Origin of the sequence: Herbaspirillum sp. AP02 (assembly GCF_015767275.1) — a bacterium.
Classification (GTDB): domain Bacteria; phylum Pseudomonadota; class Gammaproteobacteria; order Burkholderiales; family Burkholderiaceae_D; genus Herbaspirillum.
The window spans coordinates 115,344-171,613 of sequence record NZ_JADWMY010000008.1 but is presented as its reverse complement, the minus strand read 5'-3'; the positions used below and the strand labels follow the sequence as shown (position 1 = coordinate 171,613).

Sequence of the window (56,270 nt, the reverse complement as noted above, 5' to 3'; positions counted from 1 at the left end):
GCCCTTGACCTCGCGGCCGAAATGGCGGGCGAAGCGGTCGGCGTCGATGGTGGCCGAGGTGATGATGATCTTCAGGTCGGGGCGCTTGGGCAGCAATTGCTTGAGGTAGCCCAGCAGGAAATCGATGTTGAGGCTACGTTCATGCGCCTCGTCGATGATGATGGTGTCGTACTGGCGCAGCAGCGGATCGGTCTGGGTCTCGGCCAGCAGGATGCCGTCGGTCATCAGCTTGATCCAGGCGCCCTTGGACAGCGTGTCGTTGAAGCGCACCTTGTAGCCGACCAGCTCGCCGGGTGGGGAATTGAGTTCCTGGGCGATGCGCTTGGCAGTGGACGAGGCGGCGATACGGCGCGGCTGGGTGTGGCCGATCAAGCCCTTTTCGCCACGGCCCAGCTCCAGGCAGATCTTGGGCAACTGGGTGGTCTTGCCGGAACCGGTCTCGCCGCTGACGATGACGACCTGGTGGCGGCGCAGCGCCTCGGCGATCTCGTGGCGGCGGCCAGAGACCGGCAGCTCTTCCGGGAAGGTCACCGGCGGCAGCGGGTTGCGCACCGGCGGCGCGGCTTGGGCGGAGGGATCGGCGCGGCGCGGGCCGCGTCCTTCGCGGCCGTTGCGGTCATTGCGGTCGCTGGGGTCCCTGCCGGGGCGCTCCTGCTGCGGGTTCTTCTGCGGCTGGGCGGCGGGGGGAGTGGTGGGTGCTTTGGTAACGGACATGAGGCCGACATTATACCTGCCACGGCCCGCCCGGTCAGGCTGCAGGCGGCTGCCGGGCCCATGGTGCTAGTTGATGCAGCTTGGCCTGGCTTTGCCCGGTGTGCTGGTCGGCCCATTGGTCCCGCTTTGCAACATCCCCGCAAGAAATCTGGCCGCTGGCAGCGCGCAAGCCTACGCCCAGCGCCGACGCTGGTTATAATGCGCGTCATGGAAAAACAGACCGAATTCGTCAACTGGCTGCGTTCCGTCGCGCCCTATGTCCACGCCTTCCGCGGCAAGACCTTCGTGGTCGCCTTCCCGGGTGAGCTGGTCACGGCCGGCGACCTGCAGGTACTGGCCCAGGACCTCTCGCTGCTGCACGCCCTGGGCATCCGGGTGGTGGTGGTACACGGCTCGCGCCCGCAGGTGGCCGAGCAACTGGCACTGCGTAACGTCGAGGCGCGCTTTCACAATGGCCTGCGCGTCACCGACAGCACCGCCCTGGAATGCGCCAAGGAAGCTGCCGGTGAGCTGCGCCTGGATATCGAGGCCGCCTTCAGCCAGGGCTTGCCCAATACGCCGATGGCGCATTCGGCCATCCGCGTCATTTCCGGCAATTTCGTCACGGCCCGTCCGATGGGCGTCTTCGATGGCGTGGACCTGCAACTGACCGGCGTGGTGCGCAAGATTGCCGCCGACGTGATCCAGCCGATCATGAATGCCGGCGGCATCGTCCTGCTCTCGCCGCTGGGATTCTCGCCCACCGGGGAAGCCTTCAACCTGACCATGGAAGACGTGGCGGTCTCGGCGGCCATCGCGCTGCGCGCGGAAAAGCTGATCTTCCTGTCGGAAACACCGATGATGAAGGACGCCGCCGGGGCCGAAATCCGCGAGCTGTCCTCGCACCAGGCCGAAGCGGTGCTGTCGGCGGGTTTCCTGCCGTCGGATGCCGCCTTCTACCTCGCCAGCGTGGTCAAGGCCTGCAATGCGGGCGTCTCGCGTGCCCACATCGTGCCGTTTGCCACCGATGGTTCGGCCCTGCTGGAACTGTTCACCCACGACGGCGTGGGCACCATGGTCACCTACGAAAACCTGGAAAGCCTGCGCCAGGCCACCATCGAGGACGTAGGCGGCATCCTGAAACTGATCGAACCGCTGGAAGCCGATGGCACGCTGGTCAAGCGCGGCCGCGAACTGATCGAGCGCGAAATCCATTACTTCTCGGTAATCGAGCACGACAACGTCATCTTCGGTTGCGCCGCCCTCTATCCCTTCCCCGAGGCACGCATGGGCGAGATGGCCTGCCTGACGGTCAATCCGGAAGTGCAAGGCCAGGGCGACGGCGACCGCATCCTGAAACACATCGAGACCCGCGCCCGCGAAGCCGGACTGACCAAGCTGTTCGTGCTCACCACGCGCACCTCGCACTGGTTCCTCAAGCGCGGCTTCGTGCTGGCGGGGGTGAACGACCTGCCGCAGGACCGCCAGCAGATCTACAACTGGCAACGCAAATCACAGGTGCTGATCAAGAACCTGTATTGAATTTTTTTCGTCAGGACGTGAGCAGGCTCAACCGCTGACCCCATCGCAGGCCCGCCCGTCCCAGGCATTTCATCTTAACGAACCAAGGAATCGACATGGCACGCATGGTCCACTGCATCAAACTGAACAAGGAAGCCGAAGGCCTGGACTTCCCGCCCTATCCGGGCGAACTGGGCAAGCGCATCTATGAAAGCGTCTCCAAGGAAGCATGGGCCGCCTGGCTCAAGCATCAGACCATGCTGGTCAACGAAAACCGCCTGATGCTGGCCGATGCCCGCGCCCGCAAGTACCTGGCCGCGCAGATGGAAAAGCATTTCTTCGGTGAAGGCGCCGATGCGGCTGCCGGTTTCGTACCGCCCAGCGAATAAGCGCGAGGCCGGGTCGCCTGGAGGGCTGCCCACTCGCACAGCGCCGCCCTGGTCCGCCACGGCGGCGATTTTTTTGCCTGCGCGCAGCGCATGGGGCCGTATCGCTGAGGCTACAATGCGGCTGGGTCTACCATTCCACCCTCGCATCCGTCTTCCTGCTGGAGTCCATCTTGTCCTTGCGTCATCTGCGCCTCGCCCTCCTCTCCCTCAGCCTGGGCGTCGCCCTTGCGACCCCGGCTTCATACGCTGCCACTGCCGCGGCCCCCCCGGCCAGCGCCACCACGGCCGCCACCGGTGCGTCCCTGGCGTTGCCGCCTGGTGTGACCGCCGGGCCCAGTGCCGAGGGCATCAGCGAATACCGTTTTGCCAATGGCTTCAAGCTCTTGCTGCTGCCGGATGACTCCAAGCCCACCGTCACCGTCAACATCACCTACCTGGTCGGCTCACGCCACGAGAACTACGGCGAGACCGGCATGGCGCACCTGCTGGAACATCTGATGTTCAAGGGATCGCCGCGCTATCCGGCCATTCCCCAGGAGTTCAGCAAGCGCGGCATGAACTTCAATGGCACCACCTGGCTGGACCGCACCAACTACTACGAGACCTTCCAGGCCGGCCAGGACAACCTGCAATGGGCCATCGCCATGGAAGCCGATCGCATGGTCAATTCCAGGATTGCGCGCAAGGACCTCGACAGCGAGATGACCGTGGTGCGCAACGAATTCGAAGCGGGCGAAACCTCACCCTCGCGGGTGATGTTGAAGCGCATGCAGAGCGTGGCCTACGACTGGCACAGCTATGGCCGCAATACCATCGGTGCGCGCAGCGACATCGAGAATGTCCGCATCGACAACCTGCAGGCCTTCTATCGCACCTACTACCAGCCGGACAATGCCGTGCTGCTGATCGCCGGCAAGTTCGCGCCGGCCGAGGTCGTGCAATGGGTCAACCAGACGTTTGGTCGCCTGCCCCGCCCCAAGCGCAAGCTGCCGGAATTCTGGACCGTGGAACCGACCCAGGACGGCGAACGCCAGTTCGCCATCCGCCGTCGCGGCGACCTGCAACTGGTGGCGCTGGGCTACAAGATGCCTTCCGCGCTGCACCCGGACGCGACCGCCCTCTCCTTCGCCAGCGATATCCTGGCCGACACGCCCAACGGCCGGCTGCACAAGTCACTGGTGGAGACGGGACTGGCGACGGCGGTCTATCCGATGCAGCTCAGCGGCTTCGCACCGGGGCTGCAGATGATCGTGGCGCAGCTCAAGGCCGGGGCCGACATCGAACCGGTCAAGCAGGCCATGATCGCAGCCGTGGAGTCCTTCAGCACCACGCCGCCGACGGCCGAGGAGGTGGCGCGCCTGCATCGCGAGAGCGGGAACAACTTCGAGACACTGCAAAACAATCCGCAGCAGATGGCCGTGGCGATGTCCAATGCGATTGCACGTGGTGACTGGCGCCTGGTATTCATCGACCGCGATCTGGAGCAGCGCCTGGGCAGTGCCGACATCGCTGCAGCGGCCGCCAGGTATTTCCGCCGCGACAATCGCACGGTGGGCCTGTACCTGCCGGAAGATCATCCGCGACGCAGCGAGGTCCCTGCCGCACCCAGCGTGGAGGCACTGCTGGCGCAATACCAGCCGCGCCCCGCCATCGCTTCAGGAGAAGCCTTTGACCCGGCACCCGGCAACATCGAACAGCGCACCACCCGCATCGCACCGGAACAGCCGCCGCACGCCACGTTGAACCTGGCACTGCTGCCCAAGAAGTCGCGTGGCCAGACGGTATCGGTGAGCATGAACCTGGAATTCGGCGATGCCCAGGGCCTGTTCGGCCAGCGTGCCGTGGCCCAGTTGACGGCTGCCATGCTCCTGCGCGGCACCGAGAAACTGGATCGTCGTCAACTGGCGGATGAATTCACGCGCCTGAAGATCAATGGCAACGTCTATCGATTCCAGACCACCCGCGACAACCTGGTACCGGCACTGGCGCTGGCAGGCGAGGTACTGCGCCATCCGCGCATGGACCCGGCCGAATTCACGCAACTGAAGAATGAAACGCTGGCAGCGCTGGAAGCCACCCGCGAGGAGCCAGACGCCCGTGCTGCCGAAGCCCTGCAACTGCACTTCGACCACTACCCCAGCGGCGACTGGCGTGCCGCGCAAACGCTGGAGCAGCGCATTGCCGCGGTGCAGGCGGTCACGCTGGAACAGGTCAAGGCCTTCCACAAGCGCTTCTATGGCGCCTCCCATGGCGAGCTGGCCATCGTCGGTGACTTCGACGTCCAGGCCACCCGTGCCGCCATCGACCAGGCCTTCGCCGGCTGGGCCAGCCCGGCCCCCTATGCACGGGTCTTGCACACCTGGGCCGATATCCCGGCCAAGCGTATCGTGATCGATACTCCCGACAAGGAAAACGGCGTCTATCTGGCGCGCCAGAACATCCGCCTGCGCGATGACGATCCCGACTATCCAGCGCTGGCGGTGGCCAATTATCTGCTGGGCGGCTCCAGCCTGAAGTCACGCCTGGCCGACCGTATCCGCCAGCAGGATGGTCTGTCCTACGGCATCAACAGCGGCCTGCAGGTGGGCGCCATCAGTGATGCGGGCTACTTCAGCGTGCGTGCCATCGCGGCCCCGCAGAATCTGGACAAGGTCGATGCCGCCGTACGTGAGGAAATCATCCGCCTGATCAAGGATGGCTTCACGGACGAAGAACTGCTGCGCGCCAAGTCCGGCATCCTGCAGCAGCGCAACCAGCAGCGCGCCGGCGATGGCGGCATCGCCACCAGCTGGACGGCGCTGATGAACCTGGACCGCAGCTTCCTGTGGCAACAGCAGCTGGATTTGAAACTGGCCGACCTGACGCTGGTGCAACTCAATGCAGCGGTGCGCAAGTATCTTGATCCGGCGCGCATGACCGTGGTCATTGCGCGAGACGAGGTCAAGGCCAAGGCAGGACAGCCCTGATCCACAGCGATGGCAGCAACGAAAATGGCCGTGTCTCGCGACACGGCCATTTTTTCTTGCGTCTTGCAGGAGCGCAGAAGCTGCGGCTAGTCCTTCAGAACAGGTGCCTCAGAACTCCAGCTTCTTGACGCCGTCGGCGGTGCCCAGCAGACAGACATTGGCACCCTGGCGGGCAAACAGACCATTGGTGACCACGCCGACGATATTGTTGATCTTGTCTTCGATATCGGCCGGATCGGTGATGGCCAGGCCCAGCACGTCGATGATGTAGCAACCGTTGTCGGTGACCAGCGGCTGGCCGTCGCCATTCTTGTTCAGGCGCAGACGCGGCTCACCGCCCAGCGCAGCCAGTTTGCGGGCCACCACGGCGTGCGACATGGGGATCACTTCCACCGGCAACGGGAATTTGCCCAGCACGTCGACCAGCTTGGAACCATCGGCGATGCAGACAAACTTCTGCGCGACCGAGGCCACGATCTTCTCGCGGGTCAGCGCAGCGCCACCGCCCTTGATCATGGCGCCGCCGGCGTTGATCTCATCGGCGCCGTCGATATACACGGGCATGGTCTCGACCTCGTTGAGATCGAACACCGTGATGCCGTGCGAACGCAGACGTTCGGCCGTCGCCTCGGAGGACGCCACCGCGCCCTTGATGCGATGCTTGATCTTGCCCAGTTCATCGATGAAGAAATTGGCGGTGGAGCCGGTACCCACACCGATGATTTCACCATCGACCACGTAGTCGATGGCGGCCTTGGCCACAGCCAGCTTGAGTTCGTCTTGAGTCATTTTCTTTAGTCCAACGTAAATAAAACCCTGGGATCCGGTTTTTCGGAAACCCTAAATTCCCATGCAGCAGGATGATTGCAGCTCAGTGCACATCATCCGGCTTCTCGTCCAGCGTCTCAAACAGCGCGATCTGCAACCGCGAATGCAGCTTGACCAGCTTGCTCCAGAGCAACCACAGCAGCCCGGCGACGGCTGCCAGCACGAAGGCCAGCAGGTTCAGCGGCGGCAGGATGCTGGCGCTCAGCACGAAGATCAGCAGCATGATGCCGACGATGGACATGATGGGCAAGACTTCCGACACCACCTTGCGCACGCCAGAAGTATACGCGCCTGCGAACTCGGGCTTGACGCTGACCTCGGCCAGCAGCATCGACAAGGCCTGAAGCTTGCGATAGGTGGCGATCAGGAATGGTAGGGAAAGCACCAGCGCGCCACCCCAGATGATGGCTTTCTGAACGTCGGAATCGGGAGTCCAGGCCGACAGCTGGCGCGAGAGACCATCGACGAAGAAGGCACCGCCGATGAAGATGGCGATCACCAGCGCCAGGTTCACCATCACCTGCATCAGGATGCGGCGGATGATGCGCGTGAGTTCGGCGCGGTCGCCGGTCGGTTGCAGGCTTTCCAGCCAGTTGGAGTACATGCCCATCAGCGCGGATACCCGTGCCGGCACCAGCGTGACCGCCTTGGCCGAGAGCGGGTCGGCAGCCTTGATCAGGTAGGGCGTGAGCAAAGCGGTCACCGCCGACACCGCCACCACGATGGGATAGAGGAAGTCGCTGGTGACCTTCAGGCTCTGACCGAGCGCGGCGATGATGAAGGAGAACTCGCCGATCTGCGCCAGGCCCATGCCCACGCGCATCGGCGTGCGCCCGCCCTGCCCGGCCACGAAGGTACCCAGGCCGCAACTGATGAGCTTGCCGAAGACCACGGCCAGGGTGATCACGGTGATCGGCATCCAGTACTTGACCAGCACATTGGGATCGAACAGCAGACCGATGGCCACAAAGAAGATGGCGGAGAACATGTCGCGGATCGGCTCGACCAGGCGCTCGATGCGATGCAGATGGCGCGACTCGGCCATCACCGCCCCCACCAGGAAGGCACCCAGCGCCACACTGTATTGCAGCTTCATCACCAGCAGGCAGAAGCCGAAGAGGATGCCCAGCACCGCCACCAGCAGCATCTCCTGACTCTTGAAGCGGGCGATGAAGCTCAGCAGGCGCGGCACCGCGAGGATGCCCACCACCAGCGAGACGGTCATGAACAGCACCAGCTTGCCCACGGTGGTGAAGACTTCGGTGGAATCGACCGAACCGCTGGTGGCCACCCCGGAGAGCAAGGCGATCATGCCGATGGCGAGAATGTCTTCCACGATCAGGATGCCGAAGATGATCTGGGCGAACTTCTCGTTCTTCATGCCCAGCTCGTTCAGGGCCTTGACGATGATGGTGGTGGAGGACACGGCCAGCATGGCGCCCAGGAAGATGGCATCCATCCGCTTCCAGCCGAAATACAGGCCGATCTCGTAGCCGATCCAGATCATCAGCAGGATTTCTGCGGCGGCGGCAATGAAGGCGGTGGCTCCGACCTTGGCCAGTTTCTTGAGGCTGAACTCCAGCCCCAGCGAGAACAGCAGGAAGATCACGCCCAGCTCCGAGAGGATGTGCACGGTCTTCTCATCCTGGATCAGGTCGTACGGCGGGGTATGCGGGCCGATAATCACGCCCGCCACGATATAGCCCAGCACCACCGGCTGTTTCAACTTGTTGAAGACAACGGTGACGATGCCGGCGATCAGCATGATGATCGCCATGTCCTGGATGAATAACTCGACTTCGTGCATCGTGCGGGTTTTCCTTTCTGTTCTGTGTGACGGAAGTGGTGGTTTGAGCCAATCCGGCGGCAAGTCAGGCTGCCAATCTGCTGCGGCTACCGGCAACAAAGACGGCAGGTCAGGCAATGCGGCGCCCTGCAGACTCAGGCCGCAGACGGTGGATGATAGGGATTGCTGGGTATTGCCGAATGGTCGGCCTGGCGCGCGCCGACGCTGGATGCTGATCTGTGTCCGCTCTTGCTGCCTGTAACCGCGATGCCGCCTTGGCCAGGATGCAGCGGCGATCGACCCTCTTTAACGCGCACTGCTGGATATCGCGAAAATAACACAACTGACAACCGCCACGCAATGCAAACTGCATGCCAGCTCGCTCGAAAGAACGGTTCCGCGGGCGGAAGATGGCACAGAGAGCAGCCAGATAAACTTAGTAAATATGCAGCAAACCTGCTATGAAGAACGCCCCCAAAGCCTAATGAAGCACTATTGCAAGGAGGGAGCTGTCCGGGAGGTTCAGCCTGGCACGCGCACCTGCACCTCGGGCGCCTTCTCATCGAAGCTGATGCGCGTGGTGAACTTGGCGCGCTTCATCGGGAAGCGCGACTGGAAGTGACGCACATTGCCGGAGCCAGAGATCACACGTCTGACGAACTGATAGTAGGCGTCCATGTCGATCACATGCACCGCCAGGAAGTAATCATATTCGCCAGAGACGAAGTAGCACTGCATGACCTCGGCCTCCTTTGCCATGCGCTGTTCGAAGTCCTGCATGTGCTGGTCGGACTGGTTGTTCAGCGAGATTTCCAGGAACGCCAGCATGCCGTAGCCGAGCGCGAAGGGATCGACCATCGCCACCTCGGCACTGATGATGCCGGCCTCGCGCAGGTCACGGATACGGCGCAGGCAGGTGGGTTGCGAGATGTGCAGTTTTTCCGCCAGCACGCGCGTGGAAATCTGGTTGTCCTTCTGCAGCATGTTGAGCAGTTTGCGATCCACCTTGTCGAGCGTATGAAGTTTGGCAGGCATGGGACAAATATGAGGATGATTTACAGGTAGGCCGCTCAAAAAGAACTTGGCTTAGCCGATTCTTATGTTGTACCGTCTGCATTATTCAGAAAGTCGGAGACGAAAGCAAAGCGGTACGCCCGGTCACCGCAACAGGGATCTGAATAAAGCTGTGTAGTGAGACAAAACATTAAAAGTGGTCAATCCAATCTACAGAGGAAATCTATGAAACTCAAGAGCGCCATTATTCCATTAACTGCTGCTATCGGTCTGGCATTCGCAGGCGCCGCGCATGCCCAGGAAGTGGTCAAGATCGCTCACGTCGGCCCGCTGTCCGGTCCTAACGCCCACATGGGCAAGGATAATGAGAACGGCGCCCGCATGGCAGTCGAAGAATTGAACGCCAAGGGCTTCACCATCGGCGGCAAGAAGGTCAAGTTCGAACTGGTCGGCGAAGACGACGCGTCGGACCCCAAGCAGGCTACCGCCGTGGCCACCAAGCTGGTCGACCAGAAGGTCGCCGCGGTGATCGGCCACCTCAATTCCGGCACCACCATCCCTGCGTCCAAGATCTACAGCGACGCCGGCATTCCGCAGGTCTCGCCGTCGGCCACCAACCCCAAGTACACGCAGCAAGGCTTCAAGACCACCTTCCGCGTGGTGGCCAATGATGCGCAACTGGGCGCGGCCCTGGGCAAGTATGCCGTGCAGAAGCTGGGTACCAAGCATATCGCCGTGATCGACGACCGTACCGCCTACGGTCAGGGCGTGGCTGAAGAATTTGCCAAGGGCGCCAAGGCGGCCGGTGGCACCATCGTCGGCACCCAGTTCACCAACGACAAGGCCACCGACTTCAACGCCATCCTGACCTCGCTCAAGGGCAAGAAGCCGGACGTGATCTTCTTCGGCGGCATGGATGCGGTGGGTGGTCCGATGCTGCGCCAGATGAAGCAGTTGGGCATCAGCGCCAAGTTCATGGGTGGCGACGGCATCTGTACCGGTTCCCTGCCCAGCCTGGCCGGTGATGGCCTGGGCGAAGACCAGGTGGTCTGCGCCGAAGCCGGTGGCGTGGATGATTCCGGCAAGAAGGGCATGGACGATTTCCGCGCGGCCTACAAGAAGAAGTTCGGCATTGACGTCGTCTATAACGCCGCCTATGCCTACGACGCCACCATGACCGTGGCTGATGCCATGGCCAAGGCCGGCTCCGCCGATCCCAAGAAGTACCTGCCCGAACTGGCCAAGATCAGCCACAAGGGTGTGACCGGCGTAATCGCCTTCGACGCCAAGGGTGACATCAAGGACGGCTCCCTGACCTTGTACACCTACAAGGGTGGTCAACGTACCCTGCTGGCAGTGACCAAGTAAGCCAGGTCGCTTGCACCGCCCTGCCGCCTGAAGCGCTGATACGGCCGCAGACTGCAGGGAAAAACAGCAGCACGCAATAAGCAACGCCCCCGAAGTACATCGGGGGCGTTGTCCTTCCTGTCGGCGCAAACGCGAACGGCACGTGAGCCGTGGGCGGAAATCGGATACCGCGCTAGGCGAGTGCCTTTTCCAGTTGGGCCTTGGTCATTCCCGAACGTCCCTTGATGTTGCGCGCCGCCGCCTCGGCATAAAGCTGCTTGAATGTGCGACCACCGCTCCCCTTGTGCGACCGCAGACCGCCCCGGCGCGAGGCGGGCATATCGTGCAGCGAGCTGGCACTGGCAGAACGGGATTCCCCGTGCTGTGCGCGCTCCTTGTTGACCGTGCGGGCGGCAATTTCCTCTGCACGGCCGGTACTCGCGCCACGCTTGAGGACGCCGGAATTGATATGTTCATACTGACGCTCCCGCTTATTGCGCCACGCTGACTGGGGCATGATGGCCTCCTTGACGCTGGCCCGCGAAGAAATCACCTCGTGGGCAAATCGAATGCTGCCGATGCTGGCAGTTTGAGGATAGAACCCGACTGCATGCACTGACCATGCCACAACGACTGAACCCGCTGTAAGACATCGGGAAAGTCGACTTCGCCGCCGGACAGACGATGCCACCAGGAAATAATTTACCCTTCCGGATGTTGCCGCGTCCTTTGCATTGCGATGCTCATGAACCATTCGCACGCCCTTCGCACGGAGACAACCTTTCCGCACCTGATCAGTCCAATCGCTCTCAACGACAAGACGAAGGGGAAAAAGTGATGAAAAGGATCACGGCTGTATTTGGAGTTGTACACGGCACGATCGCGGTGCTGTTCGCGCTGGGCGCGCTGTCGCTCATCGCCATTGCCGCCCGCATGGGATTCGAGGCGATGACCGAGGGGATGGGTTTATCGCAAGCCCAGGCCCTGATCGAGGCCATCGGCATCCTGGCGGCGGCGGTCGTGGCCTTCCAGATCGCCGAGACGATCACCGAGGAAGAAGTCGTGCGCGACGCCAACATCAGTGCCCCCACGCGGGTCAGGCGCTTCCTGTCGCGGTTTTTCGTGGTGGTGATCGTCGCCCTAGCCATCGAAGGCCTGGTCATGACTTTCCGTGCGGTACACGAAGAAGCCGCCGACCTGATCTATGCCGCAGCCCTGTTGGCAGGCACGGGCGTGCTGCTGGCGGCATGGGGATATTTCATTTATTGCAACCGTTCTGCCGAAGAACTGGAGCCGGATGCCATGAAAGAGGCCAAGGAAGAGGATCGGAAGATCGATGGTTGATCCTTGACTCCCCGCCCGAAATAGCCGGTCCTGCCCCTTGGGGCGAAGGGGCGGGAATTTTGTGAGGGGGTGGAATTGGCGGAAAGAAACCGCTATAATCGCGGACTTTTGCTGATGTAGCTCAGTTGGTAGAGCAACTGATTCGTAATCAGTAGGTCGACGGTTCGATTCCGCCCATCAGCACCAGAATAGAAGCGGCTTGCAGCGATGCAGGCCGCTTTTTTTTGCTCCGCAATTCTGGCCGTGCTCCGCAATTTTCCCACTTACGCGCCCTGCCCCTAAAATAGCTCGCATTGGTAAGCGCTAAAATCGGGCGCAAAAAAACCGCCCGGAGTGGAACAATCCCTTGGATACAGAGGGCCTTGCTGGGCCTTTCAACGTTACCCTTTCTCCGATCACGTTTCACGGCTTATTAGACCTCCTGATCATAGTGAACTTCTCTCAGAGAATTCGAGAGCCGGTGAGAAAATTGGATTTCCGTAAAGTGTGGTTGAACTGCGTTCTGATCATGCGTGACACGTTGCATGTCGGGTGTTGCGCATCCTGCAGACCTGCAGCGTCATGGACCCTTCAGGTCGAACAGTACGATCGGGCAGTTGTTGAAAAATGCATCAATGTGATTGCCTTACCGGATCATCAACGGACTGGTCATGTTTGCCGTGGGAGGTGTTTTTTCCAGGAACTTGAAGATGCTGACCAAGGATTCGAGCTGATGTGCCTCATGCTTGAGTGATTGTGCGGCGGCGGCGGCTTCTTCTACCAGTGCCGCATTTTGCTGCGTCACGCTGTCGATCTGCATGATCGCCTGATTGACCTGTTCGATGCCAGTGGTTTGCTCGCGACTCGATGCACTGATTTCGCCCACGATGCTCGACACCTGATGGATGCTGGCCACGACGTCGTCCATGGTTGTTCCTGCCTGCTGGACCAGCTTGTTGCCTTTTTCCACCGTCTCGACGGAGTTGTCGATCAGTTGCTTGATTTCCTTGGCGGCAACTGCCGAACGTTGGGCCAGATTGCGTACTTCGCTGGCGACCACCGCAAATCCCCTGCCGCCTTCGCCGGCGCGGGCCGCTTCGACCGCTGCATTCAACGCAAGGATATTGGTCTGGAAGGCGATGCCGTCGATGACACTGATGATGTCCACCACTTTCCTGGCCGACGTTTCGATCTGGGTCATCGTCTCCACCACATCCTTGACCAGTCTGCCGCCCTCGGTTGCCACTTGTGTTGCCGATAGCGCCAACGAATTCGCCTGATCCGCATTGCCGGCATTCTGCTTGACGACCGACGTCAGCTCTTCCATTGCAGAGGCGGTTTCCTCCAGTGAGCTGGCCTGTTCCTCGGTACGGCGCGATAGATCCATGTTGCCGTTGGCGATTTCGGTCGCCGCCACAGATATCCGATCCGCGCTCGACCTGATGCCCAAGACCATGTCGATCAAACGCGCTTGCATGGTCTTCATCGACAACAGCAAACTGCCCCGATCACCCTGCCTGACATCTACCTCGTTGGAGAAGTCGCCATCGGAGATCCGCTGCGACACAGTGACTGCATAGACGGGTTCGCCGCCCAGCAGAATCATGACACTGCGTACCATGTAATAGGCTGTCGTCAAGCCGATCAATGTAGCCAGACTACCTAGGGCGATGCTCAGAGCGAGCATCCGTTTGCTGAATGCATTCATGTCCTCCTTGCTGTTGGTGACATCGGTATTCTTGATCTCGATCAGCGTCAATATCTGTTCACGGATTTTTCGCCAGGCGGGAGTTTCCTCCGTCGTCAGCGCCTGGAAAGCCTTTTCCGGATCGGACTTGGCCAATTCCAGTATCTTTTTCTGTAGCGATAATTGCTGCTGGTGAAGTTCTCCAATCGCTGCCAGTTTCTGAAAATAGGCGGGATTGTCCTTTGTCAGCGCACTGCTGATGGCCAGTGCGTCGCTGAATCCCTTGCGGGAAGCGTCCAGGTTCTTGTAGGCAGCCTGGTTTTTCGTATCCAGCGCAATATTGCGTAACGCTTGCCCCATCTGCAGGCCACTGGTGTAAATGGAGGTCACTGCGTTCAGTGTGGCTTGATCGCGGCTCAGAAACACGTCGAACCGGTCCCGGATATTGAGCATGCTCGAAATGGCGATGCAAAGCGCGGAAATGAACGACACGCACACCAATATCATGCAAACCGTCATTCTTGTTTTCAGTTTCATTTTTTCCTTGCCGGACTTTTAGCAGATTGGTGATGGAGTTGCCTAAATAATAGGCATATTGGGATTATCGGTAATGACGCGCCGACACTTTAGTATGCGTAAAAAATAAAGCCAGCAATCCCGCCAGTGTCAATTCATCGCAGCGGCAAATCGCGTCCTGTTTCTCAGGCGCTAGCTTGGCGCGCAGAAGCAGAAGGGAAGAGGAGGCCGTATGAGTGCCCTCTGCGGTCAGACGAAAAACAAAGGGAACCTCACCGGTATTGATTATCGGCAACTTCCTCATCCCCGATGTAGAGTGCAGAAAAACCAACATTTTCAAGCAAGCATGATCGCGCGCAGCCCGAATCATTACCGCGGTTCCACCGGGACACCGCTCAGCGGTTGAATCTCCTTGTTACCGTAAAGCGGGGCTGGAAGTGTTCGTAATAGGTGGAAGCGATCAAGCTTGAGGTTTTCCTTGGTCACCCGTTGTGCGGGAAGTGAGGATAGATATTGCGCCACTACCTCTACCGCATCCATCGGTTGTCCATTGTCGTCTTTCAGGACTTCCAGATCTTTTGTACTCAGGCGATTGATTTGCTGCGGGTCCTCTTTATAAAAGTATCCCGCCACCGAGTAGCGCTTTTTCTCATCCATCGGAACGCCGCCGACCCGATAGTTGGACGAATAATTCAATCGCCCTCCGTATGGATCGAAATCGAGCGTCACTCCCGACAGTCCGGCAACCCAGCCGCCCGTCCAGCCATAGGAAACATCCGTGCTCAGGCAGGCATAGGCTGAATCGTCCACCAACCGGTGAATCTGATGCCCGGTGATCGTGCCTTTGGCGACGAGTGGGCCGATCGGGATGAAATGATAGATGTCTTCGTAGCGTATGGGCCCCACCGAGACATGAGTACCGTATCGGAAGCCCCTGATCATGCCGACATCCGTGCGGGCGACCGAACGGAATGCGTCGGCAAGAAAGTCGTGTGAACTTCCTTCGATGACGGCTGGCATGTTTTCGTCGGAAAAATTGGACCGGTAAAGTGGAACATCGGTATAGCCCACGATAGCGTCGATGGGATGCACCAGCGGGGCACCGTTGAACGGATTGATCCATTTGCCGGAAACGAATTCCGGACCACTGACAAATTGCGCGCGGACCTGTTTCACCAGCGCATCGATCTCGGGATCGGGCCGTATGTCCATCGTGATCCGGTGCTGCTTGAAGTCGACCAGAGACATGCGGCCATTGTGCTTTTTGAGCGTCATCTCATTCAATACCTGACCGTCCTGTCCCTCGTCGACGACCCAGGTGCCAGTATGGGTACGGATGGCATGAGGCGTGGTTTCGTGCATGTCGGACGACAGGATCACATCGATTCCTGGATGCCGGTTCGAGAGATCGATATTGGCCGCCAAGCCGAGTTCGGAGATCACGACGAGCAGGTCGACCTGTTTGATATCGCGCAGTATATGGATGAATTCTGGAAACTCCGCCTCGCCTTCGGTCAGGCGAAATCCACGGGTGATCTCCGTCTTGACCGCTTGCGGCCCGCGACTCGATGTGTACCCGATGAAACCGACCTTCAGTCCATTGACGTGCGTGATCCAGTATGGCGGCAGCACGCGGTCACCGGTCTTGGTGGCATAAGGAGGACCGTCGTAGTAAAGGTTCGCCGCAATGGCATTGGCATGGAAGCGGGCGTTCGGGCCCACGAATTGCTGAAGGAATACTTCCGTTCCATAGAGATAGTCCCAGTTTCCAGGGTTATCGACGTCGATGGCGAACCGGTTGAGTACCGTGACGATGGCCTCGCCTTGGGTAAACAATGCCTCGGCCGATCCCTGGACCGTATCCCCGCTATTGACGGTGATGGTGGCACCCGGATGCCGCTTGCGGATATCCTTGATCAGCGTGTACATCCTGGCCAGTCCTCCCAGTGGCGCACCATTCCCGTCGGACCGGACGTTGGGATGTTCCACCAGATGGCCGTGGATATCGCCCATATGGATGAGCGTGACCTGCGCGCCTGGACTTGCTGCCAGGGCTTCTGTCATCAGTACGAGGAAAATGAGCGGGTATAACGCGGTTCCCCTGAAGCATCGATAAGACATGACTTGCCCTCCTTTATCATTTTTTGAAGCACTCTCGTTGCCAATCATGCCGCCAGTGCTACGGTCGTAGATAGGTCCACCCCAGTTTTTGTAGCCTCACGATTTCTGCCGCACCTGACGGTACGGTGCTGATGCCGGGCAGCAGATCGTCTTCGGTCATCTTGAATTTGTTCATGGAGTTTTGACAGGCGATTATCTTCACACCCTGGGCAATGGCGTCCTTGAGAAGCGTGGCCTTGGGACTCATTGGTCCCAGCAGGGTGACTGCGGCGCTGAAGTTGACGATTTCGATATTGGCACAGGCCGCCCCGAGTTCGGCTTGCAGGTTTTGCGCGTTGCTCAACGCAAGTTCCAGTTTTTCCTTGTCGCTTACGCCGATGACGATATCGTAGTGCTCCGTACATGCGTTTGCAGATGTGCCGGATGACGCTGCGGCTGCCGGTTCCGCCAAGCAAAGGCTGGCGTGGAAAGATAGCGCGAGAATGACGCTGCGAAGAATGATGTTCATCGTTGCTTCCTGTCTACAGTGGTGACTTGGCGAAAGCGCCCGGTGGCAGTCGAGGCCGGTGCGATCAAGGTGTTCCCAATACGTGGCCATTCACGGTGCGGCCATACATCGAGTCGTCGGTGTCGTGATACTGCTTGCGCGTCGCTGCTACCGACACCGTGAAGCGCGGATCTTGAGGTCGTTCATGACTGTTCATGTAGATCGCCACATCCCAGGCCTCTTGCTCGCTGAGCGTTGCTCCTTTTCCCAATGGCATATTGGCGTGAATGAATCCGGCGGCGTTGGCGATCTGGTGCATGCCTGCCCCCCAGTTGAACGACTTGTCGCCCCACAACGGTGGGAATACCTGATGCCCATCTGCGCGCGTACCTTCACCATTGGCGCCATGGCAGAGGGCGCAATTCTGGACGTAGACCTTTTCTCCGCGCGCGTAGTCTGGGGAAAGTGTCGGCTTGTTGAGCTTGGGGTAACCGCTGCCCTCCATCGGTTCACCTACCCGAGCGCCTTTGGCCAGCCAGAACGCGTATGTCTGCAATGCCGTCATGATCTTGTCGTCCAGAGGCGGTACCTTACCGTTCATACTGAACAGAAAGCAGCCTTGAATGCGTGAGGCCAAGGTATCGACCTTGCCGGTTTTGCTGCGAAACGCAGGATAGTGAACGAAGGCCGCCCACAGGGGGGAAGAATACGGTTTGCGCCCGGCGTCGAGATGGCAATTGACGCAGTTGAGGTTATTGCCGACATACCCAGGGGCGTACTTGCCGGTTTCCATGAATATTTTTTCGCCCAGGCTGATGACCTTTCCGTATTCGCCTTCAGGCAGTGTGTTTTCTGCCGGTGGCGAGAAGAGTGCGCTGGCCGCGGACGTCGTTGCCAGCGCCGGCATGGCAGGCTGGGCGGCAGTCACCGCGACCGCAGGGGCAGAAGAGCTAGAAGAGGTAGAAGAGGTCTGTTGCGTCGTACCGTTCTGCCCGGAGGCGAGCGACCGGTCGAACAGCACATTGCCCCCGATCGTCACCACCATGAGGACGATGATGACAAAGCCTGCGAAGATAGCCAATCCATTGACGGGCAATTTCGACTTACTTCCTTCGCGTTGCCGAGCGTTCATGCTTGTCCCCTGTGTCTGTTTTGCGGATAGTGCCGTCAGCGTCTTGCGGGCTCGTTGGCGCTGCTGCCGCGCTCGCCTGTGCGGCGTAAAAGGCCGCGACGGCATTCATGTCCTGGGCGGAGAGCTTACTGGCGATCGCCGGCATCAGTCCCAGCGGGCCGGGTGGACGGGCCCCGTTTTTCCATGCCTGCAGTTGCCGCACGATGTAGGCAGAAGGCAGGCCGGAGAGTGGTGGAAACGTCGTGCCCACCCCATTGCCGTTGATGCCATGGCATTGCGCACACGCCGGCAACTGATCGACCCAGCGACCGCGAGCGGCGAGCCACGCGCCGATATCATCGGGGGGTGCCGCTGCAGAGGCGACGCCGGAGACGGGCGGTTGCAACTGGCTGTAGAACATCGCAAGTGACGTGCGTTCAACCGGCAGCAGTTTCTGCGCGAAGGGTTGCATGTCGGGACTCTTGCGGCTGCCGTCGGCGAATGCATCCAGTTGTGCTTGAAGGTAAGCCTGTCCACTGCCGGCCAGGCGGGGGAAGCTGGCATTGCCTTGTCCTTGCGCGCCGTGGCAGTTGATGCAAGCGGCAACGCCTAGCGAAGTGCCACGGTTCGCAATCTCCTGTCCTTGCGCCACGCTTGCCTGCTGAGCCAATACGGGACTAGTAACGGCAAACAGCAGCATCAGTTGCCAGTTACGCGCGAACATGGCAACAGCCTTCCGATTGCCTGCACAGGAGCGCGCAACCCAGGTTCTCCGTCAGGATGACCAATGGCGCAGGTGCTTCGCGCCACAGCGTGGAGGATTTCAGGCTCCCCATGGAATTTCTCCTTTGTTGTTGCTTTTTTCAGTCGCTCACTTCTGCTTATATCATCCCGGTCTGCCAGTCTTCGTGGCGCTCCTTGACCGACGCCATGCCGCAGCCTCGTGGCCGAACAGTCGCGTTGCCGTTTCAGCGCGGCCCCATGATTTCCGGCAGTGCCTGGCCAGGCACGCCGGTGCGCATCTGCACGATACCTTTTGCATCGCGCCATACCACTGCGGGGGTGGCCTGCATTCCCAGATTGGTCATGAGCCTGACGTTGGCATCGAGCTGGGCCTGGATCGCCGGCGGGATCGTGGACAGCGCCTTGATTCCATCGTCGCTGAGCGGTCGCGGATGTCCCGAGGCCAATGACTTCGCGGTGGCCGAAACCTGCGCGCGTTCGTAGGCGGCCAAGGTCGCGGCGGGATTCTTGTCGGTCAGTAATGCAGCGGCCTTCGCCGGGCTGGTTGGCGTGAGGATGCCGACGATCACGTGGCGTAGCTGGACCTTGCCTGCGTCCACCCAGGGACGAACGTCGGACCAGAACTTGTTGCAGTACGGGCAGTTCGGATCGGTAAAAACGTAGACCGTGCGTGGCGCCTTGTCGGAACCATCCGGGATCCAGCGGCTGTTTTGCAATTGCCCCCAGACCTTTTCCGTCATCGGCGCCTTCACGGTCTTTTCCAGGACGCCATGGTTGATATCCTTGCCGTCTGCACCCAACAGCGTTCCCGCAATCACGTGTTTGCCATCGGGTGTAGCGTACAAGGCAACTGGTTCCTGGCCCATATAGCCGGCCCAGGCAGTCAGGCCTCCCGGCGACGGGAATGTGCCGACCACAACCAGTCCCTGTTTTTCCAGGGCGTGCAATGCGGCTGGTCGATCCTGTGCGTAAGCGCAGGACGCCGACAGAAGTGCTCCCACAGCCAGCGCAGTGCCAACGATGGCAAACAGCCAGGATCCGAGGCGAGAGTGAACAAGGGCGAAGGATGAGTGCGATGACATGTTTGCGACCTTAGGGCGGGGAGGAAAATGCGGGAGCGGCAAGTCGCTCAGCCAATGTCGCATGCGACAACTCGCCAATGCGCGTACCGGTCAAGCGACCACTGGCGTCGAAAAAGAGCGTCACGGGTAACGCAGACTGCTTGAACTGTTTGCCGATCAGCCCGGTCGTGTCGAGCAGAACGTTGCCCAGTTCCAATCGGTGGCGTGCAAGATATTGCCGCACCGTTTCCACCGCCTCCGCCTGGTTGGTGAAGACGAAGTTGAATTCGGGGTGATCGGACTGCGCGCGCTGCAATACCGGCATTTCGCGTTGGCAAGGAGGGCACCAGGTGGCCCACAGGTTGACCACCGTCGGTCTGCCTTTGAACGAAGCGAGTCCAGTCGGGGAACCGTCCAATGCGGGAAGGACGATGTCGGGTAGCACAGCGTCGTCACGCTGCGATATCAGGAGCGCGAATGAGCCGGCTATCCATAGCGCGCTGCCAACGCCGATGGCGGCAAACAACGGCCTGCGAGACGTTGGAACAGGCCGGATCAGTATCAATGCATAGATCCATGTAGCCACCATGCCGATGGTGGCATCCCAGCCGCCATCGTAGATCTCGAGAATGTCCAGCGGAGACGCAAGATAGGCTTTCCGATACTGCCAGACGAAGCCCAGGCGCGCCGACACGAGGGCAACTAGCACGATACGGTAGATGAGCGACTCCACATCGACACCCGCCCTGCGGCCGGCAAGCTTGCCGACGACGATAGCCAGCACTACTGAACCGACCAGCAGCAATACCGGATAAGGCAAGGCCAACTGCCCGATCTGCAATGTCGATGTCATCGCTGCACCTTCGTGGCCATCGAGGGATTGCCGGGAGGCAGCCGTTGCAGCAGATCAGACACGCCGAATTCACCGACCAGACGGGCGTCGCGCCGCTCGGCTCCCGTTGTGTCGAAAAGCATGACGGTCGGTGGCCCGATCACCTGGTGCTGGCGCATCAATGCCAGTCGGCCAGGCTCGCTCCTGGTCACGTCGGCACGCAAAAGAACCATGTCCGACAGGACATGGCGTACCTGGAGATCCGAAAACACTTTCCGATCGATGGTCTTGCAAGAAATGCACCAATCAGCCGTGTAATCGAGCAGGACGGACTGACCAGACTTGCGGGCAATATCCAACTTTGCCTGGAGCATTTGCGGGTTGTCGACCGTCTCGAATGGCAGTCCGGGCGAAGCGCTATCGCGCAGGGCATTCGGCGCTGCCGCACGCGATGAGGAGATAAAGTCGAGCGGCCGGAACGGGTCGCTCCCTCCCGCAGCGGCGCCGACCAGCATGGCGCCGGCCCAGATACTGGCGACGAAAGCCATGTTGCGGGCGAACAGGCGAGCGCCGGTGCCGATCTGATCGGCCAGGTGAAGCAATGCCAGCGCCACGCCCGCCAATAGCGTTCCCCACAGGGCCAGCGCCAGCGGTGCCGGCAGCACGCGCTCAAACATCAGGATGGCGGTGCCCAGCAAGAGAAAGCCGAACGCGCCCTTGACGCGCTCCATCCATGGACCGGGTTTGGGCAAGAAGCGGGCTCCTACGGTCGAGATGGTGATCAGCGGCACCCCCATACCCAGGCCGAGCGCAAACAACAGCAGGGCGCCTGAGACGATATGGCCGGTTTGCGCAATGTAGAGCAGCGTCGCGGCCAGCGGAGCCGTCATGCAGGGGCCGACCAGCAGTGCTGAAAGCAAGCCCAGCGTGGCCGCGCCGAGCAGGCTTGCGCCCTGCGTGCGCTGGCTCGCACCAGCGAGGCGGTCGCGCACGAACGACGGCAGTTGCAGCGTAAAGAGACCGAACATGGCGGCTGACAGCACCGCGAAGATCGCGGCGAAGACGGTAATCGTCCAGGGATTCTGCAGCAGCGCCTGGACATTGGCGCCCATCATTGCAGCCGTCGCCCCCAGCAATGCGTAGGTCAATGCCATGGGCAGCACGAAGGCGAGCGACAACGCCAATGCCCGCAGCGGCGGCGCCTGGCTGCCGACGACGACGCTTGATACGATGGGTACCATGGGGAGTACGCAGGGAGTGAAAGCCAGCGCGATCCCCAGCAGGAAAAACAATGGCAGCGTCCACGCTAGCGTATGTTCGCCCAGCATCTGCTGGATGCTGCTGTCGCTGGCCCCCGGTGACGCGAACAGAGAGCGCTTTGCCATGGCAAAGGTTTGCGGATGCGCCGTTGCCGCAACATCGGTGGCAAGGGCAGGCGCATCCACCACGACTTTTTGTGTCTGCGGCGGATAGCACAGTCCGGCATCTGCGCAGCCTTGCCAGGTGACGGTCAGCTCCTTTTCTTTCGGCGTGTCCACTGCAAGCGTCACTGCGTGGCGGTACACATCCATCACGCCAAAGTTGGGATCTTCCTTGCGCTCACCCGCAGGGCGATCCAACACTACCTGGCTGCCCGAGGCAGAGGCCGCAACACTGATGCGGTCCTTGTACAGGTAGTAACCTGGCGCGATTTCCCAGTGCAGTCGCAGGGCGGCATCTGTTGCCGATGGTTGCTCTACGCGCAATGCGAAGGCTTTGTCAACGCCCAGGAAAGCATCCTCCGCGCTCGCCATGCCGGCAGGCAATCCGGCCAGGACAAGCGCAGCGACGAGAACAAACGCCCTCCATCGAGGTCCGTGCCGCAGCGCTGCGAGACATCGATGAAGAGGACAAGGCAGGCGCGATTGGGGCACGTCGGGAGACTTTCGGATAGTGAACTGATTTATCATGGGATACCGGGATTAAGGCATCGTTAACGCTGCCTTCAAGTTGATTTATCATGGGATACCGGGATTAAGGCATCGTTAACGCTGCCTTAATCCTGGCGTCCTGAAGCCCGGAAAGTGCAAGAAAGCCCAGTGGATCAAGGAGGTGGCCTGTCGTGCATGTGTTATTGATCGAGGATGACGCCCTAGTGGCCAGCGGTATCGTCGCCGGCCTGCGCCTGCACGGACTCACCGTAGACCACGTCGGATCGGCCCGGCAGGTGCAGGCCGTGCTGGCGACGTCGCACTTCGATATCTGCATCCTTGACCTCGGTCTGCCGGATGCGGACGGCATGGAGTTGGTGAAGCGGTGGCGCGCGCAAGGAAGCGACATGCCAGTGCTGGTATTGACCGCTCGCGACGCCGTGGAGCACCGTATCAAGGGTCTGCAGGCAGGCGCCGACGATTATGTGCTCAAACCGTTTGACCTGAATGAACTGCTGGCACGGCTGCAGGCGATTTTGCGCCGTGTTTCGGGGCGCAGTGCAGATTGCGTCAAGCACGGGGAACTGGTGTTCGCCGCGTCGACTGGGGAAGTCAGGCTGCGTGGAAACCCGGTCGATCTGTCCAGGCGCGAGCTGGCGTTGCTGCGCGCATTGCTGCAATATCCGCGGCAGATCCTTACCACTGACCAATTGCGCGACAGCCTTTACGGATTTGAACTGGACGTCGAGAGCAATGCGGTCAACGTGCATATCCATCACCTGCGCCGCAAGCTCGGGGCCGGCATTGTCGAGACGGTGCGAGGCTTGGGCTACCGCCTCGGCCAGGCGCAAGGAAGCGCGACATGATGAGCCTTCGTCTACGCTTGCTGCTCATCATCGGTCTTTCGCTCACCTTGTTGTGGGCGCTGGTCGCGATCTGGATGTTTCTCGATATACGCCAAGAGCTGCGCACGGCGCTCGATGATCGCCTGGCCGCTTCTGCACGCATGGTAGCAGGTCTCGTATCGCAACTGCCGACGCTGGACGGTCCCGTCGACGGTAAGATGTCTTCCACGCTCGAGGTGGTCGCGCGCGATGGATTGGCCTGCGAAGTCAGTCTGTTGCGTGGCGAGGTTCTCGCCAGGACCATGGCCCGGACCGCTGATAGCCCGGGGTTGTCGGGTGCGGCGGCGGGATACGGCATGCATACCTTCGGCGGAAAACCCTGGCGGACCTATGTGCTGGAACAAGGCGGTATTCGTATCGCGACGGCGGACCGGATCGATTTGCGGCGGCTCTTGCTGCGGGACATCGCATTGAGCGTCGGCATGCCGTTCATCGTGGCGTTGGGTGGTAGTCTTCTGCTGGTCGGATTCGGCATCGATCGCGGGCTGCGTCCCATCGAGAGAGTGCGTGCGGCGCTGGCGCAACGACGTCCTGATGATGAAATGCCACTTCCCGCGACCGACGTTCCGCCCGAACTGCGTCCGCTAGTGGAAACGATAAGGTGTCTGCTGGACAAGGTGCATGGGACGATTGCGCGCGAGCGCCGCTTCACCGGTGACGCGGCGCACGAACTCAGGACGCCGCTGACGGCCGTCAAGACTCACCTGCAGGTGGCGCAGCTTGCATCGACCAGGCAGGATGCCGACGATGTCTTGGCCAAGGCTCTCTTCTCGGCAAACGAAGGTGTGCTGCGATTGCAGGCGACAATGGATCAGTTGTTGCTGCTTGCCAGACTCGATGCCAATAGCGGGCATCTGCAGGTGTCAGCGTGGGGTACCGCCGGGGCAGTCGTGACGCAGGCGCTAAGCGATTTGATGGTGTCCGAAGACGCGCAGCAACGCATCGAGGCACACATCGAGCCGACGGTCAGCGCGATGCGCTTTATCTTGCCTGAAGCGCTGCTGATCTCGGCGTTGCGCAACCTGCTGGACAATGCCCTGCGACACTCGCCACCGTCCAGCAAGGTCGTGTTGCGCGTTGAAGTGAAAGATGACACCAGCTTGTGTTTCAACGTACTCGACGAAGGCCCGGGACTGACACCTGCGGAATGCAACCAGGCGGTCGAGCGCTTCTGGCGCAAGGAGCCGAGCGGGTATGGCAGCGGGCTTGGCCTGGCGATCGTCAATGCCATCACTGCCGCCCTGGGCGGAACGTTGACGCTCAGGCCTGGCCCCGGGAAGGGGATCGAGGCTTGTTTTACGGTTCCGCTGCGCTCGAGCGGCGTCGATGCTCCCGGAAGTTGAACGCTCGCGCGCCGATAGATGGCGAGCCATGTGCCAGCCTGGACTTCGGCAAACGAGACCCCGGGCAAACAAAAAAACTGCTGATTCGGTCGAGGCAGCGGGTTTTCCGGACGCCGCCGCGTTCACATGTTTGCGCGTGCAGCGACGGTATCTGGTGATAGGTACACTCAAATACCGCCCGTCACTCTAAATGCTGAAAAGAAAAACACAAAAAGAGTCAATGCGGACAATTCCAAATTAAAAGTTGGATCGGCATCAGCGTGATACGCAAAGAAGGCGCGCTCATACGAAAAAACTGTTTGTGTTCCTAAATCGACTTTCCAAACTTTCCGGATAGGATTATCAGAACAACCAAAGGTACGCAACCAGCGCCATGATGACCTGCCGCTATCACCCTGCAGCCGGCCACCATCCTCGAATACGCCCACGCGCAGCTCTCCGATGTTGCGCGCCTCATCGCCCAGCAGATCACGGGCAATCGCCACGCCATTGCGGTGCATCTGATAAACGATCACTTGCATGCTTACCTCACGCGCGACAGCGCCCCCTAAGCTCCGTTACTTCACAGCGATAAACCCCTGGGCACGGGCTCATTCCCCACTACTGTTGATTTGCTTGCAGAATTGCCCTCTCCATTGACCCAGCTCCATTGCCTCCCGGAGGTTGCCACGCGGTCATAAGACTCTTCATATTCGAGCTTCCTTAAGTCCAGGAACATCTGTTTCAGGGTTCTTTTCTGCTTGCGCGATTTGACTGCCTCAGCGCTAAGCCAGGCTGAAAGTCGAGGCGCAAATTCATCCAGACACTGGACGATTGCCTTGAGGGGAAGGAAGGCTTGATCGCTCCGGATCGGATATAGCGACGAACCGTGTTTCGAGAAATGTCCAGCCGGAGGGAGATTTCTCTAATCGAGATGCGATCGCAGATGTACCAGCGTCAAATAATTCCAAGTAGGGCCACGTCTATCACTCCGTTCTCCCGCTCGCTGTGATGAGCAGGATTGTGGTCTCAACATGGGGCAACTTAGGATGCAAATTTCCGGGGAATCGGCTCACCTTATGCGGGCTACCCTCCCCCATCGAGCACTGCCCAGGTTCCTGCCCCAGCAACCGAGTGTAGTTGTCACATCCCATGTGTTATTCGGTCGCCAAATACATCAAGGCTACGACTGGCAGTGCGATGCCGATGGAAGATGCCCACGCCCAACCACCGCTGGCGTACATCCAGGCACCGAGTGCAGAACCGAGTGCGCCGCCCAGGAAAAACGTTGTCATGTAGAGGCCATTAAGCCGGGAGCGTACTTCCGCGCCCAGCGCAAAGATCGCTCGTTGTCCCAGCGTCATATTGGCGGACACTCCGAAATCCAGCACGATTGCCGCCAGCACAAGCCAGCCCAGCGACCACGACGAGCCAGGCATGCCCAGATGGCTCAACAAGAAGCCCGCCACCACTGCCAACATGGCCACTGCCGTGGCCGGACGGCTCCCGCCCCGATCAGCCACGCGGCCCGCGATAGGGGCGGCAATAGCTCCCGCCACACCGGCCAGGGCGAAGAGGGCAATACCGCCTTGCGAAAGGCCGTAGGTCGGCCCGGCCAGCAGCAGCGGAGTGGTCGTCCAGAACAGACTGAACGCCCCGAACAGCGCGGCATGGTAGAGCGCCCGGCGGCGCAGCACGGGCGTTGTGCGTACCAGACCGGCCATCGACGCCAGCAGTTCACCGTAGCTCAGTTTCCCGGCTGGCACACGGCGCGGCAACTTGTAGCCCAGCACGCCCGCCAGCAATACCATTCCCACAGCTGACGCAAAAAACACCAGATGCCAGGAAGCAAGCTGGGTGAGGAAGCTCGACACTGGTCGCGCCAGCATGATGCCAAGCATCAGCCCGCTCATCACGTTGCCGACTACGCGCCCACGCATGGCTGCCGGAGCCATGTGCGCGGCATAAGGCACCAGCACCTGCACCGCGACGGTGCCAATGCCGATGCCAAGCGCCGATAGCAGGAATGGCAGCGGATGCGTGGACAATCCTGCGGCCAGCAGGGATAGGGCCGCAATCAGCAGCAATGCCAATGTCAGCTTGCGGTTCTCTATCAGGTCGCCTAGCGGCACGATTAGCAGCAGGCCCAGTCCATAGCCGATCTGCGTCAGTGTCACGATCAGCCCGGTCGCCTGCGGGGATATACCCAGTGCCGCACCGATCGGGCCGGCCAGCGGCTGCGCGTAGTAGATGTTGGCAGCGATCAGACCGGAGGCCACGGCCAACAGCGAAGTCAGCCAGGGGGATATAGCATGCGGTTGCGCCGTGGTGGCGGGTGAAGATGCTGGTGTTGTCATGGGATCCATCAAAAAGGGAATGTTTATGTCCTAAATTGACAAAAAATCAGTCAAGCAATTTCATTGCGGCATCAGCTACGGCCTGCATATCCTTCTTGCTACGGCCCGCCTTACCGATGACGCGCATACCTTGCAGAACACAGAGCATCAGCCGAGCCGTGGACTGATTGTCGAGGGTTACGGGAATCGAACCATCGTCCTGTCCTTGCCGGAGTAATTCTCCCAGCATGATTTCGCTTTTTTCCAGCGATCCGGTGACGCGCTGCGAAATTTCCTCATCGAACGTCGCCAACTCGGCCGCGCCGCTGACCACTAGGCATCCCAACTTTCCTTGTGCGCCGTAAGATGAGGCAGCAAAGAAGTCGAGGGCGTTGCGCAACCGCTCTCGGCCATTGCCCCCCCGATGGATAGCTTCGCGCAACTGTGCATCGCGTATAGCCTTGTAGTGGTCGAACGCAGCCAGAAAGACAGCGCGCTTGTCCTTGAATGCCTTGTAAATGCTGCCCGAGGCCAATTCCATTGCCGAAGTGAGGTCGGCAATGGAAGTCGCGTGGTATCCACGCTCACAGAAAACCCGGACAGCCTTGTCCAGAGCATCGTCCATGTCGAACTCGCGGGGCCGCCCACGACTACGAGAATTCGACAATGTGTCTGAATGAATGATCATTAAATAGAATTTAATTAGGAATTAAATATTTCCTAAATATAGCTCTATCCAACTATAGGGTCAAGCAACAACTGCTGCCCAGCCCTGATTCCCTTTTGACAGCCAGCACCCAAAGCGCTGCCATGCGGCTTGCTGGCGTTGGTAATCCTCTCGGCAATGAATGTCGTAAAACAGCAGCTCGATGGCTATTGGCTAGTCACAGAATGGCAGCGGCAATCCGGCTGAAGCGCTGGTGCACGTCGTGTGGCGGCTAGGCCACGGCCTTCGTTACATCGCCGAATCCACCGGTGTTGTTGGGCATGGTCTCAAGTAATTGCGGCGGCACGCGTCATAGGTGACGGCGCGGCCGCTGGGCGTGAGGATCTTGCGGATGGCCATGAAGGACTGCGCGATGTCCGTCCGGCCTGCATCGAACCGCAAGCGGCCACTGCGGATGATGTTTTTTGCTTTGATCACCATCCGCGTTTTGACTTCAGCGAGTAGCTGATAGCCGTGGTGCTAGGGAAGAACTGCTTCACCAGCGGATAGATGCCCACGCCCTGCGCTGAGCAGACATTCGCATCTTGACAGGGCGTGATGGCTGGGCGCTGCTGGCCCTGGTGATTGATTGCCACACGCGGGAATTACTGAGCTGGCATCTGTCGCGTTCGGGCAAGTCGAAGACGGCAGAGTCGGCCCTGGAGCAAGCGCTGATCCCGCGTTATGGTTCGCCGGGCCGCGTGACGGCGTCGTTCTTGCTGCTCTCCGATAACGGCTTGGTGTTCACCAGCCGTAGTTACACGGCGTTGGTCCGCTGTGCGGGCTGCAGCAGGAGTTCATCACGCCGCATTGCCCGCAGCAGAATGGCATGGTCGAACGCGTCGTCAGCCCCCCCCCCCTGAAGGAGCAGTGTGCCGATCGGCATCGCTTCGAAGCATTGCAACACGCCAGTCACATCATTGGCGATTGGATTAGCTTCCATAACCACCGCCGGCCGCATCAGGCGCTGAGGATGAAGACACCGGCTGAGGCGTTAGCCTTAGCAGCCTGAAGTAAGCAGGTTTGGCTGGGCCATGACAAGAAAGTATTCCACCCACTAAGAGTGAGTTATGCCCAAAGGCGGTTGGCGCCCCGCACCAAGCTTGGCGTCCGGGAGTGACAGGACGAACGCCCCGCCGTTCACCGCATCCAAGCCCCCCTTGAGTGTGAAGTCCACAAACTCGCGCGGACAGACGCCGAAGCGGCGTTTGAACAACCGGGAAAAATGGGAAGCATCGCTGAATCCCCAGCGCAACGCCACGGCGAGGACACCGAGGTGGCCACGACTAAGCAGATCACGCGCACTGCTTTGCAGGCGCAACTCCCGGATCAGGCTGCTGACGGAGAGCGGCGCCTCCTCGAACAGGCCATACAGAGTGCGACGCGAAACCTTGAAGCGCAAGGCCAGCATGTCCGGCCCGAGGTGAGGCTCTTCCAGGTGGTCGCGGATATAGGTCTCGACGGCCAGGCGGAAGGCCTCCCGCACCGGGATTCGGTCCCGCTCTTGAGCCTCCAGCGTGGCTCCCAGCGCGATGGCGATGATGCTGTTGAGCGCGGCGCTGAGACCGTCCTGTACACCACTCCCCGCATCCACATCCACCTGCTCAAGCGAACGGGCGAAGCGGGATGCTACCAGTCCCATGCCCGTATTGCCGTCCACCCGACGTGCTGTTGCCTTGTAGGGTGAGGCCAGCCTGGAGATCACTTGCTCCCTGGGAATGCGGAACGACAGTACATGCCAATCTCCCTGGTAATCCAGGAAGTAGGGGCGCGTGCTGTCCACAATGGAGAAGTCACCGGGCAGTACCAGGCTTTCCTGTCCATCCTGGCGCACCACGCATGAGCCTTCGAGCTGGAAATTCGCAAAACAGTACTCGACCGGATTGCGACGGATCTCCTCGCCGCGTCGCTGTATGTGTTGTGCCTTGGAAAACACGCACGTCTGCGCGGTCGTCGAGAGTGGCCGCGAACTCACCTCTCCCGCAAAATCAATAGCCGTATGCTTTTCCTCAAGGACAGGATTGAGCGAGACGAACGCCTCGCACAGCACCTCGCGCCAGTAGCTGAAGCGCTCGTTCTGCGCGTGAGATTGGGTAGACCAGAGCTTCATTGCCGTCATCCTTTCTGGACATCCGGTGCGTGCCCGCGGCGAATGCCCGAACGCGCCTTGAATTCTCGCTTCATTGCACAAGTAGTCAAGTGGCCTTGCACGAAAAGTCAACTTGGCGGAGGTCCGGGTCGCGGCTACCACGCCGCAGGCCCAATCCGCCCCACGCTGGGGACGCGCAGCACTGCGCGCTTCGTGCTGGTGCCGCCCGATGCACCGGAGTCGGTCGCGGCGTGACACAGGCCGGGCATTTCCAGCGTTGAGCCGGAACTTCGCAAGGTTCATGCCAGCAATCCACCTTTCCTCCCTCTCCAGCAGGCGTTGGCCCGCTTGCGCAATTGAACAAACGATCCTGCACAAGCGGGCGAGACCATGCCAATCCTGCCCTCTACGATGAGTCTCGCTTTTCCCATCAACACTGAAACAGAGGAATTTATCCATGTCCATCGATTTCCAACTCTCCGCGTCTCAGAAGGCTTTGCAAGCAGGGGCGCGCGCCTTTGCTGCCGACGTCTTGCGCAAAGTCGCGCCCACCATCACGCCGCTGGTCAAGCCGGACGAGCGCTTTTACGCGACGCGACCGTTCTACCAGGCGATGGCCGATGCCGGCTTTATCAAAGCGCTGCTGCCGGAGTCCTTCGGCGGCACGGCGCTGAGCACCCTGGACTTCGCCTTGGCCGCAGAGGAGCTCACCGCGGTGGATGTCAACGTCCCTTCAGCGCTGCTGGGCACGGGCCTGGGCCTGCATGCGGTCGTGCATCATGGAACACCGGAGCAGAAACAGCGTTTCCTGCCGGACTTCATCGAAGACGGTTCACGTCTGGCCGCACTGGCCTTCACCGAGGTCACTGGCGGCGCCAACTATGACAGCACTGATCCCTCGGTAGGAGTACAAACCTTTGCCCGTCTGGAAGGCGACGAATGGGTCATCAATGGCGCCAAGCACTACACAACCAATGGCACCGGCTGGGATGGCAAGGGTGCGCATCTGTATAGCGTCATCTGCCGCACCGACCCCGCCTTGCCGCCACAGCAGTCGCTGGCGGTGATCATGGTGCCAGGCAATGCGCCAGGCATCGAGATCGTCGGTCTGCTCGACACCATGGGACATCGGGCAACTATCTCGCCACGCGTCCACTTCAACAATGTGCGCGTGCCTGCATCGAACATCGTGGGCAAGCCCGGCGATGGGATCACCATGCTGGAAGGTGCTTTTTCATGGACGGCGGCACTGATCGGCGCCGCCTGCGTGGGAGTGATGCGTAGCGCCTTCGATATCGCGCTGAAATTTGCGCAAAGCGACCGGCGCTCCGGCGTCGTACCCGTGATCGAACACCAGAACGTCGGCTTCATGCTGGCCGACATCAAGATGCGCATCGAGGCCGCCCGCTACTTGACCTGGAAGTCCTGCCATCAACTTGATCTGACCGAAGGCCGCAGCCGCGAGCTGGCGATCATCACCAAAACCTACTGCTCGGAACTGTGTGTGCAAGTGGTATATGACGCCATGCGCGTCGTCGGCGTGGATGCGTACACAGACCTCTACCCTCTGGCCGGATTGATGCAAGACGCACTCTGCTTCCCCCTTTATGACGGCGGCAACATGGGCGTGCGCCGCCGCCAGCTCCACACATTGCTGCGCTCGAAGGAATACGACCCATTGGCCTCGGCTGAAGCACGCGGATAAGTGCTGATCACAAGCACGCAGGAGCGGACATTTCCGGCTTCGGCAATGGCTATTCCTTCCGGCGCATCCGCCCGTAGCCGAGTGCGCGCTATGCAACTGCTTCGCCCCTGCCCGGCGATGCAGCGATGCCACCTCATCAATCTCACCCGTTAAATCCAGGAGAGGTACCACTATGAAAATAATACTTTCCCGCTGCCCCATCCCGGCGCCGTGGTTGCCCAAGGTCTGGCTTCATTCGCGCATGTCCGCCGCGAATAAAAAACTGACGCTGGCAGCCTTGTCGCTGGCCATGATGCTCCCCCTGGCAGCACACGCCATCGACGTTGATATCGGTGACTTTGTTCCTGCGCCAGAAGGCAAAACCGTGGGTCTGCTTTACTACCAGCACGTCGAGCGTAACAGCCTCTACACGCAGGGCCAGAAAGCCGCGCTCAACCCCAGGTTGGTCTCGGACATCGGCATCGCCAGACTGGTGCACTACACCAGCATCGGCGGGCTGGCTTTTGCCCCGCAGGTCCTGCTGCCTTTCGGCCGGCTTGATGCCGGACGCGATACGGCTGCCCTGGGCCAGACCAGCGGGGTGGGCGACATCATTCTGGCCGCGCCGTTCTGGCCGGTCAACGACGCCGCATCCCGCACCTATCTTGGCATCGCCCCCTACCTGTATCTGCCCACCGGCAGCTATGACCGCAACCGTGCGCTCAACCTGGGGGAGCACCGCTGGAAGTTCGATCTGCAGGTCGGTTTCGTAAAGGGATTCACCGACAAGTGGTACCTCGACCTGACCGGGGACGTGATGTTCTATGGCAAGAACGATGACTATGGCAGCAACGGTGCAACCCAGAGGCAGAAGCCTCTCTTCCAAGGTCAGTCTTACTTGCGCTACCAGTTCACGCCTGCCGCAAATATCTTCGTCGGCCTGTCGCAGAACTGGGGCGGAGAAACACGGGTCGATGGTGTAGACGGCAATGATGAAGCACGCCAGCGCAAGGCGAGCATAGGCGGCGGTTGGTTCATCGGGCCCAAAACACAACTGCTGGGGGCCATCGGCCACGACCTCTATGTGCAAAATGGTTTCAAGGAAAACGCCCGCATCAATCTGCGGCTGCTGCGGGTCTTCTGAGCACCAATAAGAAATGGCAGGGAGCGCTGCGCCGTTACAGGTGATCTGTCCTGCTTCAAGTTGGGACTCGAAGCAGGACAGGCCTCATTGGACTGAACATTGGGTCAGTATGGCCTCGTTATCAGATCAGGGATAAGACTGTTCGTCCAGCGTATCACTTCATCGCCAGGCGCTGGCCCAGCCTGAGGATTCGCTCCCCCCTGGACGATCAACGTGCCAGTGCATAGTTGATCGGCACCCAGCGATAAGCACTGCCATCCTTGACGATGTGTCCAATGCCCGGGAAAGACAGGTGAGCACCCGCGATCAGTTCCTTGGCATCTGCCACCGCATCGAAGGCCTTGCGACGGTCGCCCATGGCCTCGCGCTCGTCGGTATCGAAACCGATGGTGACATCCGGCTGCGGGAACTGTACCGCCGCCACATGGATCATGTCGCCCACGATCAACAGGCGCTGGCCCTTGCTGCTGACCAGGTAGGCATTGTGGCCAGGGGTATGGCCGTAGTTGGCCACGCTAGACACGCCCGGCTGCAGCTCGCCGTCACCGTCGAAGGGGCGGAACTTGCCGGCTGCAATATAGGGCTTGAGCGACTTCTCGGCGACCTCGAAGAATTCCTGGTTGATGTCACTGGCCTTGGCCTTGTTGGCGGGGTTGAGCCAGTAGTCGGCATCCTTCTTGTCGGCCCGCACAATGGCCTTGGGGAAGACACGCTTGCCCTTGTGCGTGAGACCGGCTTCGTGGTCTGGATGAAGGTGGGTCAGGTAGATTTCATCCACCTGGTCCGGACGATACCCGGCAGCTTTCAGGCTGGTGAGCAGGTGGCCACTGTCGGCATCGAGCACGCCGCCGGCACCGGTATCGATCAGGATCAGTTTTTTGCCAGTGTTGACCAGGAAGGCATTGACCGAGGTCTCCACCGGATCAGTGACGAAGGCTGCCTGCAGACGCTTGTCCAGATCTTCCTTGCTGATCCCCTTGAGCAGTTTTCCGGCCGGCAGATGGTTGGTGCCATCCGACAGTGCCGTGACTTCGATATCACCGATCATGGTGCGATAGAAACCGGGCTGGTTCTTGTGCATCGGTGCCTCGGCATACGCCGCATGGGCCATGGCGAATGTCATGGCGGCAGCAGCGAGCGGACGCAGCAGTGGAGTGAACGAGCCTGCGCGAATCTGGCGAATGGAAGTGGACATTGTTGTTTTCCTCAAAGGATCATTGAAGCCGACCGATTCCGGCACGCAGTAGGCATGCATGGACGGCCGTCCGGCTGACCGGGACGATGCCATTACCGGCCAGAAGGATCGATGGACGAAGCGAGGCTGCGAGGACACAGATCGCACTGTGCCGGACAACGGCGTGAGACCACATTGCAGCTCTGCCACAGGGCGCAGTGTGGGCAGTGCAGGAGGGAGTGTCTAGTTATACGAAAGGATAGGCGAAAGGTATTGCGTTGCGCATCGCGGATGTAGACGTTCCCGTGACGGATGGCGCACAGGACACAAGGCCGGATCGAGATGATGTGTCCCGATCCGACCTCGCTGGAGATATTGCGCAGGACTGCTACACGATCCTAGAATCCCATGCGTCGCAGATCGTCGGCTTCGAAGTTCTGCCCGCTACGCTGCCTGACCGCCGGCAGTTCCAACACTTTCACGCGCCACTGGTGAAGCGCCGTCAACGCTTCATCGATGGGGATACCGGCCGCATCTGCAAATGCGAGACCCGCAAACACGGTGATATCGGCCATGGAGAAGTTTTCCCCGGCGATAAAGGACTGACCGCGAAGCACCCCGTCAAAATAACGCATCCCCCCGATTGCCTTGTCACGTTCGCGCTCTCCCCACTCCTTGCGGTGCGCCCAACCGGGGCTCTTGAACTGCTGCAGGGCCGCTCCCAGTCCGGGTGTGGCGTGATGGAAGTAAATGCCGACTGCATCCAGCAATTCGCTCTCGGCGCGCCGCTGCATCATGTGAATGAGCCCCTTCTCCTTGGGCGTCTTTCCGGTCAGGACGGGGTTGCCATCGAGGTTGTCCAGATACTCCGTGATGGCCGTGCTTTCGGCGATCAGGGTGCCGTCGTCCAGTTCCAGCAGCGGCAATACACCGGACGGGTTCTTGGCGAGGAAGGCCGCGCCTTTGTGTTCTGCGCCAATGAGATCCACTGACTCAAATTCGACTGCGTGATCCAGTCCTTTAACTGCCAGAACGATGCGGATACGGGCGGGATTGGGAAAACCGGGACGGTCATATATCTTCAAGTTGAGCTCCTGTTGTCGGTGAATTATCGATACGCTTATCTATCCATCAATCTATCTATCGATAGGTAGATGCTAAGAGAGTAGAATTCTGCTGTCAATAACTATCTATCGATAGAGAGATTCAAATGAACGCAGCCGATACCAGGGAAATCATCATGGGCGTCGCCCGCAAGGCGGTCCAGGCCAGGGGTTACAACGCATTGAGCTTCAGGGAGCTGGCGGCCGAAGTCGGCATAAAAAGTGCAAGCGTGCACTACCATTTCCCGACGAAGGGCGACCTGGCTGCTGCACTGGCACAACGCTATACGGAGGATGGCCGGGAGTTTCTGGCAACGATCAGGGAGGGCAGCAAGAGCGTGAAGGCCGCCGTACAGCAGTACACCGATATATTCCGGGCCGCCCTGGCGGACGATAACCGCATGTGTCTCTGCGGCATCATGTCAGCCGAGCATGACGATCTCCCACCTGAAGTACGCGCAGAACTTGACCAGTTCAACCAGATGAATGTCGACTGGCTCACATCGCTGCTGGCCCAGGGCAGCCACGGCGCGAAAGAACTCAAGCAGGCCAGGACCCGGGCCCTGGCAATCTTTGCGGCAATCGAAGGCGCCCAGCTCATCGCACGCGGGCAAGGGGACATCGCGGTCTATGACCAGATTATCGAGGGATATCGTCAGGCGGGACTGCTTCCCTGAATATCCCGGAATCGTCCCTTGCCCAGCCTGTGACATCACAGGCCTGGGCGATCTGGACGGGACTCAGGCAGCAGGCCGCTTGGCCAGCGCCAGGATGGCGCCGAAGAGAATCATGGTGCCGCCGCTGATGCGGTTCATCCAGCGCAGACCACGGGCATTCTGGATCACGCCGGAAAGCCTGCTGCCCGCATAGGCATAGGCTGCGATCGCAACCACTTCCAGACTCAGGAAGATCGCGCCCAGGATGAGAAAACTGATCCAGTAATTGCCGGGAACCACGAACTGCGGGAAAAAGGCGGTGAACACCAGGATCGCCTTGGGGTTGCCGATGGCGACCAGGAATTCCCTGCGGATGAACGTGCGGACATCACCTCGCCCCTGCTCCGCCGCAAGGCCTTCCACGGGTAGCGTCGCCCTGGAAAAGAAGACCTTGAATCCCAGCCAGACCAGATAGGCGGCACCCAGCAGCTTGCAGACCGTGAAGGCCAGTTGCGACGCCATGAGCAATGCTCCCATGCCCAGTGCGGCCACGGCGATCATGATCGCAAAGGCGACAAGGCGCCCGACCGCGGCCAGAATGGCCAGCCGCAAGCCGTAGTGCGCGCCGATGGTGATGGACAGCAGATTGTTCGGCCCGAAAGCCATGTTCAACGCAAAGCAGGCGGGAACGAACAGCAGGAGGGTTTCAAGAGGCATGATCTGACCAGGTGGGGTTGGGCGACGACTTCATTCGGAAAGGGACGGCTTGATGATACAGGCTATCGCAGAGTCAGTCCGACGTGCGATGCCCCGCTACTGCGGTGAAGATTCCCAGACCGAAGAAAACGCCGGCAGTGAGATAGCGTCCCCAGGTCATTCCATTCGATAGTCGGCGCATCGCAGGCGCCACCCTGGCGGCAGCGAGCACATACGCCGTGTCGGTACACGCCGCAATCGTCACGAAGATCGCCCCTAGACAGACGCTCTGCAGCATGCCCTGTGCCTGTCTGTCGAGGAACTGCGGCAGGAAAGCGGCGAAGAAGATCGCCGTCTTGGGATTAAGCAATGCGACCCAGAAGCCATCGCGGAAGATACGGCTCAACGACAGCTCCGCTGCCACCTGCACGTCCCGTCCGGCACCGCGCTCGTCCCGAATGCCCAAGGCACACCATCCAAGGTAGACCAGGTAACACGCGCCCAGCAGCTTGACGATGGAGAATGCCACCGCCGACAAGGCAAACAGCGCAGCCAGCCCCAGCGAGGCACCCACGGCATTGCCGAGATTGCCCAACGCCACCCCGGCGACCGAGACCAGACCGGCGCTACGGCCCTGGCTGAGCGTACGCGTCACGATGAACAGCACGCCCGGCCCAGGCGTGGCAGCCAGCGCCAGGCTGGTACCAAGGAAAGCCAACAGCATGGAATGCGGGAGGAACGTATGCATGGGATCGGCACCTGGGAAAAGGTTGAGCGGAAAGATCATATCCAAGCTGCGCTCCGGTGCATAGCGGGATGAGCTGCCCGCTCACCGCAACCAGACTACGCGCCGCTTCAGCCCAGGGCCTGCGCCACCTCGGCCACCAGCTTGCGCAGCCAGATGTGCGCCGGATCGTCGCGATAGCGCACGTGCCAGGCCATGTGCAGCGGGAAAGTGCCCAGATCGACCGGCGCCGGCAATACCTTCAGCCGGGGATCATGGACGAGTCGCTTGCAGATGAGCATGGGCAGGGTCGCACAGTAATCGGTCGCCGCCACGATCTCGGGAATGGACGCAAAGTGCGTGACTGAGACAGCCACCTCGCGTTGCAGTCCCCTGCGTTCCAGCGCCTGGAACAGGCCGGTGCGCAGACGGCCGGGCGGCAGCACGTTGACGTGCTTCATGCGTTCATATTGCCTCTTGCCGATGCGCTTGCCGATGACCGGGTGGTCGGCCCGCACGACGCAGGCCAGGCCATCTTCGCCGATGTGCTGCACCACGAGGTTATCCGGGGCGTCGTTGATGCGCCCCAGCACCATGGCAGTGTCTCCTGAACTCACGCCGGTCTCGGCCAGGTCGGTGCCGAAGGGCAAGGTGCGCAGGCGCACACCCGGTGCCAGCACGCTCAGGCGGGCCACCAGCTGCGGCACCAGCACGAACTCGACGTAGCTGTTGGGCGCAATCGTGATCTGGTGGTCGGCACGCGCCGGCTCGAACGCCTGCTGGCCCAATACCACCGCATCCATCGCCGCCAGCGACGCCACCAGTGCGGGTGCGAGCAGTTCGGCCTTGGGCGTGGGGCGCATGCCATAGCGTTCGCGGATGAACAGGGGGTCCTGCAGGGTCAGGCGCAGGCGAGCCAGTGCATTCGACAATGCAGCCTGTGTCATGCCCAGTCGCGAGGCGGCACGGGTGACGCTGCGCTCCTCCATCAGGGCGACAAAGACCGGCAACAGGTTCAGGTCATATTTCATGGAGATATATTGTCTACGATAAATCTGCTTTATCAATAATAAATTGGCCGAATTTCTTTCCAGTGCCGATGATGATCTCCATCACCACCTCACCAGAAGGAGTCAACATCATGTCGCACACCGGATCTGATCTGTTTTCCCCCACCCGCATCGGCGCCATCGACGTCGCCAACCGCGTTGCCATGGCCCCTCTCACGCGCTCGCGTGCCGACATGCAGGGTGTGCACAGCGAACTGGCCATCGAATACTATCGCCAGCGCGCCTCCGCCGGTCTCATCATCAGCGAAGCCACCAATATTTCGCGGGAAGGCCGCGGCTACGCCTTCACACCAGGTCTCTACACCCAGGAACATGTCGCAGCCTGGCGCAAGATCACCGATGCGGTCCATGCGGCGGGTGGCAAGATCGTCAACCAGCTATGGCACGTAGGCCGGGTCTCGCATCGCTCATTGCAGGAAAATGGCGCAGCGCCGGTCGCGCCTTCGGCGATCCAGGCGGGGGAGCTGGTGTTCCTGGAGTCGCAGACGCAGGCCCGCCCCTCCATGCCACGTGCCCTGGAGACCGCGGAAATCCCGCGCCTGCTGGAGGACTATCGCCGCGCTGCGCGGCTGGCCAAGGAAGCCGGCTTCGATGGCGTGGAAGTGCATTCGGCCAATGGCTATCTGCTGGAGCAGTTCGTGCGCGACAGCACCAATCACCGCACCGACCAGTACGGTGGCTCGCTGGAAAACCGCGTGCGTTTCCCGGTGGAAGTGGTCACCGCCGTCGCCGATATCTGGGGTGCCGATCGCGTGGGCGTGCGCCTGTCGCCACTGACCCGCTCGGCCGGTGACATCCCGCTGGACAGCGACCCTGAGCGTACCTACCTGTACTACGCCGAGCAACTGGGCAAGCTGGGTCTGGCCTACCTGCACTGTGTCGAAGGCCAGACCCGCGGCAGCAACGCGGCGGCGGAATTCGATTTCAAGAAGCTGCACGCCGCCTTCGGTGGCCATTACATCGCCAACAACAGCTACCAGCGCGAGATGGCCATGGATGCGGTCGCATCGGGGCATGCCGACATGGTGGCCTTCGGCCGCCCCTTCATCGCCAACCCCGACCTGGTGGAACGCCTGCGCCTGGATGCCCCCTGGGCGGAGGCCGATCGCAACACCTTCTACGGTGGTGGCGCCGCAGGCTATACCGACTATCCAACCTACCAGGCCGCCTGAATCGACGATCTGGCTGGCACCGCCGTCGCCCGTGACGGTGGTGCCACCTCCTGCTGCGCCCGCCCCTCCTCCACTGCACAAGCCTGCTGTATGGCTGCGCATCGCCACACCAAAATCCCGCCGAATGAAACCGACATACCGGTCAGCGGGAACGATCACGCCGGCCCCAAGCGCAATGTCACAAAAAATCATTGCGACCGGCAAAAAATGCATCCGGGTGACGTCAGCGGCGCGCGCGATACGCTCACGGTCGACAATGCCAACTTCACCGCCAGCGATCGTCTCTCGATCGGCTATGGCAATGGCAGCAGCGATCTCTAGGCCCTGCGTGTGCGCCAGGATGGCAAGCTGCAGAGCGAGCTGCGCGCCTTCTGGAGCCATCAATGGCTGGATGCCGGCGGTAGCCTCAACGCCTCCTTCCAGGGGGCGCCGGGCGTCAACTTCCAGGTCGCCGGCCTGCAACAGAAGCGCGATGGTCTGGTGCTGGGCGCGGGCCTGTCCGGCAAGCTGGGGCTGGCGTTATCGCTGATAATTCCCTGGCATGGCAGCAGTGCGGATCCCTCAGAACAGGAAGCCGCTCTGCTGCCCGCCCGCCTGCGCCTTGGGCGCGGGCCATGCCTTCATCTGCGTCGCCGGGTAGTTCAGCAGCATCGCCGCTGCGTGCTCGGGCGTGCCGGCATTGAGCCATTGCTGATAGTGCGCGCGCGGGATGATGACCAGATTGCGCTTTTCCTCTCCGGGCTTGTGAAAACGCTGCATCAACGGATGCTGGTCAGCGTTGATGGTGATCTGCGTAAACGAAAAAGCATAGCCGCCCTCGGCCTCTTCCCAGGCGCGCCAGAGGCCTGCCACGCAGAACGGTTGGTCGTCGGCCATGCCAATGGCCCAGCGCTGGGCGCGGCCGGATTCATAGTTTGGTTCATAGAAGCACTGCATCGGCAACAGGCAGGTATGACTCTGGCGCCAGGGGCCGGCATAGCTACGCTTCTCGCCGATGGTTTCGGCACGGGCATTCATGGTCGATATCTGCAAACCCGGCTGCAGCTTGCGCCGGGGCATCATGCCGTAGGTACCGACGATGAGCTCGGGCTCCCCCTCCAGGCCGGCACGCACCACGGGCGCGGCATAATCCTGCCAGGTTTCCTCGGGCCAGTCCGGGGTGGCGCTGGTATCGGCCCCGGTCAGGGCGGTGATCTCGGATTTGGGAGTGGGCTTGTAGTTGACGCACATTGGTGGCGGTTCCTCACGCTGAAGGCGGCTGATTGTGCCATAGCAGGCGAGGTCCAGGGGCATGGACCGGCACGCGGCCGGCCACGGCGCCACCCATTGCATCAGCTGAAGAGCCGGCCGATCAGGCGTCCGCCGACGTGCAGGATCATGGGCAGCGGCGACTCGTAGTCCATGGCGCCGGTGAAGATGCTGTCGGCGCGGGCGGCGGTGGCAACCAGGGTCAGGATCAGGCCGGTGAAGAGGGTGCTGAAGATGCGCATGATGTTCTCCATGTCAGTGTCAATGTATCGATGTGTCGAAGTGGGGCTTTTCCCCGTCCTACCGCTGCGCATCTGGGCTTGCATTTGCGTTTCGGTATGGCTGTATCTTGAAGCGGCACGGTTACGCATCGATGTCACAAGTACACGTGATTGTTTCAATTGACATGAAGTGGCATGGACGGTCGGGCAGCAGGTTGATCCCGTCAGACAAGAAAAAACCGGCCTCGAGGGCCGGTTCTTCCTGGGGCGCAGGCCAGGCTCAACGCCCGCCTGCCGTACTTGCCGTACTTGCCTGCTTCAGGTCGTGCTCAGGCTGCCTTCTTGGCTTCCAGCATCGACTCCTCCAGCGCCACCAGTGATTCGATGGCGGCAATGAGCATGCCGATGCGGTGGCGACGATAGATCAGGCGTTTTCGGGAACGAATGTTCATGGATTCTCCTACGACCGGCGCATGGCCGATCCATTGATGGGTACGGATAGGCCGCGACTTGCGACGCGGCGATCAGGCATGTTCCACCCTGGTCGATGCTGCATCCGGGACGCTGGCACACTGATTCAGGCGGAACAAGGTCGGACATTATAGCTGAGCGGCCAGCCTGTCTCCGTATTTCTCCCACCACCCAGTCCTGATGAAGCGGGAATGGGATCGTCCGACAAGGCCACAGCGGCTCTTCTGCGCGAGCAAGGTCCGAGTGGCCGAATTACGCCACACAGGACAGCCTGTACAGCGCACTGAAGCGTCGGGTCGCCTGCAGGCCCGGCACGAAGTGATGACGCCCCGGGGACAGCTCTTCCCGCAAGCCATCCAGTTCGTGCGCAGCACCCACCGGTGCCGTTGGTGGCGTGTGCGCCGGCCGCTCGCGTGCACGGGCCAGCGCCCGATAACTGGGCTGACGCTTGCCCTCGCTCCACTCCGCTTCTATCCATTCGCGGATGAGCTGCTTTTCGTAGTCATCGAATACGCCGAACATCTGCCCTCCCGGCGCATCGATGAGGCGCCAGAAACGACTCTCCGACACCGGTGCAGCGCGCATTATCCATTTCGCACGGACCAGCTCCTGCAGAAAACGCACCATGCCATCCGGCTGCTCCAGCCACTGGTTGACAGTCTTGCCACCGATGCGGCAATAGTCGGAATGCATCATGCGACCGAACTGCGCCTTTTCCTGCATCAGGCGTACAACCTCCTGGTCCAGGTCAAAAGTATTGATCACATCCATCGTGCTCAACCCCAGATCGTTGAGCAGATAACCGCGCCGCACGCCACGCATGAACTGCTTCGGATCGTCAGCGTGCGCCGCTGCAAGTGCCACGGCATCCGCGGCCTTGCGCGCATGCCCGCTGGCGGCGTTGTCGATGGTGACATGCAGGGTGAAATAGTAGGGATCGATACCCAGCTCATTGAGCTCGTAGGCGGTAATCAGCAAATGCAACGGCAACTGTTCGTAGCCCAGATTGAAGCCGAACATCTCCGCTTCGTATTGTCCGCCGTGATAGGCCAGGGCCAGCTGGATTGCACCTTGCACGTAATGCGGCTCGCTCAATGGCAGGGCGGGTTCACCGCCATGCGAAGCCAGCAGGCTGCGATACAGGCTGACGTGATTCATGGCGGGATCACCATCCCCAAGCTCTTCCAGATAAGTCAGGATCAGGGGACGGAACAGCGGGTCGCGCCAGCGTGCCAGCGCACTGTAGAGCCAGGCGCCGTCGACCAGCTTGGTCGGGGCGACGCGACGCAGGAAATTGAGCGCATGCGCCTTGCCAGTGAAGAAGCGGCGTGGTGCCCCCGCCTGGCGCTCCTGAAGGTAGGTCGCGTATGCCTGGCCGACCGCGGCGGCGCGTTGCTCCATCCAGCCGGCCAGGGCGTGGGCATCCTCGGGCAGATCGCATGCCAGGGCTTGCGTCTCCTGCAGCTGTTGTTCCAGATACGCGCGCGCCAAGGCCAGCGCATCCGCATCGGGAGCGGGCGCCAGCAGCTTGCCATGCAGCCGGCTTGGCAGCAGCTCATCGGGAAGTGGCCGGTAGGCCAGGGCAGCCGATTCGGCAGCCTGCATTTCCTCTACGGTAGATCGCATACGTCCTCGCGCTAGATCAGAGGCCTCCAGCATGCGGCGCCCGCCATGATGGCGCTATCGGCGATGGGCCAGCTTTGGTGTCGGAGAACGCCCCGCCAGGGGTAGGACGATGTGGCGCAGGAACGGCGGGTTCCGTCAGCGGGAAGGCTGATCCGGGAATCGGGTCAGGTCGGTGGGCAGTCTCGTCATGCCACCTACCCCTTGCTTTTTACCCTTTTGCCACTTTGACATTTGCCGATATGAAATAATTGTCTTGCCCGTTTTTATATCCGATAATCGCGCCCATGAACGATACCGCACAACGCCCCGCCTTCCCCGACCGCCTCAGCGTCGATCCCCGCAGCCCGCATTACGATGCTGCCATTTTCGAGCACGATATCGGCATCAAGCTCAACGACAAGGAATTGAACAACGTCAGCGAGTATTGCATCAGCGAAGGCTGGGTCAAGATCCCGGCCGGTCGTGCACTGGATCGCAAGGGTAATCCGATGATGTCCAAGCTCAAGGGGCGGGTCGAACCGTTCTATCGCTGACATTGCCGATCTTGCTGAGATTGCTGATCGCAGCCATTTACGCTCAACAACACAAAGGCCCGCGCCACTGCGGGCCTTTTTGCTGGCGACGCCGCGCGGAAGATTAATCTCTGCTGCAGATCAATCGATAGCCCCTCATCGATCCCGCTGATCTGTCGATCTGAAAAACAGGCGGCGTCAGGCCACTGGACGCTGGCGCCATTCCTGCACCGTCATTCCCGTGATGCGCTTGAACTGCCGCAGGAAATGACTCTGGTCATGAAAACCCACGGCGATAGCCACATCCACCACCGTGCGTCCCGGCTCCGCCAGCAGCCGCTGCGCGCGCTGCAGTCGCTGGCGCATCATCCACTGGCACAGCGTGTAGCCGGTACTGGCCTTGAAGACCCGGCTGAAGCAGCTGGACGAAAGATGGCACATCGCCGCCAGGGTGGAGACGGTGATATTGCGCTGCAGATGGGCATCGATATAGTCCAGCACCTGTTGCACCTGCTCGGGCGAGAGCTGGCGATAGGCCGGTGCGCCGGGAACGCCAGGGATGAGAGGACGGGAACGCACAGAATCAGGCCGACAGACGGAACACCGTCACCAGTTGCGCCAGTTGGGCCGCCTGGTCCTGCATGGAGGCCGCCGCTGCTGCGGCCTCCTCCACCAGCGCGGCATTCTGCTGGGTCACCTGGTCCATCTGCGTGATGGCGCGATTGACTTCCTCGATGCCGGCACTCTGCTCGCGACTGGCGGCACTGATCTCGGCCACCACGTCGGCCACATGGCGCACGCTGGTGACGATTTCCTGCATGGTGCGACCGGCCTGTTCGACCAGATGCGAACCGTTGTCCACCTTGCCGACCGAATCCTCGATCAGGCCCTTGATTTCCTTGGCGGCCTGGGCGCTGCGCTGGGCCAGGTTGCGCACTTCCGAGGCCACCACCGCAAACCCGCGCCCCTGCTCGCCAGCCCGCGCCGCTTCCACCGCGGCGTTCAGGGCCAGGATGTTGGTCTGGAAGGCGATGCCGTCGATCACGCCGATGATGTCGGCGATCTTGGTGGAGGCGCTGTTGATGTCGGCCATGGTGCCGACCACCTGCTCGATCACCTTGCCGCCATCGGCCGCGACACCAGAGGCGGTGATCGCCAGCTGATTGGCCTGGCTGGCATTGTCGGCGTTCTGGCGCACGATGGAGGTGAGTTCCTCCATGGAAGAGGCTGTCTCTTCCAGCGCACTGGCCTGTTGCTCGGTGCGCGACGACAGATCGAGGTTGCCGGCGGCGATTTCGCCGGAGGCAGTGGTGATGGTGTCGGTCCCCTGGCGCACGCCGTGGACGATACCCGAGAGGCTGCGCCGCATGGTTTCGATGGAATGCAGCAGGCTGTGCCGGTCGTTGCCCTTCAGCGCCACCGCGGTGGACAGGTCACCCTGCGCGATCTGTTCCACGATCGCCACCGCCCGTGCTGGCTCGCCACCCAACTGGCGCAGGATGGAGCGCAAGATGAAGGCGGCCATGGTGGCAATGGCGCCCATGAGTACCGCTCCCAGCAACAGCAGGACCAGGGCATTGCGATAGAAGGCCTGGTTGATGTCGTCGATGTAGGCACCAAAGCCGATGGTCCAGTCCCACGGGGCGAAGCGGGTCACCGCATACAGCTTCTGCACCTTCTCCGTGGTATTGGGACGCGTGCCTTCGGCGATGAGCAGGCCGATTTCCTTGCCTTGCAGGGCGGCACGGTAACGGTCGCCATCTTCCTTGGCGGTCTTGTCCTGGATGCCCACGCGCTTGGGATTGGGATGCACGTAGTTGAAGTCGTCACTGTAGCCACGCACGAAGTAGTAGTTCTGCTCCTTGGCAAAACTGCCGATGACCATCTTGGCCTGGGCCTGGGCCTGCTCGCGGGTGAGCTTGCCGGCCTGTTCCTGGGCCTGCGCCTTTTCGGCAGCGGCCTTGGCCAGGATCACCAGCAAGGACAGTTGCGCCTCGCGTTCTTCCATCATGGTGCGCCTGAGCGTGGTCAGCGAGACCGCAGCGATCACCAGGATGCCAATCAGGGTGGTGGCACACAGCCAGATGATTTTGGTACGCAGCTTCAAGGGGCCTCTCCGTCTCTTGGATAAATGGCAAGCTCGCACTGCCCCGTTCTGTGACGAGGTCTGCGTATGAGCATTGATGTGAATGCGGACGTCGTCGCATCCTGCCTGGGGTGGCAGCGACTACGCTGGTGTCAATGTAACCCTGCAACGACGGCGGCCTTGGGCGGAACAAAGCCGTTTTCCGGCGTCAAACCGGATTTTCATGCCACCTGCAGCCGATACGGCTCTATCGCGGCCGCACCGGCTCGTCCTGGCTGGCGGGATCGATGCGCAGGTCGGTCTCGAAGCTCTGCAAGATGGCGCGCAACTCGCCGCGCTTTTGCATCGACTCCAGTTGCGCATTGATACGTGGCAGGTATTTCACGCAGGGGCTGGCCTTGCTCATGGCGATGTAGTTGTCGGTCTCGCTGACGAAGGGTCGTAGCGGCATGAAGTTCCCGGCCTGGCCGGTCTGGTTCAGGTAGATCATGCCGCTGTAGTAGCCGGTAATGAGGTAGTCGATGCGGCCCGAGTCGAGCTTGCTGAAATTCATGTAAACCTTTTGCGCGGTCTCGATGATGAGGTTGTCGCGCATGAACTCGTCGAAGCCGCCACCGAACTGATTGCCTAGCGTGATGGCGCCGCGCTTGCCGATCAGGTCTTTCCAGCCGGCGAAGGGGAAGCGGTTGCCGCGTGCCACGAACACGGCGATCGGGTTGCGGAACAGGGGCACCGAGGCATAGGCCAGGTATTGCTGACGTTCGGGTGTGTTCTTGAGTGAGGTGACCATGGAGACTTCGCCACTCTCGGCTTCCCTCAGTACGCGATGGAAGGGTCCGACATAGCGGACCTCATAAGGAATGTTCAGCGCACTGAGCGCGCGGGTGGCGATCTCGATGCTTGCGCCGGTCAGGCGCTTGCCGTCGTACCAATGCAAAGGTGCGTAATCCGAATCGGCCGAGATGACGACCTTCGTACATTCGGCGGACTGGACCGCCGACGGCACGGATGCCACGGTCATGGCCACAGTCGCCAGTAGCACCGCTGGCAGGAAATTATCCATGTTGTCCCCCTTCCTTGCATCATCATGACGTCCTCCGTAGCGGCGTCATTGGCTGGTGTGATCGGGTCAGCATAACCCGATTGCGGGGCGCGCCGACATGATTTTCATCACGGAAGTGTGTGCGGCGATTATTTTGCGACAGCCCTCGCGGTCGACTGCCGTCGTCTTGTTGCAGATCAGATCCTGCACCGCACCAGATCTGGGCACGGATACGTTTTGTAACGAATCGACTCCATCGTGTCAGCCTCTTCGCTGACAATCATTCGGGCTGCCTCCGATCCATGCCGGTGCGGCGGCATGGCACCGAACCCCGCTGCCCTGCGAGGATTGCGCTCGATGAGCTTTGACCGTCGAGATTTCCTGCCTGCTGCGCCCGGCAACAAGCATGCGCATCATGCCCCGGCCCGACTGTCGGACACGCGGGAAACGTCTGACAACAACATGCTGGGCTTTCCGACTGTTGGCGCGGCCGCGGCTTCCTATGATGAAGCCAAGTTTTCCGCAAACGCCAACGGCCTCGGGAAAACGATTCTTCCGGACTGACTGCCCGCGCAACCTGGCATCGCCTGGCGCATCACTTGCCCACGGGCAGCAAGCAATGATCAACCAAGGATAAAGGAGAACAGCCATGACCAAGACCTTCCTCACCGCCGCCGTGCTGGCCGCCGCTACCTTCGCCACCGGTGCCTATGCCCAATCCTATGACCAGGGTGGCAGCGGCATGCAGGGCAGGCCACAACAGCAGTACGATGCCTCGTCGTCGTCGTCGTCTTCTTCGCCGCAGTACTACAACTACCAGGGCCAACAAACCAGCTCCCCCGCTGGCCTGCAGGAAAGTGGTCAGAACGGACAGTATGTGGACCCCAAGGGCTATGAAGTCCCCAATGGTCGTCCCAACAACTATGCACGCGAATTGAAGGATGGCCCGATGGGCACTTCCCCCGGCGCCTGATCCTCTATCGTCAGTGCAGAGCAGCGATACCTTGCGGGGTGTTCGGGTGAAAATGCATCAAACCGCAGGAGAAGCTCCGGTCACGCGCCGGGGCTTTTTTCATCTGCAAGGCAAATCAAGGGATTGCAGCCAGCGATCTTCCTAAACGGGCCTTCAGCCATCACAAGCCCCTACAAGGCTGGTGTCAGGTGGTTCCTCGCACCACCACCTCGAATCCGACGTCGATGATGCGCTGCTTGGGTTCCTTCCCCGCAATTTTCTGAAGCAAGGCATCGGCCGCCAGCTCACCGATAGCCTGGCGGTCTACCTTGACGGTGGTGAGGGCGGGATGGGTGTGCGCAGCAAAATCAAAATCACCGAATCCGATGACCCCGAGTTGATCCGGGACGCGCATGCCACGCGCAAATGATTCGGTAAGGACACCATGTGCGAGCGGATCACTGCCGCAAGCGATGGCGTCGAACTGCTGCCCCTGGGCCAGCAGTTCGGCCAGCCCCTCCCGTCCATGCTGCAAGGTCGCGGGCGAGGGGCTGAGGATGGTCGCCACCGCCGTCATGCCATGGCTCTGCAATTTCTCGTTGAAAGCAATGCGTCTGCGGGTCGAGCGATCATCATCCAACCACAGCATTGCAATATGCCGGTAGCCACGTTCCAACAGATGCGTCGCCATCGCTTCACCCACTTTTTCATGTGAGAAGCCAACCACCATGTCGATGGGAGAGAGCGATTGATCCCAGATCTCGACAACCGGGGTTCCGGTAGAAAGGAGCTTCTGCCGGATCTCGGGAGCATGCCGGATCCCGGTCAGGACGATGCCATCCGGACGCCGGCTGAGAATGGCCGACATCAGTTCTTCTTCACGGGTGTTGTGGTAGCCGGAGAGGCCCAGCAACAGCTGGTAGTTCGCCCGCCACAAACGGGAGGACAAGGCCTGGATGGTCTCGACGAATATCGAATTGGAAATCTGGGGCACGACGGCAGCGATCAGGCGGGTCTTTCTCCCCGTCAAGGCGCCCGCAAGCTGATTGGGGATGTAGCCCGTCACTCTGACGGCCCGCTGCACCACCTCAACTGTGTGCGGCTTCACCAGTTCCGGCCTGTGAATAGCGCGGGAGACGGTAATCGGAGAGACGCCAGCCACCCGTGCGACGTCCTTGAGCGTCACGTTGTTTGACAACATGGAAAGCGAACCGCCCTGCACAGGCAGTTCTTCAGTGGAGGGCGGTGATGGGGACTCGGTGTGTTTCATCGTGCAGGAGGAAGTAGGCTCAGCGCCGGTGGACGCGGCTGCCTATGATAGCGCAATCAAAAATGAGTTGACCACGGCGAAGCGTGACGCCTAAAATGATTGCGCAATCATTACATTGCTTTCTCTTCACCTCATCTCCGACGAGGCGCCAAGTGCCATTCGGCTTCATGCCGGAATTACCCTGCAGCAAACCCGGCGGCACGAGGGAACCCAGGCTGAGTAAAGGAAACTTTACAATGCGCCGCTCTGCCCACCCCGGCAGCGGCAACCTGAGTCGGCAGCTTTGCCCCGCGGTAGATGATAACGCCCCATTCAGAATGCTTCTTTTCATGCAAATACCGTTTTCACGCCTAAAAATGATTGCGCAATCATTTATGACGTAATCCCGGTCCAACCTCAAAAACTATTCAAAGGAGACAACATGCAATCTGGAGTGCCATCCACCGACAAACGGACGAAGGTCCGTTATCTCATCCTTGCCATGATTTTTATCGTGACGGTGTTCAACTACGTCGACCGTGCCACGCTGTCGATCGCGGCCCCGGCGATGCGCAAGGATCTTGGCTTCGATGCCGTTACGATGGGGATCGCCTTCTCTGCGTTCGGCTGGGCCTATACGATCATGCAGATCCCGGGCGGCATCCTGTTGGACCGGATCGGCTCACGCGTTCTGTATGGCCTCAGCCTGATCATCTGGTCCATATTCACCTTCCTGCAGGGATACGTGGACCTGTTCTCGTCAGCCTTCCTGGTGCTGTTCACGCTACGTTTCCTGATGGGGATCGCAGAGGCGCCTGCGTTCCCGGCCAACAACCGGCTCACGGTGATGTGGTTTCCCAAGCACGAGAGGGGACTGGCAACTGCGGTGTTCCAGTCCGCGCAGTACTTTGCCCTGGCGGCATTCACACCCATCATGACCTGGACCCTCAGCACCTGGGGCTGGCATCACATCTTCTTTGTCACCGGTGCCGCTGGTATCGGTCTGGGCGTCATCTGGTTCGCCGTGGTCCAGGAACCGAAGAAACACAAACTCACCAACCAGGCCGAGATCGCGTACATCGAACAAGGTGGCGGCATGCCAACGATCGGTGATGTGAAGACGCCGTTCTCCTGGGCCAATATCAAGTCGATCTCCGCCAACCGCATGATGGTCGGTATCTATCTGGGCCAGTTCTGCCTGACCTCCATCACCTGGTTTTTCCTGACCTGGTTCCCGACCTACTTGATGGAAGCCAAAGGCATGTCGATCCTGAAGGTCGGGCTGGTGGCGGCGATTCCGCCCTTGGCGGGCTTCATCGGGGGCATGGTGGGCGGTATCTGGTCGGACTGGATGATCCGTCGTGGCTATAGCCTGACCGCAGCACGCAAGACACCGATCATCATTGGCCTGTTCGCCTCGTGCTCGATCATCGTGGCCAACTACGTCTCTTCGGTCCCGATCGTGATCGCCGTCATGTCACTGGCATTTTTTGCCAAAGGTGTCGGCAACCTCGGCTGGTGCATCGTCGGCGATGTGTCGCCGAAGGAATCCATGGGAATCGCCGGCGGGATGTTCAACCTGTTTGGCAACCTCGCCAGCATCGTGACGCCCATCGCGATCGGTTATTTCGTCAAGACCACCGGATCGTTCGACGCAGCGCTGACCTACGTTGGCGTGGTGGCGGCAATCGGCGCCTGCTCGTATCTCTTCATCGTGGGCAAGCTGGAACGTCTGGATGCCGATGACCAGGGCACGCCATCCGCCCAGGCATCGGCGAACGGCGTGAATCAACGCGCCTGATATCCCTCCCCCCTTTTTTAGTCACTTCCCGTATGGAGCAGCAAATGAATACCAGCGCACATCAAGCTTCGGCCACCGGCGACAAGATCTCGTGGGTCCGAATCTCGTCAACCTACCTGCCCTTGGCCAATCCCATCAGCGACGCCAAGGTGCTGACCGGACGACAGAAGCCGATGACCGAAATCGCCATGTTGTTCGTCGAGATCGAAACCGCGGACGGTCACCAGGGCCTCGGCTTCAGTTACTCCAAACGAGCCGGCGGGCCGGGCCAATTCGCGCATGCAAAGGAGATCGCACCGACCATCCTGGGTGAAGACCCGAATGACATCGGCAAGATCTGGGACAAGCTGTGCTGGGCAGGCGCTTCAGTGGGCCGTAGCGGTCTGTCGACACAGGCCATCGGTGCCTTTGACGTGGCGCTGTGGGACATGAAGGCCAAGCGCGCCGGCCTCTCGCTGGCAAAGCTGCTGGGTTCGCATCGCGACTCGGTGCGCTGCTACAACACCAGCGGCGGCTTCCTGCATACGCCCCTGGAGCAGTTGCTGGTCAATACCACGGCGTCGCGCGAAAAGGGCATCGGCGGCATCAAGCTCAAGGTCGGCCAGCCCGACTGCGCGATCGATATCAAGCGTGTCGAAACCGTCCGCGAGCACTTGGGGGATTTCCCGTTGATGGTGGATGCCAACCAGCAATGGGATCGTCCAACGGCGCAGCGCATGTGCCGTATCTTCGAGAAATTCAACCTGATCTGGATCGAAGAACCGCTCGATTGTTATGACTACGAGGGTCACGCCGCACTGGCAGCTCAGTTCGACACACCCATCGCCACCGGAGAAATGCTCACCAGCGCTGCCGAACATGGCGAGCTGATCCGGCATCGCGCTGCAGACTACCTCATGCCGGACGGCCCGCGCGTTGGCGGCATTACGCCCTTCCTCAAGGTGGCCGGCCTGGCCAGCCACGCCGGACTGATGTTGGCACCGCACTTTGCGATGGAACTTCATGTGCATCTGGCCGCGGCCTATCCGACCGAGCCCTGGGTGGAACATTTCGAATGGCTGGAACCCCTCTTCAACGAAAGACTGGAACTGAAGGAGGGCCGGATGCTGGTTCCTACCCGTCCAGGTCTCGGACTGACCTTGACCGAGCAGGCGCGAGCCTGGACGCGCGAAACCGTCGAGATCGGCAAGCGCACCTGATCGCCATACCCTCACCCGCGCAGCGGGCCGGGCCGTCATGCCGTAGAATCGCGCATCTGCCGGCGCCGCTCCCGCGCGCCGGGCGCACCCTGGTCCGCTCATGCATCCTCAAGAAATCGGCCGCGGCATCGGCTTGTCCGTGCTGGCGTCCGCCCTGTTCGCCTTCCTCTCCGGTTATACCCGTCTGCTGGCACCGCTGGACGGCACCGAGATCTTTGCCTGGCGTATCCTCGGCACCCTGCTGACCGTGATCGGCCTGCTGGCCTGGCGCGGCGAGCTGCCGCGGCTGCGGGCGGCCGTGGTGCAGTTGCTGGGCCGTCCCGCCGCCTGTCTGGTGACACTGGCGATGGCGGCCTTGCTGGCCCTGCAGCAATGGCTGTTCCTGTGGGGGTCGGTGAACGGTCGCGCGCTGGAGGTCTCGCTAGGCTACTTCATGCTGCCGCTATCGATGGTGCTGGTGGGACGCTTCTACTACGGCGAGAAGATGAACCTGCTGCAGCGCCTGGCGGTACTGTGCGCGTGCATCGGCGTTGCGCACGAACTGTGGATGACGCGTGCCTTTTCCTGGCCGACGCTGGCCGTGGCGCTCGGCTATCCGCCCTACTTCATCCTGCGCCGGCGCATCAAGCTGGATTCGCTGTTGATCTTTGCGGTGGAGCTGATGGTGCTGGCACTGCCGTCCCTGGTCGCCGTGCTCATGAGCGCCTCCCTGGCTGCCACCGTGCGGACCCCGTCCATGTGGCTGCTGATCCCGGGGCTGGGCGTGATCAGCATGATCGCCCTGACCAGCTATCTGCGCGCCGGCAAACTGCTGCCGATGGGCCTGTTCGGCATCCTGGGCTACGTGGAACCGGTGTTGCTGGTGCTGGTGGCCATGGCGGTGCTGGGCGAGTCACTGCACCTCTCACAGCTTGGGACCTATGGGCCGATCTGGCTCTCGGTACTGCTGACGGCCTTGCATAGCATCCGGCTGATGCGCCGTCCCGCCGCCCTGCCCTCCAGCCGTTGAATTGAGGGCGTTTTCGTGGACTGATCGCGGCCCGGTGCGCCGCGCCTTCTCCTTATACTGCTCAAAACGGCCTCCCCTGCACGGGGAAAGTGCCGCCGGGAGGGGAGAGACTTTACATGCGGCCCATATTGGCAAAGGCGGGACGGGTTGCGCGCCATTCGGTGGCGCGCCGGGCGCGACTTTTCGTGATCCTGACCTGCATTGCCATCGCCGCCGGCCATACCTGGCAAAGCCTGAGCGCCCGTCTGGCGCAGGTGGACAACACCCGCATCTATTCCGGCAATATCGCCAAGGCACTGGCGCGTCATGCCTATGACGTGTTCCAGGCCACCCATGGCTCCCTGATCAACATCAGCGATCGCATCTATGAAGCCGGCGTGGACCCCGCCCGCACCCGGGGCATGTCGCCCCTGCTGCACCAGCTATCCAAGGAAATGCCGCAACTGGACGGGCTGTACATCTACGATGCGGCCGGCAATCGCATGGCCAGCTCCTCTACGCCAAGAGCGGCCGATGCCAACAATGCCGACCGCGAGTACTTCATCTATCATCGCGACCACGAGGACACCGAGCCCCGCATCAGTCCGACGCTGGTCAGCCGCAGCACCGGCAATTGGGTCATTCCCATGTCGCGCCGCCTCAACCATCCCGACGGCAGCTTTGCCGGCGTTCTGCTGGCGACCTTGCGGGTGGATCACTTCAACGCGCTGTACCAGACGGTGGACATCGGCAAAAGCAGTTCCATCCTGCTGGTGCTGCGCCCGGGCACAGTCCTCACGCGCCAGCCCTTCGAGTCCGACTACATCGGTCGCGACATCACCGCAGATGCCGGCATCCGCCAGTTGCTGGACGGCCGGGCCAGCGGCCACGCGGAAATCCTCTCGCCACTGGACGATACCTATCGCTACCTGTCCTACCAGTCGGTGCAGGCCTTCCCACTGGTCGTGACAGTCACCATCGCGCGCGATGAAGCCCTGGCCGACTGGCGCCAGCAGACCATCGTCTACGGCGCCGCCGTATCGCTGCTGCTGATCATCATCGCCATGTTCGGTTGGCGCCTGATCGGCCAGATCGAACTGCGCCTGGTCGCCGAAGACCGCGCCCTGCAGGTCATGGGCGAACTGAGGCTGGCCAACAAGCAACTGGAACTGCTGGCCCATCAGGATGGCCTGACCACCCTGGCCAACCGGCGCCATCTGGACATGGTGCTGGAAGCCGAATTCCGGCGTGCCACGCGCAGTGGCGCGGCACTGTCGCTGGTGATGATCGATGTCGATTTCTTCAAACAATACAACGACCTGTATGGCCATCAGGCCGGCGACGAATGCCTGCGCCGCATCGCCCTGGTCTTGAAGGAGCGGCAGCGCCGGCCGGGCGATCTGGCGGCGCGCTATGGCGGTGAGGAAATGGTGATGCTCTTGCCCGATACCGATGCCGAGGGCGCCATGGTGGTAGCCGAAAAGATACGTGGCGGCATCCAGGCGCTGGACCTGGGGCATCGCGGCAATCCGCTGGGCGTGGTGACAGTCAGCGCCGGCGTGTGTGCGCTGGATCTGCTGGAGGGCGCATCGCGCTCGGTGGAAGAACTGCTGGGGCGGGCCGACGCCGCGCTCTACGAAGCCAAGCGCGGCGGCCGCAATCAGGTGCGCGTAGCGCAGGCGGGAATACCTGCGCCGGCCCCCGTGTCATCCAGTTGAGGCCGGCTTGGGCGCTTACTGCTGGTGGTAGGAGGTCACGCGGTCGACTTCGTTCTTGGAGCCCAGGAATACCGCCACGCGCTGGTGCAGCTTTTCCGGCTGGATATCCATGATGCGCTGTTGACCATCGGTGGCGGCACCACCGGCCTGCTCGACGATGAAGGCCATCGGATTGGCTTCATACATCAAACGCAGCTTGCCGGGCTTGCCCGGTTCGCGGGCGTCGGCCGGGTACATGAAGATGCCGCCGCGATTGAGGATGCGATGCACGTCGGCCACCATGGAGGCGATCCAGCGCATGTTGAAATCCTTGCCGCGCGGACCGGTGACGCCGGCCAGCATTTCATCCACGTAGCGCTTCACCGGTGGGAACCAGTGACGCTCGTTGGAGGCGTTGATGGCGAATTCCTTGGTGTCTTCAGGAATGCGGATGTCCTTCTGGGTCAGCACCCAGGCGCCCATTTCACGGTCCAGCGTGAAGCAGTGCACGCCGTCGCCGGTGGTCAGCACCAGCACGGTCTGCGGGCCATACACGGCATAGCCGGCGGCGACCTGCTTGGTACCCGGCTGCATGAAGTCCTGTTCGCTCGGTTCAGTCATGCCTTCGGGCGCCTTCAGCACCGAGAAGATGGTGCCGATGGAGACGTTGACGTCGATGTTGGAGGAGCCGTCCAGCGGGTCGAACATCAGCAGGTATTCCCCCTTGGGATAGCGGTTGGGAATACGGTGGATGGTCTCCATTTCCTCGGAGGCCATGGCCGCCAGGTGACCGCCCCATTCATTGGCTTCCAGCAGGATTTCGTTGGAAATCACGTCCAGCTTCTTCTGCACTTCGCCCTGCACGTTCTCGCTACCGGCGCTGCCCAGCACTTCACCCAGCGCACCCTTGCCTACCGCATGCGAGATCGACTTGCAGGCGCGACCGACGACTTCGATCAACAGGCGCAGTTCGGACGGAATCTTGTTGTGCAGGCGCTGCTGCTCGATCAGGTGTTGCGTGAGGCTGATGCGTTTCATGATGGTCTTCCTTGTGGGTGGTTTTATGATTTATGAATGAGGGATATAAAAGATCGTCGAATTATCTTTTCCGGTGATCAATCGGCCAGCGCCTTGGTGATGACTTCGGCCACGTCGCGCGACAGCTTCGGCGTGCCTGCCACCTGTTGCAGCGCCAGGCGCATCTTTTCCTGCAGCGCCGGGGTGTACTTGCGCCAGCGGTCCAGGCTACGCGCCAGGCGCGCCGCGACCTGCGGATTGCTGGCATTGAGGGCGACGACCTGCTCGACCCAGAAGGCATAACCATTGCCGTCCAGGGCATGGAAGGCGGAGGGATTGCCGTTGCAGAAGCTGAAGATCAGGCTGCGGGCACGATTGGGGTTCTTGAGCGTGAACGCCGGGTGTTCGGTCAGGGTGCGCACGGTGTTGACGTCGGCATTGCGGGCCGTGGCCTGCAGGGTGAACCACTTGTCGATGACCAGGGCTTCCTGCTCGAACTCGGCATAGAAGCGCTGCAGTGCCTCGCTCTTGCCGGGCGCGGCGCTGTTGAGGATGGCCGACAGCGAGGCCAGGCGGTCGGTCATGTTGTTGGCCTCCTGCTCCTGTTGCTGGGCCAGGGTCATGGCCTCGTCGTCATCCAGTTCGGCCAGGTAGGACAGGGCTACGTTCTTCAGGGCGCGACGACCGGCGGAGGCAGCGTCCGGGCTGTAGGCACCGGGCGTCTGGTGGGTGCGATAGACGGCCAGCAGCGCATCGCGCAGGTCGCGCGCCAGCGAACGGCGCAGGAACTGGCGCGCCACGTGGATGGCATGCGGGTCGATGACTTCCATCTGCTCGGCGATCATGGTCTCCGAAGGCAGGGTCAGCACCAGTTCGCGGAAGGCCGGGTCCAGCGATTCATCCTGCAGGGTGGCGCGCAGCGCATCGGCCAGGGCACCGTCATGTTCGATATTGTTGAGCACGGTATCGACCGCCACCACATGGCCCGACTGGCGCGCCGCCTGGACCGCCACGGTGAGGTTCAGCAGGCGCCGGGTCGCCAGG

Annotated in this window: 55 protein-coding genes, 1 tRNA gene and 1 pseudogene (2 of these 57 cut by a window edge); 23 read left to right on the top strand and 34 right to left on the bottom strand. The window is 61.0% G+C overall.

The window, feature by feature from the left end; genetic code table 11:
- A protein-coding gene (hrpA, locus tag I5R65_RS16965; RefSeq protein ID WP_180669013.1) for an ATP-dependent RNA helicase HrpA crosses the window boundary here: on the bottom strand, positions 1–714 show its 5' portion. Its footprint begins 3,402 nt before the window's first position; only the first 714 of its 4,116 coding nucleotides appear in the window; the start codon lies at positions 712–714; its stop codon lies beyond the left edge, outside the window.
- A gap of 207 nt (positions 715–921) precedes the next feature.
- On the opposite strand from hrpA, the gene argA reads away from it, so the two are divergent.
- The 3 genes from argA to I5R65_RS16950 all read left to right on the top strand — a co-directional run bounded on the left by argA (position 922) and on the right by I5R65_RS16950 (position 5,569).
- Positions 922–2,235, top strand: coding sequence for an amino-acid N-acetyltransferase (gene argA / locus I5R65_RS16960; RefSeq protein WP_102664680.1), 1,314 nt, complete (start codon positions 922–924; stop codon positions 2,233–2,235).
- Positions 2,236–2,330: 95 nt separating this feature from the next.
- Positions 2,331–2,603 carry an oxidative damage protection protein gene (locus I5R65_RS16955; RefSeq protein WP_006464383.1) on the top strand — a complete coding sequence of 91 codons (273 nt, stop codon included), beginning with the start codon at positions 2,331–2,333 and terminating at the stop codon, positions 2,601–2,603.
- 170 nt (positions 2,604–2,773) lie between these two features.
- Positions 2,774–5,569 carry a pitrilysin family protein gene (locus I5R65_RS16950; RefSeq protein ID WP_180669012.1) on the top strand — a complete coding sequence of 932 codons (2,796 nt, stop codon included), beginning with the start codon at positions 2,774–2,776 and terminating at the stop codon, positions 5,567–5,569.
- A gap of 108 nt (positions 5,570–5,677) precedes the next feature.
- On the opposite strand, the gene rpiA is transcribed toward I5R65_RS16950, so the two are convergent.
- From rpiA to I5R65_RS16935, 3 genes are all read right to left on the bottom strand, one after another.
- A complete protein-coding gene (rpiA, locus tag I5R65_RS16945; RefSeq protein ID WP_006464385.1) occupies positions 5,678–6,358 on the bottom strand; it encodes a ribose-5-phosphate isomerase RpiA in 681 nt (226 codons plus the stop codon).
- 82 nt (positions 6,359–6,440) lie between these two features.
- Positions 6,441–8,204, bottom strand: coding sequence for a cation:proton antiporter (locus I5R65_RS16940; protein ID WP_180669011.1), 1,764 nt, complete (start codon positions 8,202–8,204; stop codon positions 6,441–6,443).
- Positions 8,205–8,705: 501 nt separating this feature from the next.
- Positions 8,706–9,218: an Lrp/AsnC family transcriptional regulator gene (locus tag I5R65_RS16935; RefSeq protein ID WP_180669010.1), complete on the bottom strand. Its 513-nt coding sequence runs from the start codon at positions 9,216–9,218 to the stop codon at positions 8,706–8,708.
- 204 nt (positions 9,219–9,422) lie between these two features.
- On the opposite strand from I5R65_RS16935, the gene I5R65_RS16930 reads away from it, so the two are divergent.
- Positions 9,423–10,565, top strand: a complete 1,143-nt coding sequence (locus I5R65_RS16930; protein WP_180669009.1) for a branched-chain amino acid ABC transporter substrate-binding protein — start codon at positions 9,423–9,425, stop codon at positions 10,563–10,565.
- A 172-nt stretch (positions 10,566–10,737) separates the two neighbouring features.
- On the opposite strand, the gene I5R65_RS16925 is transcribed toward I5R65_RS16930, so the two are convergent.
- Positions 10,738–11,061 carry a plasmid stabilization protein gene (locus I5R65_RS16925; protein WP_180669008.1) on the bottom strand — a complete coding sequence of 108 codons (324 nt, stop codon included), beginning with the start codon at positions 11,059–11,061 and terminating at the stop codon, positions 10,738–10,740.
- A 320-nt stretch (positions 11,062–11,381) separates the two neighbouring features.
- On the opposite strand from I5R65_RS16925, the gene I5R65_RS16920 reads away from it, so the two are divergent.
- The gene (locus I5R65_RS16920) at positions 11,382–11,888 is read left to right on the top strand and encodes a hypothetical protein (protein ID WP_180669100.1); all 507 of its coding nucleotides are present in this window, start codon (positions 11,382–11,384) and stop codon (positions 11,886–11,888) included.
- Between the two features lie 110 nt (positions 11,889–11,998).
- Positions 11,999–12,074 (top strand) — tRNA-Thr (locus I5R65_RS16915).
- Positions 12,075–12,513: 439 nt separating this feature from the next.
- Here I5R65_RS16915 and I5R65_RS24425 read toward each other — a convergent pair.
- The 8 genes from I5R65_RS24425 to dsbD all read right to left on the bottom strand — a co-directional run bounded on the left by I5R65_RS24425 (position 12,514) and on the right by dsbD (position 22,375).
- On the bottom strand, positions 12,514–14,091 hold the full coding sequence (locus I5R65_RS24425; protein ID WP_180669007.1) for a methyl-accepting chemotaxis protein: 1,578 nt from the start codon (positions 14,089–14,091) through the stop codon (positions 12,514–12,516).
- Positions 14,092–14,439: 348 nt separating this feature from the next.
- The gene (locus I5R65_RS16905) at positions 14,440–16,239 is read right to left on the bottom strand and encodes a bifunctional UDP-sugar hydrolase/5'-nucleotidase (RefSeq protein ID WP_180669006.1); all 1,800 of its coding nucleotides are present in this window, start codon (positions 16,237–16,239) and stop codon (positions 14,440–14,442) included.
- Between the two features lie 10 nt (positions 16,240–16,249).
- On the bottom strand, positions 16,250–16,699 hold the full coding sequence (locus I5R65_RS16900; RefSeq protein ID WP_180669005.1) for a DsrE family protein: 450 nt from the start codon (positions 16,697–16,699) through the stop codon (positions 16,250–16,252).
- Positions 16,700–16,763: 64 nt separating this feature from the next.
- Positions 16,764–17,810, bottom strand: coding sequence for a c-type cytochrome (locus I5R65_RS16895; protein WP_231395213.1), 1,047 nt, complete (start codon positions 17,808–17,810; stop codon positions 16,764–16,766).
- Positions 17,782–18,513 carry a c-type cytochrome gene (locus I5R65_RS16890; protein WP_180669004.1) on the bottom strand — a complete coding sequence of 244 codons (732 nt, stop codon included), beginning with the start codon at positions 18,511–18,513 and terminating at the stop codon, positions 17,782–17,784. Before I5R65_RS16890 ends, I5R65_RS16895 begins: the two co-directional genes overlap by 29 nt.
- 244 nt (positions 18,514–18,757) lie before the next feature.
- Positions 18,758–19,615 carry a thiol:disulfide interchange protein DsbG gene (gene dsbG, locus I5R65_RS16885; RefSeq protein WP_180669003.1) on the bottom strand — a complete coding sequence of 286 codons (858 nt, stop codon included), beginning with the start codon at positions 19,613–19,615 and terminating at the stop codon, positions 18,758–18,760.
- A 10-nt stretch (positions 19,616–19,625) separates the two neighbouring features.
- On the bottom strand, positions 19,626–20,447 hold the full coding sequence (locus I5R65_RS16880) for a TlpA disulfide reductase family protein (RefSeq protein WP_180669002.1): 822 nt from the start codon (positions 20,445–20,447) through the stop codon (positions 19,626–19,628).
- Complete coding sequence (dsbD, locus tag I5R65_RS16875) at positions 20,444–22,375, bottom strand: protein-disulfide reductase DsbD (protein WP_180669001.1); 1,932 nt, start codon at positions 22,373–22,375, stop codon at positions 20,444–20,446. Before dsbD ends, I5R65_RS16880 begins: the two co-directional genes overlap by 4 nt.
- 152 nt (positions 22,376–22,527) lie before the next feature.
- Here dsbD and I5R65_RS16870 point away from each other — a divergent pair, with 152 nt between their 5' ends.
- Positions 22,528–23,202 (top strand): response regulator, encoded by a 675-nt coding sequence (locus tag I5R65_RS16870; RefSeq protein WP_180669000.1) that lies wholly within the window; start codon positions 22,528–22,530, stop codon positions 23,200–23,202.
- On the top strand, positions 23,199–24,584 hold the full coding sequence (locus I5R65_RS16865; RefSeq protein WP_180668999.1) for an ATP-binding protein: 1,386 nt from the start codon (positions 23,199–23,201) through the stop codon (positions 24,582–24,584). Before I5R65_RS16870 ends, I5R65_RS16865 begins: the two co-directional genes overlap by 4 nt.
- Positions 24,585–24,751: 167 nt before the next feature.
- Here the strand turns inward: I5R65_RS16865 and I5R65_RS16860 are convergent, their stop codons facing one another.
- From I5R65_RS16860 to I5R65_RS16840, 5 genes are all read right to left on the bottom strand, one after another.
- Entirely contained in the window at positions 24,752–25,105 is a 354-nt protein-coding gene (locus tag I5R65_RS16860) for a hypothetical protein (protein ID WP_180668883.1), read from the bottom strand.
- A 202-nt stretch (positions 25,106–25,307) separates the two neighbouring features.
- A complete protein-coding gene (locus I5R65_RS16855) occupies positions 25,308–25,499 on the bottom strand; it encodes a helix-turn-helix domain-containing protein (protein WP_370460963.1) in 192 nt (63 codons plus the stop codon).
- 221 nt (positions 25,500–25,720) lie between these two features.
- On the bottom strand, positions 25,721–26,920 hold the full coding sequence (locus tag I5R65_RS16850; protein ID WP_180668998.1) for an MFS transporter: 1,200 nt from the start codon (positions 26,918–26,920) through the stop codon (positions 25,721–25,723).
- A 46-nt stretch (positions 26,921–26,966) separates the two neighbouring features.
- Positions 26,967–27,524 carry a TetR/AcrR family transcriptional regulator gene (locus I5R65_RS16845; RefSeq protein ID WP_180668997.1) on the bottom strand — a complete coding sequence of 186 codons (558 nt, stop codon included), beginning with the start codon at positions 27,522–27,524 and terminating at the stop codon, positions 26,967–26,969.
- A gap of 330 nt (positions 27,525–27,854) precedes the next feature.
- Positions 27,855–28,046, bottom strand: a complete 192-nt coding sequence (locus tag I5R65_RS16840; protein WP_231395211.1) for a hypothetical protein — start codon at positions 28,044–28,046, stop codon at positions 27,855–27,857.
- A gap of 140 nt (positions 28,047–28,186) precedes the next feature.
- Here I5R65_RS16840 and I5R65_RS24305 point away from each other — a divergent pair, with 140 nt between their 5' ends.
- Positions 28,187–28,468 carry a hypothetical protein gene (locus I5R65_RS24305; RefSeq protein ID WP_370460962.1) on the top strand — a complete coding sequence of 94 codons (282 nt, stop codon included), beginning with the start codon at positions 28,187–28,189 and terminating at the stop codon, positions 28,466–28,468.
- Complete coding sequence (locus tag I5R65_RS24300; RefSeq protein WP_231395209.1) at positions 28,435–28,617, top strand: integrase core domain-containing protein; 183 nt, start codon at positions 28,435–28,437, stop codon at positions 28,615–28,617. Before I5R65_RS24305 ends, I5R65_RS24300 begins: the two co-directional genes overlap by 34 nt.
- Before the next feature lie 45 nt (positions 28,618–28,662).
- Here the strand turns inward: I5R65_RS24300 and I5R65_RS16830 are convergent, their stop codons facing one another.
- A complete protein-coding gene (locus I5R65_RS16830) occupies positions 28,663–29,715 on the bottom strand; it encodes a helix-turn-helix domain-containing protein (RefSeq protein ID WP_180668996.1) in 1,053 nt (350 codons plus the stop codon).
- 436 nt (positions 29,716–30,151) lie between these two features.
- On the opposite strand from I5R65_RS16830, the gene I5R65_RS16825 reads away from it, so the two are divergent.
- Together I5R65_RS16825 and I5R65_RS16820 are read left to right on the top strand one after the other, a co-directional pair.
- Entirely contained in the window at positions 30,152–31,399 is a 1,248-nt protein-coding gene (locus I5R65_RS16825) for an acyl-CoA dehydrogenase family protein (protein ID WP_180668995.1), read from the top strand.
- A gap of 172 nt (positions 31,400–31,571) precedes the next feature.
- Positions 31,572–32,522 (top strand): transporter, encoded by a 951-nt coding sequence (locus I5R65_RS16820; protein WP_180668994.1) that lies wholly within the window; start codon positions 31,572–31,574, stop codon positions 32,520–32,522.
- A 208-nt stretch (positions 32,523–32,730) separates the two neighbouring features.
- Here I5R65_RS16820 and I5R65_RS16815 read toward each other — a convergent pair whose 3' ends face one another.
- Positions 32,731–33,717 (bottom strand): MBL fold metallo-hydrolase, encoded by a 987-nt coding sequence (locus I5R65_RS16815; RefSeq protein ID WP_180668993.1) that lies wholly within the window; start codon positions 33,715–33,717, stop codon positions 32,731–32,733.
- A 377-nt stretch (positions 33,718–34,094) separates the two neighbouring features.
- Positions 34,095–34,781 carry a glutathione S-transferase gene (locus I5R65_RS16810; RefSeq protein WP_180668992.1) on the bottom strand — a complete coding sequence of 229 codons (687 nt, stop codon included), beginning with the start codon at positions 34,779–34,781 and terminating at the stop codon, positions 34,095–34,097.
- Between the two features lie 125 nt (positions 34,782–34,906).
- On the opposite strand from I5R65_RS16810, the gene I5R65_RS16805 reads away from it, so the two are divergent.
- Positions 34,907–35,476 (top strand): TetR/AcrR family transcriptional regulator, encoded by a 570-nt coding sequence (locus tag I5R65_RS16805; protein WP_180668991.1) that lies wholly within the window; start codon positions 34,907–34,909, stop codon positions 35,474–35,476.
- A gap of 63 nt (positions 35,477–35,539) precedes the next feature.
- Here I5R65_RS16805 and I5R65_RS16800 read toward each other — a convergent pair whose 3' ends face one another.
- The 3 genes from I5R65_RS16800 to I5R65_RS16790 form a co-directional block, all read right to left on the bottom strand.
- On the bottom strand, positions 35,540–36,172 hold the full coding sequence (locus tag I5R65_RS16800; RefSeq protein WP_180668990.1) for a LysE family translocator: 633 nt from the start codon (positions 36,170–36,172) through the stop codon (positions 35,540–35,542).
- Between the two features lie 73 nt (positions 36,173–36,245).
- Positions 36,246–36,899, bottom strand: a complete 654-nt coding sequence (locus tag I5R65_RS16795; protein ID WP_180668989.1) for a LysE family translocator — start codon at positions 36,897–36,899, stop codon at positions 36,246–36,248.
- A 107-nt stretch (positions 36,900–37,006) separates the two neighbouring features.
- Positions 37,007–37,906: a LysR family transcriptional regulator gene (locus I5R65_RS16790; RefSeq protein WP_180668988.1), complete on the bottom strand. Its 900-nt coding sequence runs from the start codon at positions 37,904–37,906 to the stop codon at positions 37,007–37,009.
- Positions 37,907–38,016: 110 nt separating this feature from the next.
- On the opposite strand from I5R65_RS16790, the gene I5R65_RS16785 reads away from it, so the two are divergent.
- The 3 genes and pseudogenes from I5R65_RS16785 to I5R65_RS24485 all read left to right on the top strand — a co-directional run.
- The gene (locus I5R65_RS16785; protein WP_180668987.1) at positions 38,017–39,117 is read left to right on the top strand and encodes an alkene reductase; all 1,101 of its coding nucleotides are present in this window, start codon (positions 38,017–38,019) and stop codon (positions 39,115–39,117) included.
- Positions 39,118–39,207: 90 nt separating this feature from the next.
- Complete coding sequence (locus tag I5R65_RS16780; RefSeq protein ID WP_180668986.1) at positions 39,208–39,438, top strand: hypothetical protein; 231 nt, start codon at positions 39,208–39,210, stop codon at positions 39,436–39,438.
- A gap of 9 nt (positions 39,439–39,447) precedes the next feature.
- A pseudogene (locus tag I5R65_RS24485) lies at positions 39,448–39,633 on the top strand (autotransporter domain-containing protein); the annotation flags it as partial.
- A 45-nt stretch (positions 39,634–39,678) separates the two neighbouring features.
- Here I5R65_RS24485 and I5R65_RS16770 read toward each other — a convergent pair.
- The 4 genes from I5R65_RS16770 to I5R65_RS16760 form a co-directional block, all read right to left on the bottom strand.
- A complete protein-coding gene (locus I5R65_RS16770) occupies positions 39,679–40,347 on the bottom strand; it encodes an SOS response-associated peptidase (RefSeq protein WP_180668985.1) in 669 nt (222 codons plus the stop codon).
- Between the two features lie 101 nt (positions 40,348–40,448).
- Positions 40,449–40,607 (bottom strand): hypothetical protein, encoded by a 159-nt coding sequence (locus I5R65_RS16765; protein ID WP_166758255.1) that lies wholly within the window; start codon positions 40,605–40,607, stop codon positions 40,449–40,451.
- A gap of 308 nt (positions 40,608–40,915) precedes the next feature.
- Positions 40,916–41,038 (bottom strand): hypothetical protein, encoded by a 123-nt coding sequence (locus I5R65_RS24390; RefSeq protein ID WP_255493437.1) that lies wholly within the window; start codon positions 41,036–41,038, stop codon positions 40,916–40,918.
- A 271-nt stretch (positions 41,039–41,309) separates the two neighbouring features.
- Positions 41,310–42,683, bottom strand: coding sequence for an iron-containing redox enzyme family protein (locus I5R65_RS16760; protein WP_231395208.1), 1,374 nt, complete (start codon positions 42,681–42,683; stop codon positions 41,310–41,312).
- 284 nt (positions 42,684–42,967) lie between these two features.
- On the opposite strand from I5R65_RS16760, the gene I5R65_RS16755 reads away from it, so the two are divergent.
- Positions 42,968–43,216: a DUF3297 family protein gene (locus I5R65_RS16755; RefSeq protein ID WP_180668984.1), complete on the top strand. Its 249-nt coding sequence runs from the start codon at positions 42,968–42,970 to the stop codon at positions 43,214–43,216.
- Between the two features lie 177 nt (positions 43,217–43,393).
- On the opposite strand, the gene I5R65_RS24295 is transcribed toward I5R65_RS16755, so the two are convergent.
- The 3 genes from I5R65_RS24295 to I5R65_RS16740 form a co-directional block, all read right to left on the bottom strand.
- On the bottom strand, positions 43,394–43,774 hold the full coding sequence (locus I5R65_RS24295; protein ID WP_180668983.1) for an AraC family transcriptional regulator: 381 nt from the start codon (positions 43,772–43,774) through the stop codon (positions 43,394–43,396).
- 4 nt (positions 43,775–43,778) lie between these two features.
- Positions 43,779–45,302: a methyl-accepting chemotaxis protein gene (locus I5R65_RS16745; protein WP_180668982.1), complete on the bottom strand. Its 1,524-nt coding sequence runs from the start codon at positions 45,300–45,302 to the stop codon at positions 43,779–43,781.
- 226 nt (positions 45,303–45,528) lie between these two features.
- Positions 45,529–46,344, bottom strand: a complete 816-nt coding sequence (locus tag I5R65_RS16740) for an ABC transporter substrate-binding protein (protein ID WP_180668981.1) — start codon at positions 46,342–46,344, stop codon at positions 45,529–45,531.
- A gap of 336 nt (positions 46,345–46,680) precedes the next feature.
- Between I5R65_RS16740 and I5R65_RS16735 the strand changes: the two genes are divergently transcribed.
- Both I5R65_RS16735 and I5R65_RS16730 read left to right on the top strand, forming a co-directional pair.
- Positions 46,681–46,887, top strand: a complete 207-nt coding sequence (locus I5R65_RS16735) for a hypothetical protein (RefSeq protein ID WP_180668980.1) — start codon at positions 46,681–46,683, stop codon at positions 46,885–46,887.
- Positions 46,888–46,972: 85 nt separating this feature from the next.
- Positions 46,973–47,296 carry a hypothetical protein gene (locus I5R65_RS16730; RefSeq protein ID WP_180668979.1) on the top strand — a complete coding sequence of 108 codons (324 nt, stop codon included), beginning with the start codon at positions 46,973–46,975 and terminating at the stop codon, positions 47,294–47,296.
- A 184-nt stretch (positions 47,297–47,480) separates the two neighbouring features.
- On the opposite strand, the gene I5R65_RS16725 is transcribed toward I5R65_RS16730, so the two are convergent.
- A complete protein-coding gene (locus I5R65_RS16725; RefSeq protein WP_231395207.1) occupies positions 47,481–48,545 on the bottom strand; it encodes a LacI family DNA-binding transcriptional regulator in 1,065 nt (354 codons plus the stop codon).
- Positions 48,546–48,966: 421 nt separating this feature from the next.
- On the opposite strand from I5R65_RS16725, the gene I5R65_RS16720 reads away from it, so the two are divergent.
- The 4 genes from I5R65_RS16720 (at position 48,967) to I5R65_RS16705 (ending at position 54,230) form a co-directional block, all read left to right on the top strand.
- Complete coding sequence (locus I5R65_RS16720) at positions 48,967–50,325, top strand: MFS transporter (protein WP_180668978.1); 1,359 nt, start codon at positions 48,967–48,969, stop codon at positions 50,323–50,325.
- A 44-nt stretch (positions 50,326–50,369) separates the two neighbouring features.
- Entirely contained in the window at positions 50,370–51,524 is a 1,155-nt protein-coding gene (locus I5R65_RS16715; RefSeq protein WP_180668977.1) for a mandelate racemase/muconate lactonizing enzyme family protein, read from the top strand.
- Between the two features lie 100 nt (positions 51,525–51,624).
- A complete protein-coding gene (rarD, locus tag I5R65_RS16710; protein ID WP_180668976.1) occupies positions 51,625–52,533 on the top strand; it encodes an EamA family transporter RarD in 909 nt (302 codons plus the stop codon).
- 116 nt (positions 52,534–52,649) lie between these two features.
- Positions 52,650–54,230 carry a sensor domain-containing diguanylate cyclase gene (locus I5R65_RS16705; RefSeq protein WP_180668975.1) on the top strand — a complete coding sequence of 527 codons (1,581 nt, stop codon included), beginning with the start codon at positions 52,650–52,652 and terminating at the stop codon, positions 54,228–54,230.
- A 15-nt stretch (positions 54,231–54,245) separates the two neighbouring features.
- Here I5R65_RS16705 and I5R65_RS16700 read toward each other — a convergent pair whose 3' ends face one another.
- Together I5R65_RS16700 and pepN are read right to left on the bottom strand one after the other, a co-directional pair.
- The gene (locus I5R65_RS16700) at positions 54,246–55,247 is read right to left on the bottom strand and encodes a class 1 fructose-bisphosphatase (protein WP_180668974.1); all 1,002 of its coding nucleotides are present in this window, start codon (positions 55,245–55,247) and stop codon (positions 54,246–54,248) included.
- Positions 55,248–55,324: 77 nt separating this feature from the next.
- Positions 55,325–56,270, bottom strand: the end of a protein-coding gene (gene pepN / locus I5R65_RS16695) for an aminopeptidase N (RefSeq protein ID WP_180668973.1). 1,751 nt of this gene lie beyond the right edge of the window; 946 of the gene's 2,697 nt are visible here — the last part of the coding sequence; its start codon lies off the right edge, out of view; its stop codon occupies positions 55,325–55,327.

Excerpts from the sequence above, each read along its gene's own strand:
- argA (WP_102664680.1), top strand. The coding sequence starts at position 922 with ATGGAAAAACAGACCGAATTCGTCAACTGGCTGCGTTCCGTCGCGCCC.
- I5R65_RS16955 (WP_006464383.1), top strand. The coding sequence starts at position 2,331 with ATGGCACGCATGGTCCACTGCATCAAACTGAACAAGGAAGCCGAAGGC.
- rpiA (WP_006464385.1), bottom strand. The coding sequence starts at position 6,358 with ATGACTCAAGACGAACTCAAGCTGGCTGTGGCCAAGGCCGCCATCGAC.
- I5R65_RS16940 (WP_180669011.1), bottom strand. The coding sequence starts at position 8,204 with ATGCACGAAGTCGAGTTATTCATCCAGGACATGGCGATCATCATGCTG.
- I5R65_RS16935 (WP_180669010.1), bottom strand. The coding sequence starts at position 9,218 with ATGCCTGCCAAACTTCATACGCTCGACAAGGTGGATCGCAAACTGCTC.
- I5R65_RS16930 (WP_180669009.1), top strand. The coding sequence starts at position 9,423 with ATGAAACTCAAGAGCGCCATTATTCCATTAACTGCTGCTATCGGTCTG.
- I5R65_RS16925 (WP_180669008.1), bottom strand. The coding sequence starts at position 11,061 with ATGCCCCAGTCAGCGTGGCGCAATAAGCGGGAGCGTCAGTATGAACAT.
- I5R65_RS16920 (WP_180669100.1), top strand. The coding sequence starts at position 11,382 with ATGAAAAGGATCACGGCTGTATTTGGAGTTGTACACGGCACGATCGCG.
- I5R65_RS24425 (WP_180669007.1), bottom strand. The coding sequence starts at position 14,091 with ATGAAACTGAAAACAAGAATGACGGTTTGCATGATATTGGTGTGCGTG.
- I5R65_RS16905 (WP_180669006.1), bottom strand. The coding sequence starts at position 16,239 with ATGATTGGCAACGAGAGTGCTTCAAAAAATGATAAAGGAGGGCAAGTC.
- I5R65_RS16900 (WP_180669005.1), bottom strand. The coding sequence starts at position 16,699 with ATGAACATCATTCTTCGCAGCGTCATTCTCGCGCTATCTTTCCACGCC.
- I5R65_RS16895 (WP_231395213.1), bottom strand. The coding sequence starts at position 17,810 with ATGAACGCTCGGCAACGCGAAGGAAGTAAGTCGAAATTGCCCGTCAAT.
- I5R65_RS16890 (WP_180669004.1), bottom strand. The coding sequence starts at position 18,513 with ATGTTCGCGCGTAACTGGCAACTGATGCTGCTGTTTGCCGTTACTAGT.
- dsbG (WP_180669003.1), bottom strand. The coding sequence starts at position 19,615 with ATGTCATCGCACTCATCCTTCGCCCTTGTTCACTCTCGCCTCGGATCC.
- I5R65_RS16880 (WP_180669002.1), bottom strand. The coding sequence starts at position 20,447 with ATGACATCGACATTGCAGATCGGGCAGTTGGCCTTGCCTTATCCGGTA.
- dsbD (WP_180669001.1), bottom strand. The coding sequence starts at position 22,375 with ATGATAAATCAGTTCACTATCCGAAAGTCTCCCGACGTGCCCCAATCG.
- I5R65_RS16865 (WP_180668999.1), top strand. The coding sequence starts at position 23,199 with ATGATGAGCCTTCGTCTACGCTTGCTGCTCATCATCGGTCTTTCGCTC.
- I5R65_RS16860 (WP_180668883.1), bottom strand. The coding sequence starts at position 25,105 with ATGCAAGTGATCGTTTATCAGATGCACCGCAATGGCGTGGCGATTGCC.
- I5R65_RS16850 (WP_180668998.1), bottom strand. The coding sequence starts at position 26,920 with ATGACAACACCAGCATCTTCACCCGCCACCACGGCGCAACCGCATGCT.
- I5R65_RS16845 (WP_180668997.1), bottom strand. The coding sequence starts at position 27,524 with ATGGACGATGCTCTGGACAAGGCTGTCCGGGTTTTCTGTGAGCGTGGA.
- I5R65_RS16840 (WP_231395211.1), bottom strand. The coding sequence starts at position 28,046 with ATGGTGATCAAAGCAAAAAACATCATCCGCAGTGGCCGCTTGCGGTTC.
- I5R65_RS24300 (WP_231395209.1), top strand. The coding sequence starts at position 28,435 with ATGGTCGAACGCGTCGTCAGCCCCCCCCCCCTGAAGGAGCAGTGTGCC.
- I5R65_RS16830 (WP_180668996.1), bottom strand. The coding sequence starts at position 29,715 with ATGAAGCTCTGGTCTACCCAATCTCACGCGCAGAACGAGCGCTTCAGC.
- I5R65_RS16825 (WP_180668995.1), top strand. The coding sequence starts at position 30,152 with ATGTCCATCGATTTCCAACTCTCCGCGTCTCAGAAGGCTTTGCAAGCA.
- I5R65_RS16820 (WP_180668994.1), top strand. The coding sequence starts at position 31,572 with ATGAAAATAATACTTTCCCGCTGCCCCATCCCGGCGCCGTGGTTGCCC.
- I5R65_RS16815 (WP_180668993.1), bottom strand. The coding sequence starts at position 33,717 with ATGTCCACTTCCATTCGCCAGATTCGCGCAGGCTCGTTCACTCCACTG.
- I5R65_RS16805 (WP_180668991.1), top strand. The coding sequence starts at position 34,907 with ATGAACGCAGCCGATACCAGGGAAATCATCATGGGCGTCGCCCGCAAG.
- I5R65_RS16800 (WP_180668990.1), bottom strand. The coding sequence starts at position 36,172 with ATGCCTCTTGAAACCCTCCTGCTGTTCGTTCCCGCCTGCTTTGCGTTG.
- I5R65_RS16795 (WP_180668989.1), bottom strand. The coding sequence starts at position 36,899 with ATGCATACGTTCCTCCCGCATTCCATGCTGTTGGCTTTCCTTGGTACC.
- I5R65_RS16790 (WP_180668988.1), bottom strand. The coding sequence starts at position 37,906 with ATGAAATATGACCTGAACCTGTTGCCGGTCTTTGTCGCCCTGATGGAG.
- I5R65_RS16785 (WP_180668987.1), top strand. The coding sequence starts at position 38,017 with ATGTCGCACACCGGATCTGATCTGTTTTCCCCCACCCGCATCGGCGCC.
- I5R65_RS16780 (WP_180668986.1), top strand. The coding sequence starts at position 39,208 with ATGGCTGCGCATCGCCACACCAAAATCCCGCCGAATGAAACCGACATA.
- I5R65_RS16770 (WP_180668985.1), bottom strand. The coding sequence starts at position 40,347 with ATGTGCGTCAACTACAAGCCCACTCCCAAATCCGAGATCACCGCCCTG.
- I5R65_RS16765 (WP_166758255.1), bottom strand. The coding sequence starts at position 40,607 with ATGCGCATCTTCAGCACCCTCTTCACCGGCCTGATCCTGACCCTGGTT.
- I5R65_RS24390 (WP_255493437.1), bottom strand. The coding sequence starts at position 41,038 with ATGAACATTCGTTCCCGAAAACGCCTGATCTATCGTCGCCACCGCATC.
- I5R65_RS16760 (WP_231395208.1), bottom strand. The coding sequence starts at position 42,683 with ATGCGATCTACCGTAGAGGAAATGCAGGCTGCCGAATCGGCTGCCCTG.
- I5R65_RS16755 (WP_180668984.1), top strand. The coding sequence starts at position 42,968 with ATGAACGATACCGCACAACGCCCCGCCTTCCCCGACCGCCTCAGCGTC.
- I5R65_RS16740 (WP_180668981.1), bottom strand. The coding sequence starts at position 46,344 with ATGGATAATTTCCTGCCAGCGGTGCTACTGGCGACTGTGGCCATGACC.
- I5R65_RS16735 (WP_180668980.1), top strand. The coding sequence starts at position 46,681 with ATGAGCTTTGACCGTCGAGATTTCCTGCCTGCTGCGCCCGGCAACAAG.
- I5R65_RS16730 (WP_180668979.1), top strand. The coding sequence starts at position 46,973 with ATGACCAAGACCTTCCTCACCGCCGCCGTGCTGGCCGCCGCTACCTTC.
- I5R65_RS16725 (WP_231395207.1), bottom strand. The coding sequence starts at position 48,545 with ATGAAACACACCGAGTCCCCATCACCGCCCTCCACTGAAGAACTGCCT.
- I5R65_RS16720 (WP_180668978.1), top strand. The coding sequence starts at position 48,967 with ATGCAATCTGGAGTGCCATCCACCGACAAACGGACGAAGGTCCGTTAT.
- I5R65_RS16715 (WP_180668977.1), top strand. The coding sequence starts at position 50,370 with ATGAATACCAGCGCACATCAAGCTTCGGCCACCGGCGACAAGATCTCG.
- rarD (WP_180668976.1), top strand. The coding sequence starts at position 51,625 with ATGCATCCTCAAGAAATCGGCCGCGGCATCGGCTTGTCCGTGCTGGCG.
- I5R65_RS16705 (WP_180668975.1), top strand. The coding sequence starts at position 52,650 with ATGCGGCCCATATTGGCAAAGGCGGGACGGGTTGCGCGCCATTCGGTG.
- I5R65_RS16700 (WP_180668974.1), bottom strand. The coding sequence starts at position 55,247 with ATGAAACGCATCAGCCTCACGCAACACCTGATCGAGCAGCAGCGCCTG.